The sequence below is a fragment of the Martelella alba genome (genome assembly GCF_005217455.1).
In the GTDB taxonomy this organism is placed as follows: domain Bacteria; phylum Pseudomonadota; class Gammaproteobacteria; order Enterobacterales; family Enterobacteriaceae; genus Acerihabitans.
In genome coordinates this window covers 1-57,671 of sequence record NZ_SZPQ01000017.1, presented here as the reverse complement: position 1 = coordinate 57,671, position 57,671 = coordinate 1, and the positions used below count along the sequence as shown (strand labels likewise).

Here is a 57,671-nt window from a genome sequence, read left to right as displayed (position 1 = left end):
GAAAGCCAGTTCGCGCAACGACTTCTGGACGGTATTGGCGTTCAGCGTCAGAACGGCAGCATGAAACGCCGTGGACATGCAGTACTGGCCGACAAAGCGTACTCCGGGCACGCATTACGCAATGAGCTGAAAAATAACGGCATAAAGGCAGTAATCCCCCGAAAATCAAATGAGAAAATGGCATCGGATGGACGTGCGAAGCTTGATCGTGATGCGTACTGAAATCGTAACGTCGTTGAACGGTGCTTTGGTCGCCTGAAAGAATATTGTCGCATCGCTACTCGTTACGACAAAACGGCGAGAAATTATCTGGCGATGGTGAAACTGGGCTGCATCCGACTCTTTTATCAACGGTTACGTAATTAAGGGACACAGCCTAGTTCTCGACCAGCAATACAGCGTTGTTGAAACGGCAAAGGCGATGAACGTGGGAAAATCCACTATGGGTACCGACTCAGGCAGAATTTATCCGATGTATCCAGAAAGACGAAGATCTCTGATTTAGCACTGCACTGATTTTGGTCCTGGGTCAGCTGATAGCGCGGATACATTAATAATGTGGCGTTATTCAGGGGTTACGTTGGTTCTAAAGATAGATATTCTTAACGTAGCGTAGCTTTAACATGCTATATTTGTGACGAGTGTACAGACTCTTGCTTTGCCGATTTTGTGGTGACATCAAAACACTCTGGTCTGGATAGTGAGCGTGTGTAGTAATCGCTAGGAAAAGATGCGGCGTAAAACTCCACAAAGAAGAATAAGCTTGACAATGACAAGTGGAGCATTAAAGATAAGCAATAATTGCAACCAATATTCTAATCAGCGTTATTGTCAATGGTATTAGATTGCAAGGAAAAGATTCAAGAAGTAGATTTATGAATGATCTAAGTATTGATATGGAATATAGATATTAAGTTGTGCGTGGTATGTAGTATCTTGGAACCTACTTTAATGTAACATAAACTAAAGTATTTTTTTGTTTAGTTGAAAAATCAACATAATTCTGACAAAGATCGATTCGTGCTTATTAACAATAACCTTTTATATAATTAAACAGACCTTATGGGAAACCATAGATAGGATAATAATTTTAACGTTCACAGTGTTTACACACATAATATCCATGGCATTTGCTCAAAAATATAAAATAAAAATTTTATTTTATTTTTTCATTTGAAATTTATTTTTCACATATTGAGAATGGATAAGAACATAAGCTTTTTGAATCGAGAAAGCCATATAGGTTTCTGTGAGTAACTAAGGGGATGGACCCTTAGGGATAATTGACGTTATCGTTTAATACTAGCTTTTTATAATGGAAATGTATTATGAGAATGATAAAAAATAAGTTTTTTAAAAAAAAAGATTCATATGATGGGTCCAAACGTTTTTTTTTAAAAAAACTATCCTTTATTTTGCCATTATCTAGTCTATTCCCCATCAAGTTCGGTTTTGCCGAGAGTTCTATACCTATAAGTAAAAAACAAGAAAAGGCGGACGTCACCAAGAAAGTAATCAATGAACAAAATTGCTTTAAAGCTATTATTGGGCTACTTCAAAATAACGACGGGTTAAAATATATAGGCCGGTGCTCTGATATTTCAGAACTACGCAAAACAGAACCAAATATAATAGGACAAAGAATAGATGTTGTTAGCTATTATGCAGGATGGTCATCAAATATAAATGGTATTTTTGGTGGCGGAGAATTTTGGTATGATGCGGCAGATAAAGTATCACAGGACGATGGAGGAAGTGTAATTGTAACACATGCAGGAAAACGTTGGAAAAGAATTACGGATCAATTATTACCAATACATTATGGATGTGTTCCGGGCGGTAAAAATGATGTTTCTCATCAAATGTTAAATTATATTAATTCTTCTCATAAGAAAGTAATTAATTTATCAGATGGACCATGGCTAATATCTGTCACTATAAATTTAACAAAAGTTTCTAAAATAATATGTGATAAGACAACATTATTTATTGTAGACTCAAATAATTTCGTTGGAAAATGGGCTATCGAAATTGGTACTCCAGGAAAATGGGATAAAAATCGTGCTGATGGTTTATGTTTAGAAGGTACGTTGATGGTGCAATCTCTAAATAGAGATAATCTTCTGAATGGAATATATATTAAGGGGAGTTGGCTAAATATTGAACATATGCGAGCCGTTAATTTTAATGGAATTGGCATATATCAGGATTCAGTATGGGATTCAACTATCCAGAGAATTTCTGCAGAATTATGTGGCAATAAAAATTCGCCTCAAATTAAGTTAGGAAGTGAAGGGGATACTCATAACACTACTCATATTATGAGCATACAGAGTGAGCAGGCTTATCATTATTCTCTTTATATAAATGTTGTTAGAGATGTTATCGATAATATACACGCTGAAAGAACGTACGTTTTATTAGGTGATGATCAGAATCCTAATGATAGAATGAAACATAGGAATGTATATATTCTACTTGGCAATTCGATAATTAATAATGCAATATTTGATGCTTCTCCTCTTAAGCAGGCTCCAGATGGAGAATTTTTATCCAGTGATAAACTTTCGATAATTTTTAATGCTGATTATAGTAATATAAATACAATAAACGCATCTAAGTCCTTAATTTTCACAAATTATGGCTCATATTCTAAATTTGATGTTATATCGTGTGATACATGGTTTTTTCATTACCCCTCTTCAAAAAATACAGTAAGTAATTTTAAAGTAAATAAACTTGTTGCTTCATCTAATTATTATTTTTCTAATGGGGAAATAAATAATGTTTTAGATATTCAAAATTATACTGAAAATGTTTTGTTAAACTTTATTGATATTTCCAAAGTCCATTTTTCTAAAGAATATCATGGAGATATTAATTTTAGAGAATGCTCTATAAAAGAAATTAATCAAATTTTAAAGCCAACGGAAGGTTATTCTGAAATAGTATTTAATAATTGTCGTATAGATTTTTTCAGAGGAGGTTCATTTTCTCGTGCTAAAGTTGATGGCGGAATAATCAAAAACATTGATCTTGATGATAGTGCCGCTATTGAATTTAATAATCATTTTTGTGAAAACTTTACTTTTTCGGGTATAAGTGAATTTACCACTACTAATGTGGTTGCAGAACATGTCTTAAAATGGGATGTGCCGCATAAATATAATTATCCTCTTGGTAAAATGACAACTAGAATTGGGGATATCCAGCAGGATCAAACTCTTATTTATATAAAACAACACACTAAAAATCAAAACAAAATCAATGTCTGGTTCCCATTTTATAAAGAAGGGGGCTAAAAATAATTTTCTCTTAATAATTTCTTCTTAAGAAGGGTAAAGTAAAAATCTTTTATATTACTTTTTTATAGATATCTAATAAAATATTGATTTTATATAGTAATATATTGTTATAGCAATGTTATCTTTATCTTAATTAAGATAAATACTTATATAATTCGTGTATTTTTTTTGAAGGAGATGGCGTTTATGATGCTTAAGTCCGAGGAAAACAATTGAATACACTAAAAGAAACATTTAATGCAATAAGGCTTGAATCTAAAAAAAATGATTCTTTGAGGCTTATCATCTTATTAATTTTCTTCCGTTTAACATATTATGTGCGATACAAAAGAAAAAATAATAAACTTTTGTTTATTGCTTTTTTTCCATTTTACCTGTTATTATTTATAATATTTAGGCTTTATTCGACCTGCATATGCGCATGTGATTTATATCCAGGAACGCAAATAGGTATTGGCTTGGTAATGTATCATGGATTTGCTGTTGTTATTCATCCAGAAGTGAAAATAGGGGAAAATTGCATAATCAGACAAGGTGTGACAATAGGGAATAAGGTTAAAAAGGATGGTTCGATATCACGATGCCCAAACATTGGCAATAATGTTGAATTTGGAGCAAATTCTATTGTGATCGGAGAAGTTAAAATTGGTGATAATTGTAAAATTGGCGCAGGTGTTGTCGTTACAAGAAATATACAAACCGGATCAATAGTGATCCCTGCTAAAATGATAAATATTAATGGGGATGATATAAACTAAATATATCTAACAGTTTAACATGGTTTACGAAGATCTTTTTATTAATTTTATTTGGCCGATAAAAATGCATAGGAAGTTATGATGATTTTACCTGTCATTATGGCCGGAGGTACCGGCAGTCGTTTATGGCCGATGTCCCGTGAACTCTACCCCAAACAATTTCTCCGTCTGCATGGCGAATTATCCATGCTCCAGGAAACCGTCACTCGCTTGAACGGGATTAATGCCAGAGAGCCACTGGTGATTTGTAATGAACAACACCGGTTTTTAGTGGCGGAGCAATTACGTCAAATCAAACAGCTTTCGCACAATATCATTCTGGAGCCGGTTGGGCGCAACACCGCGCCGGCCATCGCTTTAGCCGCCTTAAGTGCAGTGGCCAATGGTGACGACCCATTGTTATTGGTGCTTGCGGCCGATCATGTCATTGAAGACACCCAGGCTTTTCAGGCTGCGGTTATGCAAGCGACTGACTACGCGTTCAATAATAAACTGGTTACCTTCGGTATCGTACCGACAGGGCCAGAGACAGGGTACGGCTACATCCAACGCGGTGAGTCCCTTAGCCTTGATGGGCAAGGTAGCTATAAGGTGCAACGTTTTGTGGAAAAGCCTGATTCCGATACCGCCTTAAAATATATCACCAGCGGTGAATATTACTGGAACAGCGGGATGTTTATGTTTCGCGCCAGTGAATATCTCAACGAATTACGCAAATTTCGACCTGATATTCTTTCTGCGTGCGAAACTGCCATTGAAAAACCAGAAGCAGACGTCGAGCAAGATTTCATTCGTGTCAAAAAAGAGGCGTTTCTTGCCTGTCCGGATGAGTCGGTTGATTATGCGGTGATGGAAAAAACCACTGAGGCAGTCGTGGTTCCTTTGGATGCCGGCTGGAATGATGTTGGTTCGTGGTCGGCCCTTTGGGAGGTAAACGCAAAGGATGAGAACGAAAACGCCCTTACAGGGGATATTTTCCTGCACAAAACCACCAATTGCTATATTAACACGGATGAAAAACTGATAGCGGCTGTTGGCGTCGATAATCTCGTTATCATCAACACCAAGGATGCCGTACTGGTGATTGATAAATCAAAAGTGCAGGATGTTAAAAAGGTCGTTGAATATCTCAAACAAAATTCACGAACAGAATATCGCCGCCATCGCGAATCCTATCGTCCATGGGGCCGCTGCGACAGCATAGTCAGTGAGGCCCGTTACAACATCAATCGCATCACGGTGAAACCCGGCGGTATGTTCTCTCTGCAAATGCATCATCATCGCGCGGAGCACTGGGTTGTACTGACCGGGACGGCCAGAGTCACTCTGGAAGACAAATCCTACCTGCTCACGGAAAACCAATCTACTTTTATCCCTATCGGTTCTGTCCATATGTTGGAAAATCCAGGCAAGATTCCGCTGGAACTCCTGGAAATCCAGTCGGGATCCTATCTTGGCGATGACGATATCGTGCGTCTCAAAGATCATTACGGGTTATTTTAATTGACAGGGAAATTGACTATGACTCAGTTGACGTGTTTCAAAGCCTATGACATTCGCGGTAAATTGGGCGACGAGCTTAATGAGGATATCGCTTACCGGATTGGCCGCGCCTATGGCGAGTTTCTCAAACCCAAGACAATGGTGTTGGGGGGCGATGTCCGCTTGACCAGCGAATCGTTGAAACTGGCATTGGCTGAAGGTTTGCGTGATGCCGGCACGGATGTACTGGATATTGGGATGTGTGGTACGGAGGAAATCTATTTCGCGACATCGCATCTGGGCGTTGACGGAGGCGTTGAAGTGACCGCCAGCCATAACCCAATGGACTATAACGGCATGAAATTGGTCAAGGAAGGTTCGCGGCCTATCAGCGGCGATACCGGATTACGGGATATACAACGTCTGGCGCAAGAGAATGCATTTGCCAAACCGGAGGCGGCGCACAAAGGCCGCTACCAAAAAATTTCCGTTCTGGATACCTATGTTGATCATCTGCTCGGCTATATCACGATGGCGAATTTCACCAGACCGCTGAAACTGGTGATAAATTCAGGCAATGGCGCGGCCGGGCATGTAGTGGATGCCATCGAGCAACGCTTTAAACAGTCCGCCGTGCCCGTTGAGTTCATCAAGGTGCATCACCAACCGGACGGTAATTTTCCAAACGGTATTCCCAACCCGCTATTGCCTGAATGTCGACAGGATACCGCTAATGCCGTCAAAGAATGCCAAGCTGATATGGGTATTGCGTTTGATGGCGATTTCGACCGGTGCTTTTTGTTTGACGAGAAAGGGAATTTTATTGAAGGCTACTATATCGTCGGCTTGCTGGCCGAAGCCTTTCTGGAGAAAAATCCCGGCGCGAAAATCATCCATGATCCCCGGTTGAGCTGGAATACCGTGGATATTGTGACCAAAGCCGGCGGCACCCCGGTTATGTCCAAAACCGGCCATGCCTTTATCAAAGAGCGTATGCGCAAAGAGGACGCCATCTATGGCGGTGAAATGAGCGCGCACCATTACTTCCGTGATTTCGCCTATTGCGACAGTGGGATGATCCCCTGGCTACTGGTGGCCGAGCTTTTGTCTACCAAAAACAAAACGCTCGGTGAGATGGTCAGTAATCGAATGTCCGCTTATCCTGCCTCCGGGGAAATCAATAGCTCGCTGGCCGACCCGAAAGCGGCTATCGACCGGGTATTGAAAGCGTATGAAAGCGCAGCGCTGGCTATCGATTATACCGATGGTATCAGTCTCGAGTTTGAAAACTGGCGTTTTAATCTTCGCAGCTCAAACACCGAGCCGGTTGTGCGGCTGAATGTGGAAAGTAAAGCTGATACCGGCCTGATGCAGGAAAAAACAACGGCTATTTTGTCGTTATTACGAAAATGAGAACGGAATTGACTCTAAATACTTCGAGGTGCATCGTGGCCAACAATAAGGCAACGTGAAGTATCACGAGATAGGGATTTTCCGTATAAGTACTTATAGTGATATATTATCATAGGGTTGTGATTTGTATTTTCGGATAATCCTTAATGTTTTATCCTCAGTTTGAAATACTATAATCAGTATTATCTTAATTGATTTTATCTGCCCTAAAACTATGTGATTTTAAGTAGGAATGGATGTCAACCTTTGTTACCCTATGTTTGCATTATAAAATTGATGAAATTGATTGAGATGCCACCGTCATAATGAATTTCAATGTGTGCAACTTTTGGATATATGGTGAGGCGCTATTATGACATCCATGCTTAAATCAAGCTACGATAAAGAGCATCGTATGACTAATAAAAATATTTCTCTCCAGGCCTATGTTGCCAAAATAACATTGGCTATTTCTGATTTGTTCTGCTTGAGTATATCACTGATACTCGCGTTATCTATTATCGATTTAGTTTCTAATGATCTCTATGCGTTTGTCCCAAGGGACGAAATACAGGCCCGCTATGCCTCACATATCATTCTTTCCGTGGTGTGCGTTTCCTGGTTTTGGATGCGTTTGCGGCATTATACTTACCGCAAGCCATTCTGGTTTGAACTGAAAGAGATTTTGCGTACCATCCTTATATTTTCGGTGATCGATCTGGCCATTGTCGCTTTCTCAAAATGGGAGTTATCCCGTTATGTGTGGTTTTTGACCTGGGTATTGGCGGCAATCACCGTACCGCTGGGCCGCGTTATCGTTAAACGTACTCTGAATATGGCCGGTATTTGGAAAAAACAGACGATTATCATCGGTTCTGGCAAAAATGCCCATGACGCTTATGCGGCGTTGCAAAGTGAAGAGATACTGGGATTTGATGTTGAGGCTTTCTACGCTGTCGACGACAGCGCGGTGACGACATCTTTCAGTAAACCTGTTCTGCAGGATGAATCGGAATTATGGCCGTTGGTGGATACCGATAATACCCAGTTCATTGTGGCTGTGGAGTTTGAGCAACATGCCTATCGGGATTATTGGCTAAAACAGTTGGCGAAGCATAATTGCCGCTCGGTTTCAGTGATCCCGACATTGCGTGGGGTCCCGTTGTACGGCACCGATATGTCTTTTATTTTTAGCCACGAAGTCATGATCCTGCGCGTCAGCAACAACTTGGCAAAACGGTCTTCGCGCTTTTTAAAACGGGTATTCGATATATTCGGTTCGGCATTGATATTGCTTTTTTTATCGCCCATTTTCCTCTTCTTGCTTTACCAGGTCTCGCGCGACGGCGGAAGCCCCATTTACGGTCATGAGCGGGTGGGGCTGAACGGCAGGAAGTTCCATTGCCTGAAATTCCGCTCTATGGTGTTGAACTCCCAGGAAGTATTGGCCGAATTGCTGGCCAACGACCCTGTTGCGCGGGCTGAATGGGATAAAGATTTTAAGTTAAAAAATGACCCGCGTATCACTAAGGTGGGGCAATTCATTCGCAAGACCAGTCTGGATGAGTTGCCGCAACTTTGGAATGTCCTGCGTGGCGATATGAGTCTGGTGGGGCCACGGCCGATCATTGAAAAGGAACTTGAACGCTATGCGGGCGATGTCGATTATTATCTCATGGCCAAACCGGGGATGACCGGCTTATGGCAAGTCAGCGGCCGTAACGATGTCGATTATGACGTGCGGGTGTATTTTGATTCCTGGTATGTCAAAAACTGGTCACTATGGAATGATATCGCTATTTTATTTAAAACCGTCAACGTGGTCTTAAGAAGAGACGGCGCGTACTAGCCTTATGTCGCGGCCTCATCCGGTCGTGCTTGAACTCAATGTGTCAGGTTAAAAATATGCTTTAAAAATAATGTGTTTTCCGATTAGCGTACAAAAATGCATCATAACCGCTCCGTTAATTGAGAAGAACGATTTCAACGGGTTGGCCTGGTGCTATCATTATTACTATCTTTCTTAGGCTGTGTCCTAATTTTAATCAAAATGGTGCCATGAGATGAAAATACTTAAAGCCGTAATCCCCGTCGCCGGCCTGGGCATGCATTTGCTGCCCGCCACCAAGGCCATTCCCAAAGAGATGCTACCCATCGTCGACAAGCCCATGATTCAATACCTGGTGGAAGAATGCGCGGCCGCCGGTATCAAGGAAATCGTGCTGGTGACCCACGCGTCAAAAAACGCCATCGAAAACCATTTTGATACCTCGTTTGAGCTGGAGGCGCTGTTGGAGGCCAGGGTAAAGAACACCCTGCTCAAGGAAGTGCAATCCATCTGTCCCAAGGGCCTGACCATTATGAATGTCCGCCAGGGGGAAGCGTTGGGGCTGGGGCATGCGATTTTGTCGGCCAAACCGATGCTGGGGGATGCGCCTTTTGCCGTGGTGTTGCCGGACGTGCTGCTGGACGATTCCACCTATGATACGCGCACGCAAAACCTGGCGGACATGATTAAAAACTACTATGAAACCGGCCACAGCCAGGTACTGGTTCAATCCATGCCGCGCGACACCTTACCGGAATACTCGGTGGTCAGTTGCGATAAACCGGTCAAGCAGCCCGGTCAGCGCGCGCACATTGAGTCCTTTATCGAAAAACCCCAGGATCTCAGCCGGATTGATTCGGATCTGGCGGCGGTGGGGCGCTATGTGCTGTCGGCGGATATCTGGCCGCTTTTGGAAGAAACCAAGCCCGGCGCCTGGGGCCGTATCCAGTTGACCGACGCCATTGCCTCGCTGGTTGACAAGCAGCCGGTGGATGCCCTGTACCTGGCCGGCAAAAGTTTTAACTGCGGCCGGAAGCTTGGCTATATGCAGGCCTTTGTTTCCTACGGCTTGCGCAACAAAAAACTCGGCGATGATTTCCGTGAGAAGATTAAAAGCCTGCTGTAACATGGACAGTCTGATACGCTAAAAAAAACAGGAGCTTTTATGGCTATTCTTGTTACAGGCGGCGCCGGCTACATTGGTTCGCATACGGTACTGGCATTGCTTGAGCGCGGCGATGATGTCGTCGTGCTGGATAACTTGTGCAATGCCTCCGATATTTCGCTGGATCGGGTGTCGGAAATAACCGATAAGGATATCGTCTTTTATCAGGGCGATGTACGGGATGCGGAATGCTTGCAGCGCATTTTCGACGACCACGATATTTCGGCGGTCATCCATTTCGCCGGGCTCAAGGCGGTGGGGGAGTCCTCCCACAAACCGCTGGAATACTACCAGAACAACGTTGCCGGCACGCTGGTCCTGCTGGAGGAAATGCGCCGGGCGGGAGTTCATCATTTTATCTTCAGTTCGTCGGCCACGGTGTACGGCGTCAACGCGCCGGTGCCTTATGTCGAAACCTCGCCCATCGGCGGCACCAGCAGTCCTTATGGTACCTCAAAGGTGATGGTGGAGCAGGTCATGGCGGATTTCGCCAAAGCCGAGCCGCAATTCGCCATGATAGCCCTGAGGTATTTCAATCCGGTGGGCGCCCATGAATCCGGCCGTATCGGCGAGGATCCCAATGGCATTCCCAATAACCTGTTGCCGTTTATCGCCCAGGTGGCGGTAGGGCGCCGCGACAAGCTGCAAATTTTCGGTGACGACTATCCCACCGAGGACGGCACCTGTAAGCGCGATTATATCCATGTCATGGATTTGGCCGAGGGGCATCTGAAGGCCATGGATCATCTGGCCGATATCAAAGGCTACAAAGCCTATAATCTGGGCGGCGGCGTCGGCACATCGGTGTTGCAGATGGTGAAGGCCTTTGAGAAAGCCTCGGGTAAACACATTCCGTATGCCATCGCGCCAAGGCGCGACGGCGATCTGCCGGCCTTCTGGGCGGATCCGGCGTTGGCGAAACGGGAGTTGGGCTGGTCGGTGACGCGCGATCTGGATTGCATGATGCGTGATACCTGGAATTGGCAGAAGAACAATCCCAACGGGTATAAAGGCTGAGTTGCGGGCGCGCCTGCCCGCCCTTTAAGAGACCGGGAACGCGCCTGGTCTTTTTTTTGTCCGGGGTAATATGTCTTTTTTCAGGCGATTTCTATAAAGGGATGGCTTGCAAATTGGGGCGGACCTTGACTTTGTTTAAAAGTCAATCTAATCTGTACGTAAATATGTACATTTGCTATCTGTAGGAGGTCTCTTATGGCACATGTTCGTTTAACTGAATTCCGCCAGAACATCGCGGCACATTTTGACCAGGTTATCACCTCAAGGGCCCCGCTGCTGGTCACCCGGCAAGGCTCGGAGGCAATGGTTATGCTGGCGGAGGGTGAATACGAATCCATCCTGGAAACCCTGCACTTACTCTCAACGCCAGCAAATGCCGATCGTCTGAGGGATAGCATCAAGCAGCTTGGAGAAGGGAAAGTGGTAGAACAGGACCCGACTATCTGACATGAGGCTTCTATGGACGGAGAATGCTTGGCAGGAATACCGGTTTTGGCAGGAAACAGACCCAAGCATGACTTTGAAAATAAACGAACTGATCAAAGACGCCAAGAGGTCTCCTTTTAAGGGATTGGGTAAGCCGGAACCCCTTAAAGGAGACCTTTCTGGTTTTGGGTCTCGACGGATATCTGGTGAACATCGGTTTGTCTACCGGGTGGCAGGAAAAGGGGAATTTCAACAACTGGTAGTTGTTCAATGCAGATTCCACTATAAATAGCGGGATTTTTTAGTTGTGGTTGTTCTCGGTCGTTATGGGATGAACGCATCCCACCCTCCTCAGACGAGGAGACATCACTGGAATAATCGTTACCGTTTTTCCATCGGGGTGGAGGCGGGGTGGGACAACGTGGGGGCCGCCATGTTTATCCCAGCGCAGGACCTTCGTGCGTGAATGGGTTTTATTGCAAAATGCTGTTGCCGTTCGATAATGGAATAGCGTTTTGCCATGGTTCATCTCACACCGGTTGTATCAGGTGAGGTCAGGATGCCGGGGCGAGATTTGTTAACCAGGCGAGATGCCAGCTCGCTTACAGTATCATTCCAGAAACGTACTATCCAACTGCGCCATAAGCGCTTCCAGGCGGGCGACGCTGGCGGCCGTTTGTTGATTGATCATGGCGATAAATATGCTGTAACCGGCTTTGGCATCGGTGACGTGCACGATGTAATGACGCTCATGATCAGTCGGGCTGGTGGCGATGCCGGTCCACTCCGCCAGGGTTTTATTGTTGTGGTAATTTCCCGCATTGATAAAACGCAGCGTGGGTTCATGCGCCTTGAGATAGGCCACGACCTGGTTAAGGCTTGGGCCGTTATCCCTGACGACGCTGAAATTAACGTGGGTATCGCTGCTGATAAACGAACTGGTCAGCATGCCCGGCCCGGCTTCAAGCTGTTTGACGCTCCAGGTATCATCAATTATCGCGCGTTTATGGGTAATGGGGTTTCGCCATTGGTGTGCCGAAATGGCGGGCGGCGACAATGTCGTCTGCCGGACGGATGGGGTGGCGGCGCGCCACATCGCGCTACCCTTGATATCATCAAGCAACTGGCGGAAATCGCCTTGTTGCGTGAAGTAGACCGTCGAACTGACCGCGATAAGCAAGCCGATGAGCAAACCGCTATAGATCCATCGGCGCGAGGCGTTAAGCGTGAAAGAGGGCAATACCGCCTGGTGGGGGGAGGGCGCCAACAAGGGGGGCGGCGAGTCAAGCAGCGGCTTCAGTTCATGTATTGCGGACACGGGCATCCATTGTGCAAAACCTTCACGCCAGATGAGGCTTTGCGCGTTCAATACCCGATGATGCAGTAATTTTTCCAGCGTTGGCAAGGTCACCGGCCCCTGCCGTTGATTATCCGCAATATACCACCAGCCGGCCATAAACAATGTAGCCCGATTCCAAAACCTCGTTAAGATATCGCCCATGCGAACAGCAAGAACGCTGTGCGTCCCGGTAGTGATGGATACCGGCAATTTTTGTTAACGCCAGTCTATCGACTGGACGGATTTTAACATCGTTGCGGGCTAATCGTCAGCCTATCACTGTATTAGCCAATCATTAATAATTAAATAATTGCAAAAAGAGGCCGCCTGCCTGTCATTCATCCCCATGTTGTGTAAGCCGTTTCTCGGGTAAGCCAACCCGACGGGGCATTTAAGCAGCCTTTTCTTTCACTATTTGGCAGAAAATGCTAGCATACGTCGCCACGTAAGACAGCTGTACATAACAAGTTAACCGCGAGCCCGGAACATTCAATGCATTACGATCTGTTAAGTATCCCAGTGTGTTTTTCGCCCGGTTCGCTGCGTCATGGCAAATGGCACTCTGTGGTTATGTCTGGTGGCCGGTTTTGGTCATGGGACAAACTATCGCTGACGCTGACTCGCACACGCCCATGGCGGCTTTATCTTTATGATTTTTCCTAGTGACGCGCGCGGTTCGTGCGCGTAATGTTACGAGCGTTTTGCTTATGATCCCGACTGATGTTCGCTGATCCGGGAGAGTAATGCTTTTTGTGCCGCCGGAAAACGCTGTGATGTTAATCAAATGTACACAGGTGAACAAGCGGGATAGCCTGGATGCGAAAGAAACTTGATTCGGTTGCTGAACTGGCTGTGATAACGCCAGGGGCGGTAGCGTGGGCCAGCATTTTCTAGCCAAGAGCGGATTTTGTACAAAAAAGAGTTCTATCTATGAAGTATAATTTTGGTTATCTTATTGATCTTGCGATAGTTATTACTGAGAAGGAATTAAAGGTCCGCTACAAAAGCAGTTTTCTAGGGTATTTGTGGTCGATTGCTAACCCGCTGTTGTTTGCTATGATCTATTATTTCATTTTTAAGCTTGTTATGCGGGTTCAGATTCCCAATTATACCGTGTTTCTGATTACCGGATTATTCCCCTGGCAGTGGTTCGCCAGTGCGACGACCAATTCGCTCTTTGCTTTTATCGCGAACGCCCAGATTATCAAAAAAACCGTTTTCCCACGTTCGGTGATACCGCTAAGTAATGTTTTGATGGAGTGTATGCATTTTCTCTGCACGATTCCGGTTATCATCGTTTTTCTGTATATCTATCATATGCGGCCCTCCATTGACTGGTTGTGGGGCATACCTATTATCGGTTTGGGGCAAATGATTTTGACGTTTGGCGTCGCGTTGATCTTGTCGACGTTGAACCTCTTTTTTCGCGATCTTGAACGATTTGTGACCCTGGGGATCATGCTGATGTTTTATTGCACCCCTATATTATATTCCGGTGAGATGATTCCGGAAAAATACCAATGGTTGGTGATGTTTAACCCCATGGCAAATATGGTCCTGAGTTGGCGGGATTTGTTCATGCACGGTATTGTTAATTATACCGAAATTGCTTGCCTGTATGGCTATGGTATCGTTTTCCTAATTATGGGTTCCTGGGTTTTCAACAGATTAAAATACAGATTCGCTGAGATTTTATAATGCAACCGGCAATTGAATTTCATCACGTCACTAAACGCTATCCGCTTTACCACCATATTGGTTCGGGGATCAAAGAGCTGATCTTCAATCCTCGCCGCGCCATCAGCCTGCTGTCGGGAAGGAGCTATCTTGCCATAGAGGATATCTCCTTCAGCGTGGGAAAGGGCGAGTCCGTGGCGCTTATCGGCCGTAATGGCGCCGGTAAGAGTACCTCGCTTGGTCTGGTTGCCGGCGTCATAAAACCCACCGCCGGCGCCGTCAGCGTCAATGGCCGTGTCGCGTCCATGCTTGAGTTGGGCGGGGGATTTCATCCGGAGCTGACCGGTCGGGAGAATATCCGGCTGAATGCCACGCTTTTGGGTTTGCGTCGTAAGCAGTTGAATGACCGTTTGGACAAGATTATTGAATTCTCGGAGCTGGGCGAATTCATCAACGAACCTATCCGGGTCTATTCAAGCGGTATGTTGGCCAAACTCGGTTTTTCCGTGATAACACAAGTTGATCCGGATATCCTTATCATCGATGAAGTCCTGGCGGTGGGTGATATTGCATTTCAGCGGAAATGCATTAATACCATTAATGAATTTAAGAAGAAAGGCGTAACAATCCTCTTTGTCAGTCATAATCTTAATGATATAAAACAGATTTGCGACAAGGTGATTTGGATTGAAGATCATCGATTGAAAGAGATGGGTAGCGCCGAGACTGTTATTTCGCAGTATAAGGCCGCAATGGCTTGATAAACCTTTAACGCTTCAGCATCGATCATGACTGTTAAAAATAGCTAGCTTGAAGTTTGACGGGTGAAGATGCTACTTATTACATCAGGATGGGTTATTTCGAGTTTTTAAATGATCAATGTTAAAATATACACCAGTCATCATAAGCCTAGCGCTTTTCTCGATGCATCCGCTATCGTCCCTTTACATGTTGGGAAGGCGTTGAGTTATAATGATATTGGCTGTGATGGCGATGATACCGGAGAAAATATCTCCTACAAAAATCCTTACTATTGTGAATTGACCGCGCAATATTGGGTCTGGAAAAATGCGCCGGCCAGTGATTTCGTCGGTTTTATGCATTATCGGCGCCATCTCAATTTTTCCGAAAAGCAGGATTACCAGGAAGATATCTGGGGGGTGGTGAACGATGACGTCATTTCATCGCAGTACCAGGATAAATTTGCCATTACTGACGACGGTATCAGTCGCTGCTTACAGGATACTGATATTCTACTTCCGAAGAAATGGGATGTCCGCGCTGCCGGAAGCAAAAATAATCTTCATCATTATGAAACGTCCGCTCACTTGCATGGCAAAGATTATCAGGCCGCATTGAATTGTCTGACGACGCTTTATCCCGAGTATGAGGCGGCGGCCAAGGCATTCAATGACGCGACGGATGGCTACTACACCAATATTTTCGTTATGCGCTGGGATATCTTTCAGACTTACTGCGCTTGGCTGTTCTCGATATTGAATGCATTGGAAAATCAGATCGCGTTTGATAACTATAACAAACAAGAGCAACGCGTTATCGGGCATATTGCCGAACGGTTGTTTAACATCTTTATTATCCATCAGCGGGAAAAAAACAATCTTAACATCCGCGAGTTGCAGCGCACTTTTGTGCGTCATGAAAGTTTTAATGGCCACCTTCAGCCGGCATTCGCTGAACATAATGTGCCTATTGTAATTTGTTTCGATGACAACTATGCCCTAAGTGGGGGGGCGTTGGTTAATTCGATAGTCAAGAACGCGCATTTAGAAAATCATTATGATCTAACTATACTGGAAAACGGTATATCCCCTAAAAATAAAAATCGTTTATTGTCGCTGGTGGCGAAGTCCGATAATTTCAAGCTGCGCTTTTTTGATGTTAACGCCTTTGCGGAATTGAAAACCGTACATCTTCGCGGGCATTTTAGCGCGGCAACATACGCCAGGTTATATATACCTAAACTTTTTCAGGGATTCGAAAAAGTTATCTTTATCGACGCGGATACCATCGTTGAAACCGATCTGGCTCAATTACTGGATGCGCCGCTGGGGGATAATCTGGTGGCGGCCGTGCGGGATGTTGTTATGGAAGGGTTTTGTAAATTCGGCACCCTTGCGCAGGCCGACGATTACATCCACCCGGCGAATGATTATCTGACTGATTATTTGGAAATGAAGGAACCAGGTCATTATTTCCAGGCCGGTTTGCTGGTATTCAATATAACGCGAATGATCCAAGAGAATACCTTCGCGAGGCTGATGGCCGCCATGAAGGAAAAAAATTATTGGTTTTTGGATCAGGATATTATGAATAGGGTGTTTTACGATCGGGTTCATTATCTTCCCATGACATGGAACGTTTATCATGGCAATGGTAATACTGATGAATTTTTCCCCAATTTGAAATTTGCCACCTACATGCGTTTCCTCCAGGCCAGGATGGCGCCGAATATGATTCATTATGCGGGGGAGCAAAAACCCTGGAATAATCCCAATGTGGATTTCTTTGACAATTTTGCCAAATACATTATGGGTACGCCCTGGCAGCAAGAGTTCTTGACGCGTTTGATAGCCAGCACCATTGCCACGTTCGGTAGTTCTACCCAGCCGATATTATTCCAAACAAAGTTAAAACAAAAACTCATGCCCATAGTCAATCTGCTTGCGCCGAGAGGTTCCGTTCGCCGGCAAAAATTAAGCCGGGTTTATTATAAATTCCGTCGGGTTATCCTGGGCTGAGGGAAGAGATAGGGGACCAACCATGTGTTCTGGCAAAATATTGATCGTCGGCGCTGGATTATCCGGACTGGTTATTGGCCGGATACTTGCTGAACAAGGTCATCGAATAAAAATTATCGATATCCGCGATCACATCGCGGGGAATTGTTACAGCGAAAGGGACAGCGCCAGCGGCGTGATGGTGCATACCTATGGACCGCATATTTTTCACACCGATAATGAGGCCGTTTGGCAATTTATTAATCGCTTCACGGTTATGATGCCGTATATCAACCGTGTCAAGGCCACTGTCGACGGTCAGGTGTTTTCACTGCCGATCAATTTGCACACCATTAATCAGTTTTTCCGGCGTACCTGCTCCCCCGATGAGGCCAGGGCGCTTATCGCCGCAAAGGGCGACAGTACCCTTCTTGAGCCGCAAACTTTTGAACAGCAGGCGCTGCGCTTTGTCGGACGCGAATTGTATGAGGCCTTTTTTAAAGGCTACACCCTTAAGCAGTGGGGAATGGCGCCGAGCCAGCTACCCGCCTCAATTTTAAAGCGTCTGCCGATTCGCTTTAATTATGATGACAACTACTTCAATCATCGCTATCAGGGTATGCCGCGCGATGGCTACGCCACACTTGCTGAGGGCATTGCCAGTCATCCGGGAATTGAGGTTGCGCTAAACACTGGCTACGATCCGCGGGAACGGTCGCTTTATGATCATGTGTTTTACAGCGGTTCGCTGGACGGATTTTACCAGCATCGCTTCGGGCGCCTTGGCTACCGGACACTGGATTTCGAGCGGTTCAGTTATCAGGGGGATTTCCAGGGCTGCGCGGTGATGAATTACTGTGATCAGGCCATACCCTATACCCGGATCACCGAGCATAAATATTTTTCGCCCTGGGAGCAGCATGATTCTTCCATCTGCTACCGCGAATTCAGTCGGGCCTGTGAAGCCGGCGACATTCCCTATTACCCCATTCGCCAGATTGGCGAGATGGCCCTGCTCAAGCAATATGTCTCATTGGCCGAGCGTGAGCAAGGCATTACTTTTGTGGGCCGTCTTGGCACCTATCGTTATCTGGATATGGATGTGACCATCGCCGAGGCCATGCAAACCGCCGAGCGATATTTAACCAGTTTGCGGGATGCCCAATCGCCCATGCCGGTGTTTACGGTCGGTGTCAGATGAATACCACGGCGTTAATCGTTACGTTCAATCGATTGACCAAATTAAAAGAATGCTGGGCACGGACACGGGAAGTGGCTTTCACGCATATCGTCATTGTCGATAATGCGTCCAGCGACGGTACTCGGGCGTGGTTATCAACGCTGGACGAGCCGCGCTTGACGCTGCTCAGGTCCGAGCGGAATCTGGGTGGCGCCGGCGGGTTCAGATACGGCGCCGATTATATCGTCTCGCGGCTGGATACCCATTGGGTGGTCTTCTATGATGATGATTCCTGGCCATGCGCCGATTTCATCGCGCGCTTTTCCGAAGTACGCGACGCGCGTTGGGGGGGATATTGCGGCAAGGTCGTCAACACCCGTCATCATCTCTGCAAGATGAACCTGCCCTATATCGCCCTGCCCAGGACATTTTTCGGCGATATTCGCGCTATGCTGGGTGGCGGGCCGGTGGCGCCCGATGGGCAGAGGGCCGTTGATGTTGATACGTTTTCCTTTGTGGGCGCCATTCTGGATAAAAGGATCCTTGAACAATCCCTCGGATACATTTTCGCCGATCTGTTCATCTATTATGATGATCTTTATTTTTCCTATCATTTGCGATTGCAAGGATGCCGTATACGCTATTCGCCGGAACTGATGTTTATTCACGATATTCCGTCCGAAACCAGCGGGATCGCGCCTAAATGGAAAGTGTATTATTTAGTCAGAAATCTGCTCCTGTCACGTCGTCTTTTCCAAGCGCACAGGCCTTACAGCTGGGGCGCCATAGGATTAAGGATATGTAAATATCTCGGCCTCGGTCTCTACCAAAGTGGAAAAATAGAATATACTAAATACGTCCTCAGTGGGATATGGGACGGACTCTCAGGAAAAACGGGGAAGAAGTTCTAGTCGGTAGGAATAGGATGAAAAAGATTTGTTACTTCATAAACTCAGATTGGTATTTTGAGTTGCATTGGGTCGAGCGAGCAATGGCGGCCATGTCCGCCGGGTACGAGATTCATGTCATCAGCCATTTTTCTGATAAAAGTATCAAAGACCGGCTGACCACCCTGGGCATGATATGCCACAATTCCAATGTTGCCGAACAGTCGATAAATCCGGTCAAGTTTTTGCTATCATCTTTCACTGTTTGGCGTTTACTGGATTGTATCAAGCCGGATGCATTGCACTGCATCACCATTAAGCCTTGCCTGATGGGGGGCTTTTACGCCCATCGCCATCATAAGCCCATCATTTTGAGCTTCGTCGGTTTGGGCAGAGTGTTTATGGTGTCTAATTTGCTGATGGGGATTATTCGTTGGCTGACATTGCACTCCTATAAATATATTTTCAGTAATAAAAAATGCTTATTGGCGTTCGAGCATGAGCATGACCGGGATATGTTAATCGATCTCACCCACGTCGATCCCGGACAGACCGTAGTGATTGACGGTGCCGGTATCAATCCCGATATCTACCGCTATTCCATGGAAACCCTATGGGAAAAGCCGGTCGTGTTGTTCGCCAGCCGATTGTTGTGGAGCAAGGGACTTGGCGATCTGGTGGAGGTCAAACGCCGTTTGGCGCGTAAAGGCATCGAGTTTCAATTGAATGTCGCCGGTATCACGGTGGCGGATGATGCCGATGCCATTCCCATGGAACAGATAGAGTTGTGGCGTCGCCAAGGGCTGATTAACTGGCTGGGCAAATGTGCCGATGTGTATAGCCTCATTCAGGCGGCCAACGTGGTGGCCCTGCCGTCCGTGTATTCCGAAGGGATTCCGCGTATCCTGCTGGAGGCCGCTTCGGTGGGCAGGGCATGTATCGCTTATGACGTCGGCGGTTGTCAAAGCCTGATTATCGACGATTACAGCGGCAGCCTGGTTGAAAAGCGGAACATCGGATTGTTGGCCGATAAGCTTGAATTCCTGCTGACCAGTCCTAACAAACGCGCCGAGATGGGTATTCACGGCCGGGAAAGGGTGGAAAACAAATTTGCTTCATCGCTGATTATCGAGAACACCTTGCAACTTTATCAGCGGGCGATTGCGGCAGAGGGGTTTCAATAGCCGTTATCTTATCCTATTTTATACTCCATGTACTTCGAGTTGCATCGCGGCGGTCAGCGAGCGCGGCCAACAAAGCGGCAACTTGAAGTATGACGAGTGTATACATCGGGAATGTTTATTCGTGACGCTGACAGAATTATATCGAAGCCAGTTGGTAAAGTATTGCCTGGTGGGTGCTGTTAATACTCTGGTTTGTGCTCTGGTCATTTTTTTATTGATGTATTTAGGCTGTTCGATATACATTTCTAATGTTTTCGGGTATATTGCTGGTGTTGTTTTTAGTTATCTATTAAACAGCATATTTACGTTCTCCAATAAGATATCATTACAAAGTTCGTTCCGGTTTTTGATTAGTGTGTTGCTATCCTATTTCGTTAACCTCATCGTTATCACCGTCGCTTTGTATTACTTTCCGGAGAATCATTATACCGTCCAACTCTTTGGGATGATAGCCTACACCCTCGTGGGGTTCGTCATAAATAAAAAATGGGCCATGAAATAGATGATCGAGTATCAACAAGAAGTGCCGCTATTGGCCATCATAGTCCCTTGTTATAATGAGCGAGACATGTTTCCTGTTTGCCTGACTCAGTTACGTGCCGTTTTGGCAGGGTTAAGGGAGACAAATAAGATTGCTGATAAAAGCTATCTCTTGTTTGTGGACGATGGCAGTCGGGACGAAACCTGGGCAATGATTGCCCAGGCGTATAAAGATTATCCTGATGTGCGCGGGTTGAAGCTGGCGAGCAACCGGGGGCACCAACGTGCGCTTTGGGCGGGTCTCGATAATGTCGAATGCGATATTTGTGTGAGTATCGATGCTGATTTACAGGATGACGTGCATGTTATCGGCCAGATGGTGGATGCGTACTTGGCGGGTAACGATATCGTTTACGGTGTGCGGGATAACTGGACATCGGACACGTTGTTCAAGCGCAAGACGGCGCAGTATTTCTACAAGTTGATGACCCGACTTGGCGTCAAGCAAATTGAAAATCATGCCGATTTTCGGTTGCTCAGCGCCAGGGCGGTGAAAGCCCTTATGTCTTACGACGAGGAGAATATTTATTTGCGCGGCCTGGTTCCGCTGATAGGCTATTGTTCGACCAATATTTACTATACGCGTAAGTGCCGCAGCGCCGGTGAATCGAAATATCCATTGAAAAAAATGTTGGCGCTGGCTTTGGAGGGGCTCACTTCTTTATCGATAATGCCGTTGCGGGTTATTGCGCTTACGGGGTTCACCATTTCGTTGTTTTCCTGCCTGGCGGCGGTATATGCCGTGATTGAAAAATTGATCGGCAATACAGTTGAGGGTTGGTCATCCATGATGATTGCCATTTTTTTCCTCGGTGGCATACAAATGCTTTCCATTGGGGTGATAGGTGAGTATATCGGGAAAATTTATATGGAAGTCAAGCATAGACCGAAATACATCATCGAAAAATATTTGCAATAGGCGGAAAAATGGAAAAAAACCTATCAAGAGCCGAAATACTCTTTTTTTTGCTTTTGTTGATTTTTATTGGCGTTAATACGTGGTTTTATATCTCAGGAGAAGATTTAGTCTATATTTGGGACTATAAAGGTTATTGGCTTGCCTGGCAAGATTACGGCGATTTGTTAACCAAACACATTTTCACCTGGCTTGAACAGAACGAGCATGAGATTCGTGGTAGTGACTATAATCCGTTGCCCGTTTCGCTGTTGTTTCCTTTTTATCTGTTATTGGGTGCCGGACGATTGAGTTACATCCTCGGTCTAACGCTGGTTTACTTGAGCCTGGTGTGTCTTCTTTTGTCCGGCCTGATGAAACGGGTATACGATAATAACCGTTTTATCGCTTGTTTTTGCATGATGGCGGCGGCTTTGTATGTGCCTTTTTGGCGCCCGTCCTTACGTGGCTATCCGGATATAATCGGTTTGCTGCCTGTGCTCGCGGCCGTTTTGCTGGTTTTCAATGCATCGCTTTCCCATCGCTTTTGCGCCAAAAAAGCGATATGGCTTGGCATATTACTTTGGGCGCCTTTTTTATTCAGACGCTGGTATGCGTATACTGTCGTGACACTGTATATCACCTTACCGATATTGGCATTTTTATATGATGTACAGAAAACCCGTTTCACGACACGGCCTGCCCTATCGGTAAGATGCCGTAACATCCTCCTTACTTTCGGGTGTTCCGCTGTCACAACCGCCGCCTTCGCTTTTGGTTTCCAATCCAACCTGATTCGGCGCATTCTGCATACCGACTACAGCCATATCTATTCGGCCTACCAGGCTTCATTTTCCTACTCCCTGTGGAATACATTGCACGGTATCGGCTTGTATGTGCTTGCGCTGGCGCTGTTGGGTTGCCTGACATCGCTGCTGTCGCCTTATCGGAAAAAAAGCTTGCTGTGCGGCTTTGCGGCCGTAAATCTGCTTATTACTTTTGTGATGTTCACCCGTACCCAGTCGCCGGGCATGCAGCATCAACTGCCATTCGCGCTGTGGATGCTGGTGATGGCCCTTATCGGTGTGATTGATACCGCGCTGCTTTTAAAGAGAATGGGGGGGATGCTGGCGTCGGCGCTGATTTTGGCGAGCGTCGGCGTGCTGATCAATAATCTTTATCGGGACGGCCTGGCCTTGCCAAAGGCATGGGCAGCGGCGCTCCCTGAAAAAAATTACAGCCTGCGCCTGGCCCACTTGGATCACTATCGGGAACTGGTTGGAACGATATCTTCATTGACCCGCTTCGGGGCAAAATTCGCGGTATTCAGTTCAGACGATGTCCTGTGCGACGATCTGATTGATACCTTGTCCGCGGGTAAACTACGGGGCAACCTTATCCGTGTGTCGCAGGTCGACTTGCGCGATAAGTTGCGGTTGCAACCTTTTATGGCGGATTACCTGGTGGTGGCCGACCCGGTGCAACTGCATCTTGGCGGTTTGGGACAGGATGTTATCAAATTTCCGGCACAAGCCTTGCTGGAGAGACAAAATATCGGGAACGCCTATACAAAGCTGCCCTATGATTTTGTCTTGGCCAACGGTGTGCACGCCTATATCTACAAGAAAGCCCGAACATTTACCGGGCAAGAGGTACGGGAACTTCTTGACAAATTCATCCAGGTTTATCCAGAGTGGCGCGACGAGCTACAACACGGATTAGCATTTACTTTTCTTTCCGCAAATGTAAGCCTGGGCGATAAGTGGGGCGAGTTTGATTTTATCAACCCCTCGACATTGCTGGCGCATCCTGGAGAAACCCGGCCCACGCAAGTGGATTTCAAGTGGCCGGCAGACCGGTTGGTGGTCCATTCCATTAACAATGCCTGTCCGGATGCCGATGGCGTGGTCGTTTCACTTATCGGCCCCGGGGGCTTGACACGTTCGGCCCATATCCCCGTTCTTGGCAGCCATTCATTTGATATGCGCGACTTTGGGCAGCATGAAGTTCGCATGATAGTGGATAAAGGCCATAATAGTCATTGTGATCAGGTGACTATTGGCTTGGAGTAATGTTTGATGGCTAATGCTATCTGTTGAATCGATTACTATCCACATTGCCTATCCTGAGTTAACATATTCGCCACATTGCAGCCCGTGCCTGATGACCAGACAGGCAGGGGGTAATCTCTACCATACAGGAGTTGCTTAATGTCCACACAACAGATCGGCGTAGTCGGAATGGCGGTTATGGGGCGCAATCTGGCGCTGAACATTGAAAGCCGTGGCTATAGCGTGTCGATTTTCAACCGTTCCCGTGAGAAAACGGAAGAGGTCATCGCGGAAAATCCGGGCAGGAATCTGGTGCCTTATTACACGTTGGAAACGTTCGTCAACTCCCTGGAAAAGCCCCGTCGTATCCTGTTAATGGTTAAAGCCGGCGAAGGCACCGATAAAACCATCGAATCCTTGAAGCCATACCTGGACAAGGGCGATATCCTCATTGACGGCGGCAACACGTTTTATCGTGATACCATCCGCCGTAATCGCGAGCTTTCCGAACAAGGCTTTAACTTTATCGGCACTGGCGTGTCCGGCGGCGAGGAAGGCGCGCTTAAAGGCCCATCCATTATGCCGGGCGGGCAAAAAGCGGCTTACGATCTGGTGGCGCCGATCCTGGAGAAAATCGCCGCCCGTGCCGAAGGCGAGGCCTGTGTGACCTATATTGGCCCCGATGGCGCCGGTCATTATGTGAAGATGGTGCATAACGGGATTGAGTACGGGGATATGCAACTGATCTCCGAAGCCTATTCGCTGTTGAGAAATGCGCTGAAGCTGAGTAACGAACAACTGGCGGCGACCTTTAGCGAATGGAACAAAGGAGAGCTTAGTAGCTATCTTATCGATATCACCAAAGATATTTTCACTAAAAAGGATGAGCAGGGCAACTATCTGGTGGATGTGATCCTGGACGAGGCGGCCAATAAGGGCACCGGCAAATGGACCAGCCAGAGCGCGTTGGATCTCGGCGAACCGCTGAGTTTGATTACTGAATCCGTTTTCGCCCGTTATTTGTCCTCCCTGAAATCCCAGCGCGTGGCGGCGTCTAAAATTCTGACCGGTCCCAAGGCGGCGCCCTTCACCGGCGATAAGGCCGAGTTTGCCGAGAAAGTGCGCCGGGCGCTGTACTTGGGCAAAATCGTGTCCTATGCCCAGGGCTTCTCCCAATTGCGGGCGGCTTCCATCGAAAATAATTGGAATCTCAATTACGGTGAAATCGCCAAGATTTTCCGTGCCGGCTGTATAATCCGCGCGCAATTTCTGCAGAAGATCACCGACGCCTATGCCGAGAACGCCGATATCGCCAACCTGCTGCTGGCGCCGTACTTTAAGCGTATCGCCGATGACTACCAGCAGGCGCTGCGGGATGTGGTGGCCTACGCCGTGCAACAGGGTATTCCGACACCGACATTGTCGGCGGCCATTGCCTACTATGATAGTTATCGATCCGAGGTTTTACCCGCCAACTTGATCCAGGCTCAGCGGGATTATTTCGGTGCGCATACTTACAAACGTATTGATAAAGAAGGCGTATTTCATACCGAATGGCTGGAGTGATTGACTGCTTTAGTCGTTGCTGCGAGTCATGTCATAGCGGCACCGTTTGCGAACCGGCCTGAGTGCCGGTTTTTTTGGTTGTATTCTCTGCTTAAGGGTTCCAGCCTAGTTTGTTGGTCGTGCTGTAAGTCTCCCCGCTCATGTAACCACCATGCTACCACTGCTTATCCAGTGAGGCTTTTTATGAGAAATTTTGCTATTTTAGGATTTTTGATTTTCATTGTTAATAAGAGAACCCACTTCCTTTGTAGATAATATAACGTCACTGACATGATAACGGCAATCAGCCATTTTGTAAGGAAAAACATATTGTGAGATGCGTGTTTCATATATTCTACGATAGGTATATGCAGTAAATATATCCACACCGTATTCGAGGAAACAAATGTCACTAGCATTGTAACCTTTTTATTATTCAGGGGCATAAGCTTTGCAAGACCTTCATTCATTATTATTATAATAAATATAGAATAGAAGATATAAACGGAATGGGGCGGATATTTGGTGCTCTGAGGCGTAATGATGGTTTTTTCAAAATGATAAGATACGGATTCAATAAAAAATATCAGCAGTAAGGAGGTTGCGAGAATAAAGAATTTTTCTCTTTTCACTAAAGATGAATATTGATATCCAAATATGAACATTATTCCATAGGAAAGTATTGAAATGGATAAATTATAAACCAGTGTGATCCAATATCCAAAACTATAGCTTTGCAGAGGGTCAATTATCAAGGAAATGATTACAATGCAGCTCAACGCACTAAGACCTAGCATGTTATTTGATGATCGCTCGGCCAATGATTTGTATAATGGGGAGAAAATAGCAATAAGCAAAAAAATACCCATGATCCAAACATAGCCGATTCCGTTGTAAAGGAAATAAGACTCAATAATTTTTTGTTTGTCTATAGGAAATTCAAAAATTGTAATATTGAATAATTTTATTGAATAGAGGAAAATAGTCAAAAATATCCAAACGGGTATTACCAGTCTCTGGAAACGACTCCATAAATACTGTCCATAACTCACCGTGCTTTTTTTAGCAATAGCGTATGACATTCCTGACAAAAAAATCATCATTGGCACATCAAATGTCCTGAGCTGGAATAATGTCGCAGGGGGAGAAACGTGTGCTAGCATGATCGAAAGCAACCCCAGTGTTCTGAGACAATCCACTTTTAGGTCGCGTCGCGTAGGGTCCATGATTAGTTTATCACAATAAAATTTACATATTTATATCACACTTATCAAGTATTGTCATGAAACTCTTGAATTGCACTTTGCAAGTTTGTTTTAGGGTATCGATTGCAAAATTATCTGCTAAAGAATGGTCATTTTACTGCTAAAAAATATGACTTATCAAAAATTTTAAATCCCGTTAATGTTAATGATGTCTAAAGCGGGGGCGTAAGTCGCCTTCGTCACGTTTAGCGCCGACAATAAACTGTCAGTTGTTGTGAGCCGCGCACCAGCCATACCAGTGATAAGATTTATGAACCATTACGTATTAAATCATCAAAAAGAGTAATGATTATGTAAAATAAATCCTATGTGTTGGTAAATGAATGTGGTCACCCTCTCTCTCGTTAAACGATTTTTTCTATGCCGTCCATGGAGAGTTGCTAAACGGAAATCTGAAGAATGTGAATGAAATCTAAGGGTAATGTATTGCAATCATAATGACATCTATGTAGTATGCTATCTAATATTTCATAATAAGCATTATTGATGATTAAAATGAATAAACATAACATCAACCCCTGCATTTCGATCATTATGCCGGTTTACAACGCTGAGGCATATCTTGATGATGTCATAAAAAAGATATTGATGCAGTCTATTGAAAACTTCGAATTGATTATTGTTGATGATTGCTCCTCGGATGGCACCAAGGAATTAATCACACGGATTGCCCAAGAAGATAAGCGCATTCGTATTATTTCTAATGAAAAAAATGAAAATGCGGGTGCGGCACGAAATAAAGGACTGCTTTTGGCCAGGGGGGAGTATGTGATTTTCCTGGATGATGATGATTATGTCGAGAGCGATATGCTCGCCAAAGCCTATGGTAGGGCGAAAGAATATGATGCCGATGTTGTCGTTTTCCGGTCTCGATCATATAACAATATAACACAAGAATATACGGCCATGTCGTGGACTATTCGCAATGAATTGCTGCCGGCTGTAGATGTCTTTTCTTCTAATGATATCAAGCAAAATTTTTTCAATGCCTTTATCTGGTGGCCGTGGGATAAGCTACTGAAAAAAGATAAAATTTTTGGAGAAAACCTCAAGTTTCAGTCTATAAGAACAACGAATGACCTTTACTTTATCTGTGCATTTATGATGCTCGCAAAGCGCATCTGTATTGTGGATGACATTCTGATTAGTCATACTATTCAGAGAAAATTCTCTTTATCGAATACGCGAGAGTTGTCATATCATTGCGCTATTGATGCGCTTGAGGCATTACGTCTTTTTATGTTAGAAAAAGACCTTTTCCAGCAAAGACGTATTGACTTTATATCCTATGCCAACTCTTTTCTTGAATGGCATCTAAATACTATTTCCCGAGAGCCTTTCTTTAAATTATATCCGGATGTATTAAAATATCTGCAAATGCTTCATCAACTTCATGTCGAGCAGGATGAAAAAATTGATGAGCCGTTAATCGAGCGGATTTCTCACTTATCCCCGACAGATTTTCTTTTTGATTTGAAGGAAAATCTGATGCGCACATCCGATGCGCAAATGGCCAACAATGAGCGACTTGAGAAAAAAGTCCGTGATCTCAGTGAAATAATAGCGGCCAAAGACGAAGTCATCAGCAAATCACGGTCTGAGCTGATTTCACTGCAACAGGCGTTACAGAAGATAACATCCTTAAATGATGAGCTTCAGAAATCACTAGCGTGGCGGTGTATATTGAAATTACACAAACTAATAAGTGTATTGAGGCGTTAATTAGGCAGAAAGTAATTTTAACCTGATTAACAATGGGCTTGAATTATTTTCTCGCATTTGGCTTAGCCCAGGCCCAAGCCATAACAAGGGCATTGCTATCATGGGGCCATATTGATTTTCAAGCACGCGTTTGGCCATTTGTCATCCCCGTTCTCACTTTACGATTATCCCAGCCTGATTTATCAGGATTACGCCTTAATTTGTCAAAGACTTATTATTTGTGATCTATGTCATAAATCAATAAACTGAGCGCATTTTCTGGTTGTATAAAAAGGATCTGTTATGGATAGCATTTCGCCAAATTTGCTTTGGCAGAATAGGGAAACCGGAGAGTATGAACGTTTCATTACGGCCGACACCTCGCTCCTCCAACCCAGTTGGAAGGAGCGCCTGGTAGGTGTCAATATGCGCTATTGCCATCCTTTAAGACCATGCCTAACCGTCCAACCAGGCTCATCGGTTTTGCATGAGCCACTTTGGCGACACTTTGCAGCGCGTGTTTTGCATCGAGCCGGCAGAGTTCGGGTTAATCCCAATCAAAGCCTCATATCTTGTGTCCGACTTTTGAGTGAGTTGCGTTTTTTATCGCCATTATGCAGACAAATCATTTGTGATACGGTCCTTCATACTGTTCGACGTCTATCACCCGAGGAAAAGTATTGCCTGACTAATTTAATTTGTTTATGGTTGGATAAGGGTTGCCATCACTGCTATACCTGCTGTCATTTGACTAACATTTTGCAACATATGCGCTAATGCAGGCATCGATCTCATCGGTTTAAGTGTGGGCATCATTTTATCTTCTTATCTTCATACAAACTTATGTCTTTCCTTTAAAACTATCAGAATTTCTCTTTTAGGCGCTCGTTTCTGCTGCCGGTTGTCTTGCCGGCTAGCGACAATGGACATAATGAATCTGTTTCGCCACGATCCGGCCGTGGGCCGGGTTGCCGCTTCACTCGCATTATCATCCTAAACGGAATTGCCTATGCTCCGATTCATTTGCTGTCACGCCGTGTCCCCCGGCATGGAGAATGTTACCTCGCACATCCGGGACATCGATCACCTAAAAAGCTCACGGGAAAATCTTGTCGTGCCGCGCCCGCTGTGTTCCCTTGCCAGCCCCCGCGTCGTCCGCCGGATCGGCGCCGAGTCATCGTCCCGGGTCGGCCAACGGCTGTCGGAACCCCAGCCCGCCGGAAAACCCCGCCTCTCGACGGATTCCCCGACCGGAGAAGTCCTGTCCGTCCGAGTCCAGTCTTCTTGCGATAAGACACACAGGGAAACGGGGCATCCCTTGACATCCCTGGGCCGGACTTCCAGCTTCCGAACGCCGCCCTCGCCAAAAAATACCGCCGCCGATACCCTACCGCGGGTCCATTCCCTGATAAGGAAACAACCGAGTTGGGAGAATTCACACAAACACGTCAAACGTTCCGTTAGTTTCAACCTGCCGGGCGAAAATAAGCCGGTTGGCGGCAGGGATGCGATGCCGGCCGGTAGGCCGGTGCCGCGTTTACCGGTCTTTGAGCAGATTTTGGAGCGGTGTCTGGAGCGGGATTGTAGTATGCCGGTTATCCGCCGTTTACTTGGCGACCGGACCGAAACGGGGAAACTGGCCGGTTATCAGCCGATCGTTCAGTTGAGAATGTTGAAGATTATTTTTAAAAATACGCTGGTGCTCGGCATTCGGGATTTCGAGACGATTTTTCAGGGAAGCCGGGAAATTATCGATGCCTGGCCTCGGCAAGATTACCCCTTGAATGCCGCTGGCGATTCAGCATTGGCCGACGTTAACATGGATGTCAAGTTGGAGATACCCGACATGTTCAGCTCCCGCGCGGCCATTCAATTGCAAGGCGAGGCTTGGACCAGTTTTAGCAAGGAAATGCTGAAAAAAATACCGCTTAAGTCCTATAACGCGGCATACAGCCAGTTGACGGCGGCCATGGGGACGCTATGGCCCGAATACCGACGGGTCATCCTCATTCAGATGTTGCTGTACTTTACCCTTATCCCCAAAAACGATGACGTGCAGATATTCGATCTGATCCTGGATTGTTGCCGGCGGGAACAACAACCGCCCACCTATTCATTGGCCAAATTACTGGCGACCAATGTGCCGGTGAGCGAGGGGGGCATCTTGTATAAACACCGGGTTGCGGTGCTAGGCCTGTGCCGGTCCCTGCCGACGGAAGAACGGGACGCCATCGAGACGGTACTGCGCTTGTTCCCCGAGCGGGGCTCGGTCGTTTGAACCGCCCCGCCCGGGCGCCCGCAAGCGGGACGTTGCGGCCGGTTAGCGATGCCGCTGGCGCAGACAATCAATGACCCGACTCAAATCCAGGTCCTGATCTTGCAGCAACACCAGAAGGTGATAGACCAGATCCGCCGCTTCATTGGTCAGTTCCTCCCGGTCATGCACGGTGGCGGCCAGAGCGGTCTCCACGCCTTCCTCGCCGACTTTTTGCGCGATGCGTTTGGTGCCGCTGGCGTACAGCCGGGCGGTATAGGAGCTTTGCGGGTCGGCGGTTTTACGTTGGCCGAGCAGGGTTTCCAGCTCGAAAAGAAATCCCCAGTCGGTGGCGGCGGGCGAAAAGCAGCTGTTGCTGCCGGTGTGGCAGGTGGGGCCGTCGGGACGGGCCAGGATCAAAAGCGTATCGCGGTCGCAATCGCTATGGATGTCGACCACATGAAGAAAATTACCGGACGTCTCGCCTTTGGTCCACAGCCGTTGCTTGCTGCGGGAGAAAAAAGTCACCTTGCCGGTTTCCGCCGTGGCCTGCAATGCCTGCGGGTTCATATAGCCGAGCATCAAGACTTCGCCGGAGACCGCGTGTTGGATCACGGCCGGCAGCAATCCGCCGGTTTTGTCCCAATCCAGTTGCGCGCGCTGTTGTTCGGTCAGCATGTTCTTATTTCCACTCCCTGTTGCGCGAGAAACGTTTTCAACTCGCCGATATTGATTATCTGTTTATGAAATACCGAGGCCGCCAAGGCCCCATCCACACCGGCGTCGCGGAAGGCGTCGAGAAAGTGCTCGCGTGTGCCGGCGCCGCCGGAAGCGATCAGCGGCACGTGGCACAGTTCGCGGATAAGCGTAAGCTGTGTCAAATCATAGCCGTTGCGCACGCCGTCCTGGTTCATCATATTCAGCACGATTTCGCCCGCGCCGCGATGTTGCGCCTCCACCACCCAATCGGGCGTCTGCCAGCGTGTAACCCGGGTGCGGGCGACATCGCCGGTGTATTGATTAACCAGATAGCGGCCGGTCTCGGCGTCGTGCCAGGTATCTACGCCCACCACGATGCATTGTACGCCGAAACGATCGGCCAGGCGGGAAATCAGGCTCGGATCGGCCAGTGCCGGCGAGTTGATGGAGATTTTATCCGCGCCGAAAGACAGGATCCGGCCGGCCTGTTCCAGGGTTTTTATCCCCCCGGCCACGCAAAACGGAATGTCGATAACCTCGGCCACCCGTTCCACCCAGCTTTGATCCACCACCCTGTCATCCGATGAGGCGGTAATATCGTAAAAGACCAGTTCATCGGCGCCTTCCTCGGCATAGCGCCGGGCCAGCGGCACGATGTCGCCGATGATTTCGTGATGACGAAACTGTACGCCTTTGACCACCTGGCCGTCCCGAACGTCCAGGCAGGGGATTATCCGTTTTGCCAACATGCGATGGCCTCCTCAAGGGTGAATTTGCCTTCCAGCAGGGCGCGGCCCACGATGACGCCCCGCACGCCGCTGCCGCGCAACCGCCGGATATCGTCCAGACTGCCGATACCGCCGGAAGCCTGGAAAGCGACGGACGGGTAGGCGCGGCACACCTCGCGGTATAATTCCACATTGGCGCCTTGTAACGTGCCGTCGCGGGAGATATCCGTGCAAAGCACATGCTTCAGTCCATAGGCCTGATACTGACCGATCACCTCCTCCAGGGTGGCGCCGGAATCCTGTTGCCAGCCGCTGACCGCCACCCGGCGCAGGCCCCGGGCGTCAATGCGCACATCCAGCGCCAATACCAGCGCCTCGGCCCCGATGCGCTCAAACCAGCCTTGCACGTCGCGCGGCTGTTTGACCGCCGTGGAGCCGACCACCACACGGGTGGCGCCGGCGGCCAGCAGCGCTTCCACATCGTCCAGGGTTCGAACCCCTCCGCCGACTTGCACGGGCGCCGGGGCCACGCCGCCAAGCAAATCGCGTAACAGCGGGATTTGGCGCGCTAGCGGGTCCCGTGCGCCATCCAGATCCACCAGGTGCAGCAGTTGCGCGCCCTGGGCCAGGTAGTCTTGCAGACGGGGCAGCGGGTCGGCGCCATATTGCCGGCTTTGGCCGTAGTCGCCCTGATGCAGTCTGACCACCGCGCCGCCGATCAAATCCAAAGCGGGTATAATCACCGGTCACATCTCCAGAAAATTTTTCAACAGTTGGGCGCCGGCCGCGCCGGAACGCTCGGGATGAAATTGCACGCCGAAGAAATTGTCCTGCTCCACCGCCGCGCTGAACGGGTCGCCATAGTGGCATTGAGCGATAGTGGCGTCGCAAACCGGCATGGCGTAGCCGTGCACGAAATAAAAATAGCTGCCGTCATCGATGCCGCGGAACAGGCGGTTACCGCCGCTCGACTGAATCTGGTTCCAGCCCATGTGCGGCAAGGGCAGGCCGCGATCGGCCATGCGGACCACCGGCTGGGGGATAATGCCGAGCGTGTCGATGCCGCCGTTTTCCTCGCTGGCGGCGCCGAGCAATTGCATGCCCAGACAAATCCCCAGCACGGGCTGGGTACAGGACTTCACCAGTTCAATCAGGCCGCGCTCGCGCAACTGATCCATTGCCGCGCGGGCGGTGCCGACCCCGGGCAGGAACACTTTATCGGCCTTGAGGACGGTGGCGGTATCGCGGCTGACCACCGGCGGGTAGCCAAGGCGCCGGACCGCGGCGGTAACCGAAAATAAATTGGCGCAGCCGGTATCGATAATGACGACATTCATCACAGCACTCCTTTAGAGCTGGGCAGGCTGTCGCCCTCCACCCGGATAGCCTGGCGCAGCGCGCGGCCGAAGACCTTGAACAGGCTTTCCACCCGATGATGATCATTACGGCCCCGGGTTTTGAGGTGCAGGGTGCAGGCCATGGCATAAGACAGGGAACGGAAGAAATGTTCCACCATTTCAGTACTCAGATCGCCGACCCGTTGATAACTGTAGCTTGCTTTGTATTCCAGGTGCGGCCGGCCGGAAATATCCAGCGCGCAGCGCGCCAGGCATTCGTCCATCGGCAGCACGAAACCGAAACGGCCGATGCCGCGTTTGTCGCCCAGCGCCCGGTTGAGGGCTTCGCCCAAGGCCAGCGCGGTGTCCTCGACGGTATGGTGATCGTCGATATACAGATCGCCTTTGACCTCGATTTCCATCCGCAAGCCACCGTGAGTAGCGATCTGGTCGAGCATATGATCGAAGAAGCCGACGCCGGTGTTGATCTTGCTGCCGCCCTCACGATCCAGCCAGACTTGTACGTCGATGGCGGTTTCACGGGTCACCCGGTTGACGCGGGCGTAGCGGTCGCGCCGGGTGAGGCGTTCGGCGATGGCCGGCCAATCCAGCTCGCCGGGCTGATAGCGCAAACCGTTGATGCCCATGTTGACCGCCAGTTGCATATCGGTTTCCCGGTCGCCAATCACATAGCTGTTGGCCGGGTCCATCCGGCCCTCGTCCAGATAGGCCTGCACCATGCCGGTTTGAGGCTTGCGGCATGCGCAGTTTTCGGACGGGCGGTGGGGACAAATCAGCACCCGCTCGAAAGCGACGCCCTGCGAGGTGAAGATCTGCATCATCAATTGGTGCGGGCCGTCGAAATCCGCCTGCGGGAAGCTGGCGGTGCCCAGGCCGTCCTGATTGGTGACCATGACCAGATGGAAGCCGGCTTTTTGCAGTGTCAGCAGCGCGGGGATCACCCCCGGCTCCAGGGCCAGTTTGTCCAGCCTGTCCACCTGAAAATCCTCCGGCGGCTCCTTGATAAGCGTGCCGTCGCGATCGATAAACAACAGTTTCTGGTTCACACGGCCTCCTGGCGGGCAATGTCGGCGTTCTCGGCGGCGCACAGCGCGGCAACCACCCGCCGGCACTCCTCGCGGGTACCGATGGTGACCCGCACGCAATCGGCCAATCCCGGCTGTGCGCTTTGATTACGCAAAATGATGCCCTGATCCCACAGGCCCTTGAAGGCTGTGCTGCCGGGCGTCAGGCGGAAAAGCAAGTAATTGCTTTCGCTGGCATAGACTTCCCGCACCGATGGGCACTTGCCGAGCGCATCGGCCATCCAGCGCCGGGTGTCGACGATGTCCGCCACGCGGGCGCGCATTAGCGCCAGTCCTTCCCGGCCAAGGGTCTGTTCGGCGATATCCGCCACCGGCAGGGAGAGGGGATAGGGCGCTATCACTTTTAACAGCAGTTGAATGATCTCGGCGCCGGCCAAGACGAAACCGCAGCGCAGCCCCGCCAGGGCGAAGGCTTTCGACAGGGTGCGCAGGATAACCAGATGCGGATAGCTGGCGAGCCAGCCGGCCAGTGTCGCCTGCGGACAGAATTCGATATAGGCCTCGTCGGCCACCACCAACGCCCGACCGCGGGTAAGCTCCAGCAACTGCCGGATGGACTCGGGGCGCGTGAGGTTGCCGGTGGGGTTGTTGGGACTGCACAGATAGAGTAATTTGACGCCGTCCAACTGGTGGGCGATGGCCGCCACATCCGGCTGCCAGTCGGCGTCCAGCGGCACGGTGCGGCGTTCGACGCCGAAAGTTTTGGCGCTAACGTCATACATGCCGTACGTCGGCGGACAGTAGAGGATGGCGTCGCGGCCGGGTTCGCAAAAAGCCCGGATGAGGAGTTCGATGCCCTCGTCGGCGCCCCGGCAAACCAGTACCTGTTTTGCATCGACCCCGGCATAGCCGGCATAAGCGTTAATGACCGCGTCGGGCTGGCAGGCGGGATATCGGTTGAGGTCGCCGTCGCGCAACTGAAAGGACGGCGGCAGCGGATATTCATTGGCGTTCAGCCAGACATCCCCCTTGCCGCCGAGGCGGCGCGCCGATTGGTAAGGCTCCAGCGCCAGGACGTTGGCGCGCGCCAGTTGGCTGATGGTCATGATGGCTCCTGTGATGCGTTGAGGGCGGCGACCCGCAGGGCGACGGCGTTTTTATGGGCGGTAAGCTGTTCCGCCGCGGCCAGGGTTTCAATGGTGCCGGCCAGCCCCGCCAGGCCTTGGGGCGTCAGTTGCTGGACGGTCATCCGTTTTTGGAAATCAGCCAGGCCAAGGCTTGAGTAAGTGGCGGTGTAGCCGTAGGTGGGCAGTACATGGTTGGTGCCGGAGGCATAGTCCCCGGCGGATTCCGGCGACCAGTCGCCGAGGAAAATCGAGCCGGCGTTGCTGATGGCGTCCACCCACTGTTCGGCGTCGCGGGTCTGGATAATAAGATGCTCCGGGCCGTAGCGGTTGCTGATATCGATGCATTGCCGCAGATCGCGCGCCAGGATAAGCCGGCTGCCGGCCAGGGCCTGGCGCGCGATGTCGGCCCGGGACAGTTGGGCGAGCTGCGTGTCGATTTCGCGGATGACCGCCTCGGCCATGGCGGCGTCCGGCGTCAGCAAAATCACCTGGGAATCCGGGCCGTGTTCCGCCTGCGACAGCAAGTCGGCGGCGACAAAGGCCGGATTGGCCTGACTGTCGGCGATGACCAGCACTTCGGACGGCCCGGCCGGCATGTCGATGGCCGCGCCGCCGGGCAATTGGCTGACCTGGCGTTTCGCTTCGGTGACCCAGGCGTTGCCGGGACCGAAAATTTTGTCCACCTTGGGAAGGGATTCACTGCCGAATGCCATGGCGGCGATGGCCTGCGCGCCACCCACTTGATACACCTCCTTTACGCCGCACAATTGCGCGGCGTAAAGGATTTCATCGGCCACCGGCGGCGGCGAGCATAATATCACCCGCCGGCAACCGGCGATGCGCGCCGGGGTGGCCAGCATCAGCACGGTGGAGGGCAGGGGGGCCGAACCGCCGGGAATATACAGGCCCACCGACGCCACTGGGCGGGTGAGCTGGCGGCAACGCACGCCGGGCTGGGTTTCCACGTCCACCGGCGCCGGTTGCTGGGCGCGATGAAAGGTGTCGATGTTTTTTACCGCCAGCGCCATGGCTTGCTTGACTTCCGGCCTCAGGCGATCGGCCGCCCGGCGCAGGTCCTCGTCGTTAATGCGCAACGTCTGGGTGACGGTGCGGTCGAACCGCTGGTTGAAAGCCTTGATGGCCTCATCGCCGCCCCGGCGTACCTCGGCGATGATGTCGCGCACCGCGTCGCTTATCCGGCCCGAGGCCGCCACCGCGGGACGGGCCAGCAACTCCGCCTGCTGTTCGGCCGGGCAATCGTCCCAGCGCACCGGCGTGGAAAACGCAAAGGAAGTCATCGCCGTTACTCCATCATCTTTTCAATGGGCAGCACCAAAATCGAGCTGGCGCCGAGGGATTTCAGATTCTCCATGGTCTCCCAGAACAGGGTTTCACTGCTGACCATGTGCATGGCCACCCGCTGTACATCGCCGGCCAGCGGCAAGATAGTGGGGCGTTCGGCGCCGGGCAGCAGGGCGACGATATCGTCCAGGCGTTCGGTGGGCGCGTGCAGCATGATGTATTTGGATTCACGGGCCTGGATGACGCCCTGGATACGAATCATCAGCTTATCCACCAGGGCCTGCTTCGCCGGCGGCATTTCCGTATCGCTTTGGATAAGGCACGCCTTGGAGCGATAAATCACTTCCACTTCGCGCAACCCGTTGGCTTCAAGGGTGGCGCCGGTGGATACCAGATCGCAGATGGCGTCGGCCAGGCCGGCGCGGGGCGCGACCTCCACCGATCCGTTGAGCAGGCAGGGCTTGAAAGTGATATTCAGCCTATCGAGATATTGCTTAAGGAGGTGAGGATAGGAAGTGGCGATACGTTTGCCTTGCAGGCATTGCGGACCCGAGAAGGGTTCGTCGAGCGGCAGCGCCAGCGAGAGCCGGCAGGCGCCGAAATCCAGTCTGCGCAACACGCAGTAACGGGGATCTTCCCCTTCGGCCCGCCGGTCGAGCAGGGCCTCTTCCAGAACGTTTTCGCCGACGATGCCCAGATCCACCACGCCGTCCATGACCAGACCGGGAATATCGTCGTCACGGACCCGCAGAATGTCGATGGGCATGTTTTCCGCGAAAGCCAGCAGGCGCTGTTGCTGCAAATTGATTTTGATGCCGCATTGTTCCAGCAGTTTTTGCGAGTCGGTACTCAATCTGCCTGATTTCTGCATGGCTATCCGTAAACGTGTGTTATCCAACATGATGTCCTCTAACCTAAAAAATAACGTTGTTGAATCAAAGTTGTAGAGCCAAAAAAAAACCCTCGGAAGAAATCTTCCGAGGGCTCTCTTGGGTTCCGCGCCGCTGGAAGATTTTTGTCTTCCAGCACCAACCACCTGAAAGACTAGTCAGGATGATGGTGATGATGGTGGCTGAACAGAACGCGGTACATAAAATTCTCTCAATCTGTAGATGATGAATCGATGCGATACCTTTATAGTTAACCTAACGATATTTGCCGCAGAGTGCAACTTATTTTTCTTAATAGGCGCAATGCCGCGCGCCGGCGTCGCCCGGCGTCCAGGGAGCTCAACCTTCGAGCAGGGGTCATGATGAAAAAGATTGCGATTGTCGGTTTGGGGTGGTTGGGAATGCCTTTGGCCCTGTCGTTGCTGGCTCGGGGATACAGCGTGACCGGCAGCAAGACCGCCCTTGATGGCGTGGAAGCGGCGCGCATGTGCGGTGTGGAATGTTATCCGTTGCTGTTGACGCCCGAGTTGCAGGCGGAACCCGATGATCTTGCGGCGCTGTTCCAGGTGGACGCCGTGGTGATCGCGCTGCCGGCCGGCCGGACGGTGGCACGGGACGAGGATTATTTTCTGGCGGTGCAACAGGTGGTGGACAGCGCCCTGGCGTTTGCGGTGCCGCGCATTATTTTCACCGGTTCCACCTCGGTTTACGGCAATGTCGCCGGTGTACTGAATGAAAACAGCCCCCTTGCGCCGGCCACCGCGTCGGCCGTTTGCCTGATGGAACTGGAGCAGTGGCTGCACCGGTTGCCCAATACGTCCGTGGATATCCTGCGCCTGGCGGGGCTGGTGGGACCGGGGCGCCATCCGGGCCGGTTCCTGGCCGACAAGCGGCAATTGCCGGGCGGCGCCCATGGGGTCAATCTGGTGCATCTGGCCGATGTCATCAGCGCCATTGAGCTATTATTGAAACTGCCCAAGGGCGGTCATCTGTATAATTTGTGCGCGCCAGGCCACCCGGCCAAGCGCGATTTTTATCCGGCGCGGGCCCGCGAGATTGGCCGAACGCCACCGGAGTTCCTGCCCGGCGGCGATGGCAACGGCGGAAAAATCATCGATGGCAACCGTATCTGTCGGGAACTGGGGTTTGATTACCAGTATCCTGATCCGGCGCTGATGCCGATGGATATGGCCTGAACCCCCATCCCCGCCGGGTCGATAAGGCCCGTTTTCGCCGTCCGGTTCGCGGCCGGCGGTGATTTGCCAATACGGCTGAATGCCGCTATGTTTTTTCTAGCGGCGAATTCTGCGCGCGCCGGTCCGTTGTACGCCCGTTGCGGCGGCGGCCTATCATTGCGGGTGGCTTATGCACAATCTCAAGGAAGTTGATCGCCTGGCGGCGCGGCGCCGCGAGGAAAACCGAACCAGCGCGTTCCAGCGGGAAATTTACGCTTATCTGGAACGCTATCCTCAAACCCGTCATGTCGATATTCTTCTCACCGACCTCAACGGTTGTTCCCGCGGTAAGCGTATTCCGCTGGCCAGCCTGTCCAAAATCGAAAACGGCTGTTATTTCCCTTCTTCGCTTTTCGCCATCAATCTTTATGGCCAGACTGTGGCGGAGGCGGGACTCGGCCAGGAGAAGGGCGAACCCGATCATGTGTGTATGCCGGTGGCCGGCACCCTGATCCCCTCGGCCGCCGACGAACGGCACTGCGGCCAGTTGTTGCTGACCATGCTGGATGAAGACGGCGCGCCTTTCGATGTGGAGCCGCGCAACGCACTCCACCGGGTGTGGCGGGATCTGCGCGAGCGCGGCATCGTGCCGGTGGTGGCGATGGAAATGGAATTTTATCTGGTGGACAAGGACCGGGATCCCGCGGGGATGCTCCAGCCGCCGTGCGCGCCGGGGGGACAGGACCGCCATACCCAATGCCGGGTCTATTCGCTGGAGAATCTGGATAACTTCGCCGCCGTGCTTAATGACATCGACCGGTTGGCCGAGCGGCAACGTATTCCCACCAATGGCGCGGTGGCCGAGTCGTCGCCAGGCCAGTTTGAGATCAATTTGCGCCATGGCGGCGATGTGCTCGCCGCGTGCGATCACGCCCTGCAACTCAAGCGGCTGGTGCGCCTGTCGGCGGAAAACCACGGCATGAACGCCACCTTTATGGCCAAACCCTACGAGGATTACGCCGGCAGCGGCATGCATATTCATTTGAGTTTGTGCGACACGCAGGGCCGTAATCTGCTGTCCGACGGCAGCGGCCGACATTCGCCGCTGATGCGCCGCGCCCTGGCCGGCATTCTGGATCTGCTGCCGGCGTCCATGGCGCTGCTGGCCCCCAATGTCAATGCCTTCCGGCGCTTTCAGCCGAATATGTATGTACCGACCCATGCGACCTGGGGATATAACAACCGGACGGTGGCTTTGCGCATCCCTTGCAGCGATAGCGCCAATCACCGCATGGAATACCGGGTGCCGGGCGCCGACGCCAATCCCTACCTGGCGCTGGCCGCGCTGCTGGCCGGCGTGCTGCACGGTCTTGATCACGCCTTGCCATTGCCGCCGGAAACCGCCGGCAATGGCGGCCGCCAGCACGGTGTGGCGCTGCCCGCGCGCCAATGCGAGGCGCTGCGGGCGTTCCGGGACAATGCCCGGCTGTCCGAACGGCTGGGCCGGCGGTTTTGCCGGGTCTATCATGCCTGTAAGCACGCCGAGCTGCGGCACTTCGAGCAGATTGTGACGCAAACCGAGATCGGCTGGATGCTGAAAAACGCCTGATCGGGACGGCGGCCGATTGCGCCGTCCCTCATCAGGGGCGGCGCGGTTTGCGCTTATAATTGTTGCAGATACTCCCACAGCGCTTTGAGCAGGCGGCTATCCCGTTCGCTTTCCTGACGTTCGGTAAACAGCTGGCTTAGCCTATCGGCATAGCCTTGCAATCGCTCCGGGGTAAACAGGCTTTTACGGTGCGCCAGCCAGCGCTGTTGCTCGCTGTCATCCAGGGTTTGCGGAAAATTGCGCGCCCGGTAACGAAACAGCAACTCCGCAAGCCGCCCATCGGCAAAGCCAATGTCCAGCGCCGGCAAATTAACCGGATCGGTGGTAAGGATGATGCCCATGGCCGTCCGGTCGGCGTCGCTGAAAAAACCATTGTACAACTGGGCGTCCACGTCGTTTGATGAAACGAAAGGCTCCGCTTCGGCAAACACCGCCGTCAGTTTTTCCCGAACGTCCGGGTAGGCGCGCAAGATCCGCAGGTTTGCCAGGCATCGCTCGCGATCGATACCGAGGCGCTCGGCGTCGTTCGGCCGCAGGGTGTTGGCGGGCGCCAGTACCGGACACTTGTTGATATGCACCAGCTTGACCGGCACCGGCGCCTGTTCGCCCAACTGATCGCGTCGGGTATACAGCGCCGCCCGCAACTGATCTGCGTTCAGGTCCTGCAATACCGACATATCCCCGGCCAGATCGCAAACGATAAGCGCGTTCTGGTTGACCGGGTGCCAGGCCAGCGGCGCTATCCAGGCGGTATTGCCGCGCCAGGCGCCAAACATGCCGGAGATATGCACCAACGGTTTCATGGCCGGGATGTCTATCAGGGTTTTCACTTGTTGCTTGAGGCGGTGCCGGTAAAGGTAATCGAACAATTTCGGCTGCGCCTGGCGCGCCAGTTTGGCCATGGCAAGGGTCGCGTAAACATCCGCCATGGCGTCATGGGCATGACTGTGCTCAATGCCGTTGGCCCGGGTCAGGTGTTCCAGACGAAAGCTGGGCAGGCCCTCGTCATTTTGCGGCCAGTGGATGCCCTCGGGCCGTAAAGCGTAGCAGGCGCGCAGGACATCCAGCAGATCCCAGCGGGAATTGCCCTGCTGCCAACTGTAGGCATAGGGATCGTAGAAATTGCGGTAGAAAACGTGCCGTGTGACCTCGTCGTCGAAGCGGATATTGTTGTAGCCGAGGATGCAGGTCTCGGGTTCGCTAAACAGGGCGTGAATGCGTCGGGCGAATTCGGCCTCGTTAACCCCGTCCCGCAGGGCGTGCTGCGGTGTGATACCGGTTATCAGCACCGCCTCGGGATCGGGCAGGTAGTCGTCCGCCGGCTGGCAGTAGAATACCTGCGGCTCGCCGATCGGCATGAATTCCGCATCGGCCCGGATGCCGGCGAACTGGGCCGGCCGGTCCAGCGCCGGGTGTTTACCGAAGGTTTCGTAATCATGCACCAGAAAGGTGGGTTGTCGTATTGTGTTTGCCATGGTGTGCAAATGCTCTTAAGTCTTTGCCCTGAAAAATTGCCGTTGCGCCGCCGACAAAGAAGCCACTTGGCGTCCGACCAGTATAAAGCATGTCGCCGCCCTAAGTCAGGGCGGGCTAGACGGCGGGGGCGGCCCCATGACGGGGAAGGGTTTTATCAGGCGCGCCGTCAAACCCCGTCCTTCAAGACTGGGAGGATATCGGGCGCATCGTAACATTCCGTCCTTCCGCGCGGGGAATATGTTAAGAATTTTCATGAAAGAGCAGTTGCATCAAATCTTGATTGTTCATGGTTTCGCCGCTTAACCTGCACAACAGCATCTCACTGGCCAGGGTTTGCAGGGAAAAAACGATGTCGGGCTGAACTCGTTTGATTTTATTCAGATTTTTATCCGAGTTGACCAACGCGATGATGTTGGTTTCCGGGCCAATCACTTCTTTCGCCGCCAGGACGATAAACGCGTTGTCGGCATCGTCATCGCGCAGCACCAGGATATGGCGGGCTTTATCCGCTCCCGCATCCAGTAATGTCTGGTTGGCGGAGGGATCATTGATTATCAAATCCGCATCGGCGGGGTAGTCGTGGGGGATATCGGGCGGGACTATCACCGTGACGGTTTCATTGCGCAGTTTCAAGCCGGCATACACACTCATGGCCAGCGGGCTGGCGCCGACGATAATGATATGATTTTTACGCATAGCGTGTGAAATTCTTCCTTTTATCATGCGATTAAGGTTACCGCCGATGATCGGGCCGATAATGGCGCTAATGGAGGTGGCGAACACGGTAATGCCCATAATAATGATCGACAGGGTAAAGAAACGGGCGGTATCGGTTACCGGGACGATATCGCCATAACCCACGGTGGACATGCTCACGGTGGAAAAATACAGCGCCTGGGCGAATTCGGTAATGGCCGGGTGGAACTGCGCCCCGAGAAACAACGACCCGCACAGGGCGTAAGTCAATAGCGATGTAAAACTGATTAGCGCGAATAAAGTACCGGCGGCGAGGCTGGAATGGTTAAAATCGCGCCAGAAGTAAAGCAGGCAGACCGTGTCCAGCAACGCCAGGTAGCCAATGTGCGGGCTGCCCGCCGGCACCAGAAAGTTGAACAGGACCACGGCGATAAGCAACAGTAACGCGAAGATCCACGCCACCCTGGCGCGCAAAAACAGACCGATGCTCATCAGCACGATGGCGCCGCCCACTACCGCCTGGGGCAGTTGCAACAAGCCAAACGCGGCGATCGTGTCTTTCCAGTCGGTGAAATTGTGAAGGGTGGAGGGAAGAATGCGCCAGATCTGCATCAGCGCCGGCTTGAGAAAGCCGCCTCCGATAAACAGCGTCAGTAGGCCAAGCCAGTGGTAGGGTTGGAACCACCGTCGTAATGCTCTGATTGTTACAGATAAAAATCTCATCTTGTGACTTTTCGCCGGAAACCTGTTTCCCCATCTTAGCGGGAATTCCCCCAATGTACATTTTGCGGCGACAATTAAGTGCCGCGTTATCTTTTAATGGGTGCCGCGAAAGCGTCAGCCATGGGTTACCGCGACGCAACGGGAATGGGCAATGGAAATTATGTCTTAATATATTAACTAATGATTTTTTGAAACAATATTTCCAGCGGCATAGATAACGCCGGGATGGGGAAAAACGACGCCAATAAAGCGTCAACGTGGCGTTTGACAACCCTGAACGCTATTTTGCAAATAATAGGTTGATTTATCATGGCAGATAGGCAGAATAGCCCGGCATATACGCCACGTTGCCCCTCTAGCGTTATCCAGGCCGCCGCGGTGTCTCAATGAACAAAGTCGCGTATAATTTGCCCATTTCGGGGGTGTTTGATTTGATAGGACCGACATGCACACATTAGTCATGATATCCAGTGGATTACTGTTGTTCGGTGTGTTTCTGCTGGCAGTGCATTTTGTCGGCGTTATCTCGCTGGCGTTCGCGGTCAAGGCGTTCCTGATGGTCTGGCTGGTGGTGTCGCTGCTTAATTTGTGGGGCGGCGTCGCCTTGAGCGGCCATTCCCTCATCGAACAATTGCCGTTTTTGCTACTGGTGTTTGGCGTTCCCTCGGTTTTCGCGCTTATCCTGCTAAGATGGGTGACCCTGCGCTGAATCATCGCCCGGCGCATCCTTCCGGTAGCGGCGATTTCTTGCCGGGTCGTGTTGCCTTCGGGGCGGTATCGCTCATGGCCGTGGGCGTCGTTTTGTTTAACGGTTTCTTTCCGTCGTCCGCCGGGTCGTCTTTTTATCCTCTTTAACGTTAACTTCGCGTTGTCCGCTAGCCGCCCTATTGCGACTTGACTTATTTAATGTAGCTACCCGTCATACTTAACGCCAACCGCGATGCCACTCGACCTATTTAGCGTATAAATGCCTCATTATCGTTATCCGCTTTTGCGCCGCAGCTTTGTTGGCAGATCACAATTACGAATTAAGCAACTGTCAAAGTTGTTTAAGCAATGTTATGAGATTCTGGAATACAAATGAAGGGACCTCACCATAGGTCGTCGTGATATCACAAATTTAATCATTGACAATGCGTCGCGGCGGCAAACGTAGGACAAATTCGTCGGGCACGAATTTGAACCGTCCGCGGCGGGCCTCCGGTGAGAGACAGGCTGTCTCTCATAATCTCCAGCCACAAAGCCGTCAATGTGGTCGGGTGATCTCGCGCGGCCAAAAATAATTGGATAATCAATATAAACTATTACGGAGGAATCTATGCGAAAGCTCGCTTCCCATATCGTCTGGGCGTTGGTGGCGGTGGCTGGCGCCAGCGGATTGGGTATTATCGCGCTGCATAATGGCGAAAAGATAAATGCCTTATGGATGCTGGTGGCGGCGGTATCGGTATATTTGATTGCCTACCGCTATTACAGCCGTTTTATCGCCCGCCGGGTATTGCAACTTGATCCCACGCGCATGACGCCGGCCTACCGGCACAATGATGGACTGGATTATGTCCCCACCAACAAATATGTGTTGTTCGGCCACCATTTTGCCGCCATCGCCGGGGCGGGACCGCTGGTGGGACCGGTGCTGGCCGCGCAGATGGGCTACCTGCCCGGCATGATTTGGATTCTGGCCGGCGTGGTGCTGGCCGGCGCGGTACAGGATTTCATGGTGCTGTTCGTGTCCATGCGCCGGGATGGCCGCTCCCTTGGCGATCTCATCAAACAAGAACTCGGTCCGGTGCCGGGGGTGATTGCGCTGTTCGGCACATTTATGATCATGATCATCATCCTGGCCGTGCTGGCGCTGATCGTGGTCAAGGCGCTGACCAACAGCCCCTGGGGGGCGTTTACCGTCGCCTGTACCGTGCCGCTGGCGATTTTCATGGGAATTTATCTGCGCTTTATTCGTCCCGGCCGGATTGGCGAGGTGTCGGTTATCGGCTTTGTCCTGCTGATGGCATCCATTTACTACGGCGGCGATATCGCGCACAACCCCGCCTTGGCGCCGCTGTTTACGCTGGATGGCAAGCAGTTGACCTGGACGCTGGTTATCTATGGCGGCGTGGCGTCCATCCTGCCGGTCTGGCTGCTGTTGGCGCCGCGCGATTATTTATCCACTTTTCTTAAAGTCGGCACCATCATCGCGCTGGCGGTGGGTATTGTGTTTATCGCGCCTTCGCTGGAAATGCCCGCCATGACCCGCTTTGTGGATGGGACGGGGCCGGTCTGGTCCGGCTCGCTGTTTCCCTTTCTGTTCATTACCATCGCCTGTGGCGCGGTATCGGGTTTCCACGCGCTGATTTCCTCGGGCACCACGCCCAAGATGCTGGAAAACGAAACCCAGGCGGCGTTTATCGGTTACGGCGGCATGCTGATGGAATCCTTCGTGGCCATCATGGCCCTGATTGCCGCGTCGGTTATCGATCCGGGCGTTTATTTCGCCATGAACAGCCCGGCGGCGGCGCTGGGCGGCTCCACGGTGGAAGCGGCGGCGGCGACGGTCAGCGGCTGGGGATTTGAAATCACGCCCGACATGCTAAGCGATTATGCCCGGTCGGTGGGGGAAACGACGATTGTCTCGCGGGCCGGCGGCGCTCCGACGCTGGCGGTGGGGATGGCGCATATTCTGAGCCGCGCGGTAAGCTTTATCGACATGGCGTTCTGGTATCATTTCGCTATTTTGTTCGAGGCGCTGTTTATTCTGACGGCGGTGGACGCGGGCACCCGGGCGGGCCGGTTTATGTTGCAGGATTTGCTAGGCGTGGCGATGCTGTCGTTGCGGCGCACTGAATCCCTGCCGGCCAATATCATCGCCACGGCGCTTTGCGTTGCGGCCTGGGGATACTTTCTCTATCAGGGCGTGGTGGATCCGCTCGGCGGCATCAATACCCTATGGCCGTTGTTCGGCATCGCCAATCAAATGCTGGCGGCCATGGCGTTGACGCTGTGTTTCGTGGTGTTGTTCAAGATGAAACGGCAAATGTATGCCTGGGTGGCGGGCGTGCCGATGGTGTTTTTGCTGATATGTACCACCACGGCGGGGCTTATCAAGATTTTCTCCGCCGATCCCCGGGTCGGGTTCCTGGCGCTGGCCAACAAATATCAAGCCGGTATCGATCAGAGCCAGATCATTGGTCCGGCCAAAACGTTGGAGGAAATGCAGCGGCTGGTGTTCAACAACCAATTGAATGCCGGCCTGACCGCGCTGTTTATTTTCGTTATGCTGTCGATTTTGGTTTTCGGCGTCCGGCAGGCTTATCTGGCTTATCGCCTGGATAAACGCAGCGATAGCGAAATCCCCTACCAGACATTGCCCTCTTTTAAATAGGGGCCAAGGCGCCCGCGCATATGCGTGGGCGCACTCGTCATAATTCACGTTGTCTCTTTGTTGGCTGCGCTCACTCACCCCAGTCACATAGTGATCTATGCTCCTGGGGCGCGCAAGCGCAGCCAACAAAGTGAACCGCCCCGGGAATCCTGGAGACTAAACTCCCTGAGAGAGAGGTAACAGGATGACAAAAAACCATCAATTTTCCCCCGAGGTACGTCAGCGTGCCACCCGCCTGGTTTTTGAAAGCCAGCATGAATACCCCTCGCAGTGGGCAGCGATCTGTTCCATTGCCCAAAAGATTGGTTGTTCCTCCGAGACGCTCAGAGCCTGGATACGCAGGCAGGAGCGCGATGCCGGTGGCGGTGATGGTGGACTGACCACCACCGAACGCCAGCGGCTGAAAGAGCTGGAGCGCGAGAACCGTGAGCTGCGGCGCAGCAACGCTATTCTGCGGCAGGCCTCTGCTTATTTTGCGAAGGCGGAGTTTGACCGCCTCTGGAAAAAATAATGCCGCTGCTGGACACCCTGCGCGATGAATACGGGGTCGGACCGGTATGCCATGAGCTGAATATCGCCCCGTCGACATACTACCGGCACCAGGACCACCATCAGCATCCGGACAAACGCAGTCAGCGTGACTGACGTGATCGGCTTAAGCAGGAGAGACAACGCGTATACGACGAAAACTACAGCGTCCATGGCGTTCGCAAGGTCTGGCGCCAGTTGCAGCGGGAAGGCTTCATCGTGGCCAGATGCACGATCGCGCGGCTGATGAAGACGATGGGGCTCGCTGGTGTTCTCCGGGGTAAAAAAGTGCGCACTTCGGTCAGCCGTAAGGCCGGAGCCGCCCATGACCGGATCAACCGCCAGTTCGTGGCAGAGCGTCCCAATCAGCTTTGGGTGGCTGATTTTACCTACGCGAGCACCGGGCAGGGCTTCGCGTCTGTGGCGTTCATCATCGATGTGTTCGCCGGTATGATCGTTGGCTGGCGGATATCCGCGTCGATGGAGACGACGTTCGTACTGGATGCGCTGGAGCAGGCACTGTGGTCCCGCCGCCCGTCCGCTACCCTTCATCATTCGGATAAAGGCTCGCAGTACGTCTCACTGGCTTACACGCAACGGCTGCAGGAAGCAGAATTACTGGCCTCCACGGGCAGCACGGGCGACTCCTACGACAATGCGATGGCAGAAAGCATCAATGGTCTGTACAAGGCGGAGGTGATAAACAGAAAACGCTGGAAAACCCGGCAGGAAGTGGAGCTGGCTACGCTGGCATGGGTGGACTGGTACAACAATCGCAGGCTTCTGGAACGTCTCGGGCATATCCCCCCGGAAGAAGCTGAAAAAGCGTAGTATGCTTCCATCCGGAACCCGGTTTTGGCAGCCTGAGTTCACAGACAAAACACTCTCCCGGAAACCCGGGGCGGTTCAATGATCTAAGGAGTCATATGTCACACAGGAAAACGCTGTTACTGACTGGTGCGAGTCGGGGTATCGGACATGCCACAGTTAAGTATTTCCATGCCGCCGGCTGGCGGATTTTCACCGTTTCGCGCCAGAGCTGGAGGGAGGAATGTCCGTGGGCCGAAGGCATAGTCAACCATATTCATATCGATCTGGAAGATATTGGCCAACTGGAAAATATCCTGCCGTCCATCAGACAGCGACTGGATGGACGGCTGGACGCGCTGGTGAACAACGCCGGCATTTCACCTAAAAACGCACATGGTGACCGAATCGGTATCCTGTTTACCGATTACGCCACCTGGATAAACGTATTTAATGTGAATCTTTTTTCCACTGCCATAATGGTCAGAGGTCTGTTTGAAGAGCTGAAAGCCGTGCAGGGCAGTATCATCAACGTTACATCCATCGCTGGCAGCAAGGTTCATCCTTTCGCTGGGGCTGCTTATGCCACTTCAAAAGCCGCATTGTCGGCCTTAACTCGCGAAATGGCCCATGAATTCGGCAAGTACGGTATTCGCGTTAACGCCGTTGCGCCCGGAGAAATTGACACCGCCATCCTCTCACCTGGCACGACGAAAATCGTCGAACAGGCCATTCCCTTGTGCCGTCTGGGCAAACCCGAAGAAGTCGCTGCACTTATCCATTTTCTCTGCACTTCAGAGGCATCTTACATAAACGGCGCGGAGATCCCTGTCAACGGGGGCCAACATGTCTGAAGCAACACTGTCAGGCGTTCAGGATGTCGATTTATCACCGATGTGAAAACACAAGATATCAAAATCGACTACTTGGAGTCATCACTCTCTGTTGATTGTATTTTGTCCACATCCGTAAATTTTTATATTTTTTTTATACCCATCTGATGATCTTTTTACAAAATTTTTGCACCAAAAAATTTACACTCCTCATCAGTTCAATAGTCTGACTGGAGGTGGAATGTGAGTATAGGCGTCATAACCGGTATCGTGCTGGTTTTCCTGCTACTGGGCTATCTGGTGTATGCCCTGATTAACGCGGAGGCTTTCTGATGGCTACTTCAGGTTTTTTACTGTTAGCCAGTTTTTTGGTTATTTTAATGATGCTGGCGAAACCCGTGGGAGCACTGTTTGCCCGGTTGATTGAAGGTGAAACCTTTCCCGGAGTCGTTTCCCTCGAAAAAGGATTCTGGCGTCTGGCCGGTATTAATAATCACGAAGAAATGGACTGGAAAAGCTATCTGACGGCAATTCTGCTCTTTAACGTGCTGGGTATTGTGGTGTTGTTTTTTATCCTGCTGGGCCAGGCCGTGTTGCCGTTTAATCCGCAGCAGTTGCCAGGGTTGTCATGGGATCTCGCGATGAACACGGCAGTCAGTTTCGTGACCAACACAAACTGGCAGGCCTATTCAGGGGAAACCACCATGAGCTATTTCAGCCAGATGGCCGGACTTGCCGTGCAGAACTTCCTTTCTGCTGCGACGAGTATTGCCGTGGTGTTTGCCCTGACGCGAGCGTTTGCCCGTCGATCTGTGAGCACCCTCGGCAATGCCTGGCATGATCTGACGCGTATCACACTTTACGTCCTGGTGCCCATCTCTCTGGTTTATGCCCTGTTTCTGATTCAGCAAGGAACAATTCAGAACTTTTTTCAGTATCAGGCTTACACCAGTCTTGAAGGCGTTAAGCATATCATCCCAATGGGGCCGGTAGCATCACAGGAAGCCATCAAAATGCTGGGAACGAATGGTGGCGGATTTTTTAATGCCAATTCATCACATCCTTTTGAGAACCCGACGGCGCTGAGTAACTTTGTGCAGATGCTGTCAATTTTTCTGATCCCGGCCGGTCTGTGTTTTGCCTTTGGTAAGGTGGTGGGCGATGTCCGTCAGGGACATGCCATTTTGTGGACGATGACCATCATCTTCGTGATTTGCGTCGTTGTGGTGATGTGGGCCGAAACAACAGGTAATGCACATCTGATGGAGCTGGGGGCTTCCGGCAATATCAATATGGAAGGAAAAGAGAGCCGCTTTGGCATTCTGGCCAGCAGTCTGTTCGCCGTTGTGACGACTGCCGCATCCTGCGGTGCAGTGAATGCGATGCATGACTCTTTCACTGCACTTGGTGGCATGGTGCCGATGTGGCTGATGCAAATTGGCGAAGTGGTATTTGGCGGCGTTGGTTCGGGTCTGTACGGCATGCTGATGTATGTCCTGCTGGCCGTATTTATCGCCGGACTGATGATTGGTCGTACGCCGGAATATCTCGGCAAGAAAATTGATGTGCGCGAAATGAAAATGACGGCTGTCGCCATTCTGGTGACGCCGGCACTGGTTTTGCTGGGTACTGCACTGGCATTGATGACTGAAGCAGGGCGTGCAGGGATTTATAATCCGGGCATCCACGGTTTCAGTGAAGTGTTGTACGGTGTCTCTTCCGCGGCAAATAACAACGGTAGTGCCTTCGCCGGACTTGGCGCGAATACCCCGTTCTGGAACAGCCTTCAGACCTTTTGCATGTTTTTTGGCCGCTTTGGGGTCATTATTCCGGTGATGGCTATCGCAGGGTCTCTGGTCACCAAGAAAATTCAGCCTGTCAGTACCGGTACGTTACCGACAACGGGTGCACTATTTATTGGTCTGTTGATTGGCACTGTCGTGCTGGTCGGTGCCCTGACCTTTATTCCCGCTCTGGCCCTGGGACCGGTGGCGGAACACCTGTCATTACTCTGAGCTCTGTGGAGATGTCTTTTATGAGCGATAATAAAGAGGTCCTGTTTGAACCAAAATTGGTCCATCAGGCGCTGAAAGATTCCATTACCAAACTAAGTCCGCATATCCAGTGGCGGAACCCGGTGATGTTTATTGTCTGGGTTGGCAGTATTCTGACCACCCTGCTCGCCATGGCGATGGCGACAGGACATATTGAAGGCAGCGCAGGGTTTACCGGCGCGATCAGTCTGTGGTTGTGGGTGACGGTACTGTTCGCCAACTTTGCCGAAGCTCTGGCGGAAGGGCGCAGCAAAGCGCAGGCGAACAGTCTGCGCGGCGTGAAAAAGACTGTGTTCGCCCGCAAGCTACGTGCTCCTAAGCATGATGCTCAGGTGGATCATATACCGACATCCGACCTGCGTAAAGGCGATGTGGTCCTGGTGGAAGCCGGTGACATCATTCCCTGTGATGGTGAAGTCCTTGAGGGTGGCGCATCTGTCGACGAGAGTGCCATTACCGGTGAGTCCGCGCCGGTTATCCGTGAATCCGGCGGTGACTTCGCCTCCGTAACGGGAGGAACACGTATCTTGTCCGACTGGCTGGTGATCCAGTGCAGTGTAAACCCGGGTGAAACCTTTCTTGACCGGATGATCGCCATGGTGGAAGGGGCACAGCGTCGCAAGACACCGAATGAGATTGCCCTGACTATTCTGCTGGTGGCACTGACGTTAATTTTTCTGCTGGCCACCGTAACCATCTGGCCATTCTCCAACTACGGTGGTGTCGCTGTCAGCGTAACAGTACTCGTTGCACTTCTGGTCTGTTTAATCCCCACCACTATTGGTGGTCTGTTGTCCGCTATTGGTATCGCCGGGATGAGCCGTATGCTCGGCGCTAACGTTATCGCCACAAGCGGTCGTGCAGTTGAAGCGGCCGGCGACATTGATGTGTTGTTACTGGATAAAACGGGGACCATCACTCTGGGTAACCGTCAGGCATCGATATTTCTGCCGGTATCAGGGGTTGATGAGAAGACCCTGGCCGATGCCGCACAGCTCTCGTCCCTCGCAGATGAAACGCCGGAAGGACGCAGCATTGTCGTTCTTGCTAAGCAGAAATATAACTTACGTGAACGCAATGTGCAGGATACCACCTTTGTTCCGTTCACCGCACAAACCCGCATGAGTGGCATTAATATTGGTCAACGCATGATCCGCAAAGGTTCGGTCGATGCGATCCGCCGCCATGTGGAGGCCAATGGTGGTCATTTCCCCGTGGATGTGGATGCTCTGGTGGAGAAAGTCGCCCGGCAGGGGGCCACACCTCTGGTGGTGGTGGAAGGGATAAAAGTGTTAGGGGTGATTGCGCTGAAAGATATCGTGAAAGGCGGTATCAAAGGACGTTTCGCACAATTGCGCAAAATGGGCATCAAAACGGTGATGATCACCGGTGACAATCCCTTAACCGCGGCAGCTATTGCCGCTGAGGCGGGTGTTGATGATTTCCTCGCCGAAGCCACACCGGAAGCCAAACTGGCTCTGATCCGCCAGTATCAGACTGAAGGTCGTCTCGTGGCGATGACCGGTGACGGCACCAACGACGCCCCGGCGCTGGCGCAGGCTGATGTGGCGGTCGCCATGAACTCCGGCACTCAGGCGGCGAAAGAAGCCGGTAATATGGTGGACTTGGATTCCAACCCGACCAAGCTGATTGAGGTGGTGCATATTGGTAAACAGATGCTGATGACCCGAGGTTCGTTAACGACCTTCAGTATTGCCAATGATGTGGCGAAGTATTTCGCCATTATCCCGGCTGCATTTGTCGCGACCTATCCTCAGTTGAATGCGCTCAACGTGATGCACCTGCACTCTCCGGGGTCAGCAATTCTGAGCGCGGTCATTTTTAATGCCCTGATCATCGTGTTTCTGATCCCGCTGGCGCTGAGAGGGGTGAGTTATAAACCCCTGACGGCCTCTGCCATGTTGCGCCGTAACCTGTGGATCTATGGTCTCGGCGGCCTGGTGGTGCCGTTTATTGGTATCAAAGTGATAGACCTGCTGTTAACCCTGTTTGGCCTGGTTTGAGGAAATTGTTATGACACAGTTACGTCCAGCAATCGTGATGCTGATTATCCTGATGCTTATCACCGGAGGCCTTTATCCCGTCGTTACCACACTGCTTGGTCAGTGGTGGTTCCCCTATCAGGCGAGGGGTTCCCTGATTGAAGTCAACGGTCAGGTGCGAGGCTCTGAGTTGTTGGGTCAGGACTTTACCCGCCCACAGTATTTTCAGGGTCGTCCTTCCGCCACCGGCGAGGCTCCTTATAACCCGATGGCGAGCAGCGGTAGCAATCTGGCAGGCAGCAACCCTGAACTGGATAAAGCGATTAAAGAGCGGGTTGACGCACTGCGTGCGGCGAATCCTCAGGCCAGAGGTGCCGTTCCTGTCGACCTGGTCACGGCTTCATCCAGTGGGCTGGATAACGGCATCTCTGTGGAAGCCGCACAATGGCAACTGCCACGCGTGGCGCAGGCCCGCGGTATGTCTGTGGCGGAAGTACAGCGTGTGGTGAACGAAAATACGGTGACGCCGCTGGTGAACTTCATGGGACAACCTTACGTAAATGTCGTCCGGTTGAACCTGGCCCTGGACGCGTTGCAGAACAAATAAGGTTAATGTTGCAGAACAAATAAGGTTAATAAGGATGACAGAAGAACCCGGCCGTCCCAATCCTGACCGTCTGTTAGAACAGACCGGTGGTCTGCACCGCGGGAAACTGAAAATTTTTTTCGGTGCCAGTGCTGGGGTCGGGAAAACATATGCCATGCTGCAGGAAGCTCAGCGATTGCGTGCTCAGGGACTTGATGTCCTGACGGGTGTTGTTGAAACCCATGGCCGTCAGGAAACGTCCGCTTTACTGCATGGACTGGCGATACTCCCGCCCAGACGGATGGCTTACCGGGGACGTTTCGTTCAGGAGTTTGATCTGGAAGCGGCGATTGCCCGGCGTCCTGCGCTTATTCTGATGGATGAACTCGCACACAGCAACGTGCCGGGTTCACGTCATCCCAGACGCTGGCAGGATGTGGAAGAACTCCTTGAGGCCGGTATTGATGTCTTCACTACGGTCAATGTACAGCATCTGGAAAGCCTTAATGATGTTGTGAGCGGGGTTACCGGTATCCGGGTGCGGGAAACGGTTCCGGATCCTTTCTTTGATGCGGCCGATGAAGTGGTCCTTGTTGATCTGCCCGCTGATGATCTGCGCAGGCGCCTGCATGAGGGGAAGGTCTACATCGGTGGTCAGGCGGAGCGGGCGATTGAACACTTTTTCCGTAAAGGCAATCTGATTGCGTTACGCGAGCTGGCACTGCGTCGCACGGCAGATCGTGTGGACGATCAGATGCGTGCCTGGCGGGATCACCAGGGGGAAGAAAAAGTCTGGCACACCCGCGATGCGATTCTGGTGTGTGTCGGGCATGTTAACGGGAATGAAAAACTGGTGCGTGGTGCCGCCCGTCTGGCCGCAAAACTGGGGAGCGTCTGGCATGCGGTGTATGTGGAAACGCCTGCCTTACATAAATTGCCGGAACAGCAACGACGAGCCATCCTGAGCGCACTGCAGCTTGCTCAGGAACTGGGCGCTGAGACTGCGACACTGTCAGACCCTGCGCCGGAAAAAGCAATACTGCGATACGCCCGGGGGCATAATCTTGGTAAAATTATTATTGGCCGTCATAGCCGGCGGCGCTGGTTTCACCGTCCGGGTTTTGCCGAAACCCTGGCGGCACGTGCGCCTGATATTGATGTGGTGATGATTGCACTTGATGACAACCCCATCATTTTGCCGGCCAGCACGACGGATAACCGCGCTTTCAGTGATAAATGGCGCGTACAGATTCAGGGCTGTGCCCTGGCTCTCGCCCTGTGCACACTGATTACGCTTTTCGCCAGTCAGTGGCTACCGGCATTTGATAAGGCCAATCTGGTGATGCTCTACTTACTTGGCGTGGTGGTGGTGGCATTATTTTATGGCCGCTGGCCGTCAGTGCTGGCGTCATTTATTAATGTCATCAGTTTTGACCTTTTCTTCATTTCCCCCCGCGGTACCCTTGCTGTTTCTGATGCTCAGTATTTACTGACGTTTGCAGTGATGCTGACGGTGGGGCTTGTCATAGGTAATCTGACGTCAGGCGTGCGCTACCAGGCGCGTATTGCCCGTTACCGGGAGCAACGCACACGTCAGCTCTACGAGATGTCCAAAGCCCTGTCAGCCGGACACAGTCATGCTGATGTTGCACAAACCAGCGAAAAATTCATTGAGTCGACGTTTAATGCGCGGAGTCAGGTCTTATTGCCAGACCAGAACGGTAAACTTGCGGTCTTCACGCCGTGTCAGAGTATGACCCCCTGGGATGATGCGATTGCACGCTGGAGCTTTGATAAGGGGTTGCCTGCCGGGGCGGGCACCGATACGCTGCCAGGCGTTCCCTATCTTATTCTGCCACTGAAAAGCACAAAAAAAACACACGGACTGGTGATTGTGGAACCGTTCAATCCGCGTCAGTTGATGATCCCCGAGCAGCGGCGGCTGCTTGAAACCTTCGTTATGCTGATCACCAGCACGCTGGAGCGGCAGTCATTGATTGCAGGTGAACAACAGGCCCGGCTTGACAGCGAGCGTGAACAGTTACGAAATACCCTGCTGGCGGCCCTGTCTCATGATTTGCGTACCCCGCTGACAGTACTTTTTGGTCTGGCGGAGATCCTGACACTGGATCTGGCCAGCGAAGGTTCAGAACATGCTATGCAGGCCAGTGAAATCCGTCAGCATGTTTTAAATATGACGCGACTGGTCAATAACCTGCTGGATATGGCCCGTATCCAGTCCGGTGGATTTAATCTTAAGAGAGAGTGGATCACCCTTGAAGAAGTGGTGGGCAGCGTCCTTCGGACTCTGGAAATGTCCCTGAACGGACGGAAGATTGAACTTGATATGCCCGAACCGTTAACCCTTGTGTATGTTGACGGCGCGTTGTTCGAACGCGTTCTGATTAACCTCCTTGAAAACGCGGTGAAGTATGCGGGGCACGACGGGACCATAGGTCTGCACGCACAGGTTTGTAACGGTCAGCTTGAAATCGAAGTCCGGGATAATGGTAAAGGAATACCTGACGGGCAGGAGCAGGCCATCTTCGATAAATTTTCCCGGGGAACGAAAAAAGAATCTGCCATTCCGGGCGTGGGTCTGGGTCTGGCGATTTGCCAGGCCATTGTCGAAGTCCATGGCGGTGTCATTTTCGCCGGGAATCGTGATGATGGTGGGGCCAGTTTTATCGTCCGTCTGCCCCAGGATCCCCCGCCACAGGTTGATGATTCAGAGTGAGGTCATGTGGTAACGGTACTGATTATCGAAGATGAAAAAGAAATCCGTCGTTTTGTACGCCTGGCGCTGGAAGCGGAATCAATCCGTGTGTATGAGGCTGAAACGTTGCAGCGGGGACTGATTGAAGCAGCAACGCGTAAACCTGACCTGGTGGTGCTGGATTTAGGTTTACCCGATGGCGATGGTGTCGACTTTATCCGGGATTTCAGGCAATGGAGCAAAACACCTGTCATGGTCCTGTCAGCCCGCAGCAGCGAGGATGATAAAATAGACGCGCTCGATAACGGTGCTGATGATTATTTATGCAAGCCTTTTGGTATCGGCGAGTTTCAGGCGCGAATGCGCGTATTACTCAGGCGCCACAGTGCAATGACGCCGGTTGAAACTGTCTGGCAGTTTTCTGATGTGAAAGTGGATATGACTGCCCATCGTATTTTTCGTGGTGATAATGAGATCCACCTTACGCCTATTGAATTTCGTCTGTTGACAGTATTACTGAACAACAACAGTAAGGTTCTGACCCGGCAACAGCTGTTAAGTGAGGTATGGGGACCGAATGCGCTTGAAAACAGCCACTACCTGCGGATTTATATGGGTCACCTGAGACAGAAGCTGGAAGTTGATCCGGCAAGACCTTGTCATCTGTTGACCGAAAATGGCATTGGTTACCGTTTTGTTCTCTAGAAACCTTTTACGATAGAAATATGCGAGATTAATCACATAATTTCTCTGTATTAAGGTAAGCGTCATCTCAGTGCCGTCTGTTGCAATCCCCGGTGATTGACGATGATAGAGTCCTCTTATAAATGTTAATGGACTCTATCAATGTCAAATTCTCTTCGTCCCAGCAGGGTTCGTGCGTCTTACTCCATGGACTTTGAACTGGAGCGTAAGGTTCCGGGGAACTCATCTTCACAGGAATTTTCAGGCAGTTAGCATTACCGGCATTCGTACAACTCCCATGGAGACTGAACTATGCCAAAAATTCGATGGACTCTTAACCAGAAAAAACACCACGTCGCCGCTTGGCGTACCAGTGGCCTGACCCGTGAACAATACTGCGACCTTTACGATATCCCTTTGTCGAATGCGTCAGGAATTCGCCAGACGGTATCAGACGGCTTGCAACTACCCACAATTATATTAAGGTAATCATTAAGATAGTTGGGATGAATTACTTTCAGGGATGGTTGAATGGTTAATCAGGAACAGACTTCTCTTTCATGGCTCGATGAACCGCCCCGGGAATCCTGGAGACTAAACTCTTTGAGAGAGAGGTAACAGGATGACTAAAAATACTCGCTTTT

General features: G+C 51.1%; 45 protein-coding genes, 2 pseudogenes and 2 other annotated features (1 of these 49 running past the window's edge). Of the genes and pseudogenes, 34 read left to right on the top strand and 13 right to left on the bottom strand.

Annotation, left to right across the window (positions count from 1 at the left end):
* The 10 genes and pseudogenes from FCN80_RS12575 to FCN80_RS12530 all read left to right on the top strand — a co-directional run.
* Positions 1-366 (top strand): annotated as a pseudogene (locus tag FCN80_RS12575) (IS5 family transposase) (it extends 479 nt beyond the left edge of the window).
* A gap of 962 nt (positions 367-1,328) precedes the next feature.
* Positions 1,329-3,302: a hypothetical protein gene (locus tag FCN80_RS12570; RefSeq protein WP_136990508.1), complete on the top strand. Its 1,974-nt coding sequence runs from the start codon at positions 1,329-1,331 to the stop codon at positions 3,300-3,302.
* A 215-nt stretch (positions 3,303-3,517) separates the two neighbouring features.
* Entirely contained in the window at positions 3,518-4,063 is a 546-nt protein-coding gene (locus FCN80_RS12565) for a serine acetyltransferase (protein ID WP_136990507.1), read from the top strand.
* Between the two features lie 78 nt (positions 4,064-4,141).
* Positions 4,142-5,566, top strand: a complete 1,425-nt coding sequence (locus FCN80_RS12560; RefSeq protein WP_170975386.1) for a mannose-1-phosphate guanylyltransferase/mannose-6-phosphate isomerase — start codon at positions 4,142-4,144, stop codon at positions 5,564-5,566.
* Between the two features lie 18 nt (positions 5,567-5,584).
* On the top strand, positions 5,585-6,958 hold the full coding sequence (gene cpsG, locus FCN80_RS12555) for a phosphomannomutase CpsG (RefSeq protein ID WP_136990505.1): 1,374 nt from the start codon (positions 5,585-5,587) through the stop codon (positions 6,956-6,958).
* Between the two features lie 394 nt (positions 6,959-7,352).
* A complete protein-coding gene (gene wbaP, locus FCN80_RS12550) occupies positions 7,353-8,786 on the top strand; it encodes an undecaprenyl-phosphate galactose phosphotransferase WbaP (protein ID WP_136990504.1) in 1,434 nt (477 codons plus the stop codon).
* Positions 8,787-9,000: 214 nt separating this feature from the next.
* Positions 9,001-9,891: a sugar phosphate nucleotidyltransferase gene (locus FCN80_RS12545; RefSeq protein ID WP_136990503.1), complete on the top strand. Its 891-nt coding sequence runs from the start codon at positions 9,001-9,003 to the stop codon at positions 9,889-9,891.
* 39 nt (positions 9,892-9,930) lie between these two features.
* Entirely contained in the window at positions 9,931-10,947 is a 1,017-nt protein-coding gene (gene galE, locus FCN80_RS12540; RefSeq protein WP_136990502.1) for a UDP-glucose 4-epimerase GalE, read from the top strand.
* A gap of 195 nt (positions 10,948-11,142) precedes the next feature.
* Entirely contained in the window at positions 11,143-11,394 is a 252-nt protein-coding gene (locus FCN80_RS12535) for a type II toxin-antitoxin system Phd/YefM family antitoxin (protein WP_136990501.1), read from the top strand.
* A 1-nt stretch (position 11,395) separates the two neighbouring features.
* Positions 11,396-11,665, top strand: coding sequence for a Txe/YoeB family addiction module toxin (locus FCN80_RS12530; protein ID WP_136990500.1), 270 nt, complete (start codon positions 11,396-11,398; stop codon positions 11,663-11,665).
* Positions 11,666-11,983: 318 nt separating this feature from the next.
* Here the strand turns inward: FCN80_RS12530 and FCN80_RS12525 are convergent, their stop codons facing one another.
* Entirely contained in the window at positions 11,984-12,829 is an 846-nt protein-coding gene (locus FCN80_RS12525) for a DUF4339 domain-containing protein (protein WP_170975385.1), read from the bottom strand.
* 813 nt (positions 12,830-13,642) lie between these two features.
* Here FCN80_RS12525 and FCN80_RS12520 point away from each other — a divergent pair.
* The 10 genes from FCN80_RS12520 (at position 13,643) to gndA (ending at position 25,430) form a co-directional block, all read left to right on the top strand.
* A complete protein-coding gene (locus FCN80_RS12520) occupies positions 13,643-14,410 on the top strand; it encodes an ABC transporter permease (RefSeq protein ID WP_136990498.1) in 768 nt (255 codons plus the stop codon).
* The gene (locus FCN80_RS12515; protein WP_136990497.1) at positions 14,410-15,150 is read left to right on the top strand and encodes an ABC transporter ATP-binding protein; all 741 of its coding nucleotides are present in this window, start codon (positions 14,410-14,412) and stop codon (positions 15,148-15,150) included. Before FCN80_RS12520 ends, FCN80_RS12515 begins: the two co-directional genes overlap by 1 nt.
* Before the next feature lie 111 nt (positions 15,151-15,261).
* A complete protein-coding gene (locus FCN80_RS12510; protein WP_136990496.1) occupies positions 15,262-17,148 on the top strand; it encodes a DUF4422 domain-containing protein in 1,887 nt (628 codons plus the stop codon).
* 22 nt (positions 17,149-17,170) lie between these two features.
* Positions 17,171-18,328 carry a UDP-galactopyranose mutase gene (gene glf / locus FCN80_RS12505; protein ID WP_136990495.1) on the top strand — a complete coding sequence of 386 codons (1,158 nt, stop codon included), beginning with the start codon at positions 17,171-17,173 and terminating at the stop codon, positions 18,326-18,328.
* Complete coding sequence (locus FCN80_RS12500; RefSeq protein ID WP_136990494.1) at positions 18,325-19,218, top strand: glycosyltransferase; 894 nt, start codon at positions 18,325-18,327, stop codon at positions 19,216-19,218. Before glf ends, FCN80_RS12500 begins: the two co-directional genes overlap by 4 nt.
* The gene (locus FCN80_RS12495; RefSeq protein WP_306767878.1) at positions 19,179-20,378 is read left to right on the top strand and encodes a glycosyltransferase family 4 protein; all 1,200 of its coding nucleotides are present in this window, start codon (positions 19,179-19,181) and stop codon (positions 20,376-20,378) included. The genes FCN80_RS12500 and FCN80_RS12495 overlap by 40 nt, the downstream gene beginning before the upstream one ends.
* A 121-nt stretch (positions 20,379-20,499) precedes the next feature.
* A complete protein-coding gene (locus FCN80_RS27425; protein WP_373880332.1) occupies positions 20,500-20,880 on the top strand; it encodes a GtrA family protein in 381 nt (126 codons plus the stop codon).
* Positions 20,881-21,837 (top strand): glycosyltransferase family 2 protein, encoded by a 957-nt coding sequence (locus FCN80_RS12485; protein WP_196239158.1) that lies wholly within the window; start codon positions 20,881-20,883, stop codon positions 21,835-21,837.
* Between the two features lie 161 nt (positions 21,838-21,998).
* Positions 21,999-23,885, top strand: coding sequence for a hypothetical protein (locus tag FCN80_RS12480; protein ID WP_136990492.1), 1,887 nt, complete (start codon positions 21,999-22,001; stop codon positions 23,883-23,885).
* A 138-nt stretch (positions 23,886-24,023) separates the two neighbouring features.
* Complete coding sequence (gene gndA, locus FCN80_RS12475) at positions 24,024-25,430, top strand: NADP-dependent phosphogluconate dehydrogenase (protein WP_136990491.1); 1,407 nt, start codon at positions 24,024-24,026, stop codon at positions 25,428-25,430.
* Between the two features lie 164 nt (positions 25,431-25,594).
* Here the strand turns inward: gndA and FCN80_RS12470 are convergent, their stop codons facing one another.
* Positions 25,595-26,635, bottom strand: coding sequence for an acyltransferase family protein (locus FCN80_RS12470; protein ID WP_136990490.1), 1,041 nt, complete (start codon positions 26,633-26,635; stop codon positions 25,595-25,597).
* A gap of 534 nt (positions 26,636-27,169) precedes the next feature.
* On the opposite strand from FCN80_RS12470, the gene FCN80_RS12465 reads away from it, so the two are divergent.
* On the top strand, positions 27,170-28,396 hold the full coding sequence (locus tag FCN80_RS12465) for a glycosyltransferase (protein ID WP_170975383.1): 1,227 nt from the start codon (positions 27,170-27,172) through the stop codon (positions 28,394-28,396).
* A 988-nt stretch (positions 28,397-29,384) separates the two neighbouring features.
* On the top strand, positions 29,385-30,653 hold the full coding sequence (locus tag FCN80_RS12460) for a hypothetical protein (protein ID WP_136990488.1): 1,269 nt from the start codon (positions 29,385-29,387) through the stop codon (positions 30,651-30,653).
* Positions 30,654-30,695: 42 nt separating this feature from the next.
* Here the strand turns inward: FCN80_RS12460 and hisIE are convergent, their stop codons facing one another.
* The 9 genes from hisIE to hisL form a co-directional block, all read right to left on the bottom strand.
* Positions 30,696-31,307, bottom strand: a complete 612-nt coding sequence (gene hisIE, locus FCN80_RS12455; protein WP_136990487.1) for a bifunctional phosphoribosyl-AMP cyclohydrolase/phosphoribosyl-ATP diphosphatase HisIE — start codon at positions 31,305-31,307, stop codon at positions 30,696-30,698.
* The gene (gene hisF / locus FCN80_RS12450; protein WP_136990486.1) at positions 31,301-32,077 is read right to left on the bottom strand and encodes an imidazole glycerol phosphate synthase subunit HisF; all 777 of its coding nucleotides are present in this window, start codon (positions 32,075-32,077) and stop codon (positions 31,301-31,303) included. Before hisF ends, hisIE begins: the two co-directional genes overlap by 7 nt.
* Entirely contained in the window at positions 32,059-32,799 is a 741-nt protein-coding gene (gene hisA, locus FCN80_RS12445) for a 1-(5-phosphoribosyl)-5-[(5-phosphoribosylamino)methylideneamino]imidazole-4-carboxamide isomerase (protein WP_136990485.1), read from the bottom strand. The genes hisF and hisA overlap by 19 nt, the downstream gene beginning before the upstream one ends.
* A 3-nt stretch (positions 32,800-32,802) precedes the next feature.
* Complete coding sequence (hisH, locus tag FCN80_RS12440; RefSeq protein ID WP_136990484.1) at positions 32,803-33,393, bottom strand: imidazole glycerol phosphate synthase subunit HisH; 591 nt, start codon at positions 33,391-33,393, stop codon at positions 32,803-32,805.
* Positions 33,393-34,460, bottom strand: a complete 1,068-nt coding sequence (hisB, locus tag FCN80_RS12435) for a bifunctional histidinol-phosphatase/imidazoleglycerol-phosphate dehydratase HisB (protein ID WP_136990483.1) — start codon at positions 34,458-34,460, stop codon at positions 33,393-33,395. The genes hisH and hisB overlap by 1 nt, the downstream gene beginning before the upstream one ends.
* Complete coding sequence (hisC, locus tag FCN80_RS12430) at positions 34,457-35,545, bottom strand: histidinol-phosphate transaminase (protein ID WP_136990482.1); 1,089 nt, start codon at positions 35,543-35,545, stop codon at positions 34,457-34,459. The genes hisB and hisC overlap by 4 nt, the downstream gene beginning before the upstream one ends.
* Positions 35,542-36,864, bottom strand: coding sequence for a histidinol dehydrogenase (hisD, locus tag FCN80_RS12425; RefSeq protein WP_136990481.1), 1,323 nt, complete (start codon positions 36,862-36,864; stop codon positions 35,542-35,544). The genes hisC and hisD overlap by 4 nt, the downstream gene beginning before the upstream one ends.
* A 5-nt stretch (positions 36,865-36,869) precedes the next feature.
* Positions 36,870-37,769, bottom strand: a complete 900-nt coding sequence (hisG, locus tag FCN80_RS12420) for an ATP phosphoribosyltransferase (protein WP_136990480.1) — start codon at positions 37,767-37,769, stop codon at positions 36,870-36,872.
* Between the two features lie 50 nt (positions 37,770-37,819).
* Positions 37,820-37,937: a sequence feature (His leader region), on the bottom strand.
* Complete coding sequence (hisL, locus tag FCN80_RS12415; RefSeq protein ID WP_136990580.1) at positions 37,913-37,960, bottom strand: his operon leader peptide; 48 nt, start codon at positions 37,958-37,960, stop codon at positions 37,913-37,915. Its footprint overlaps the feature before it by 25 nt.
* A gap of 157 nt (positions 37,961-38,117) precedes the next feature.
* Between hisL and FCN80_RS12410 the strand changes: the two genes are divergently transcribed.
* Together FCN80_RS12410 and FCN80_RS12405 are read left to right on the top strand one after the other, a co-directional pair.
* A complete protein-coding gene (locus FCN80_RS12410) occupies positions 38,118-38,954 on the top strand; it encodes an SDR family oxidoreductase (RefSeq protein ID WP_230492642.1) in 837 nt (278 codons plus the stop codon).
* Between the two features lie 169 nt (positions 38,955-39,123).
* Positions 39,124-40,542 carry a glutamine synthetase family protein gene (locus FCN80_RS12405; RefSeq protein WP_136990478.1) on the top strand — a complete coding sequence of 473 codons (1,419 nt, stop codon included), beginning with the start codon at positions 39,124-39,126 and terminating at the stop codon, positions 40,540-40,542.
* A gap of 53 nt (positions 40,543-40,595) precedes the next feature.
* Here the strand turns inward: FCN80_RS12405 and sbcB are convergent, their stop codons facing one another.
* Both sbcB and kch read right to left on the bottom strand, forming a co-directional pair.
* Positions 40,596-42,017 carry an exodeoxyribonuclease I gene (gene sbcB / locus FCN80_RS12400; RefSeq protein WP_136990477.1) on the bottom strand — a complete coding sequence of 474 codons (1,422 nt, stop codon included), beginning with the start codon at positions 42,015-42,017 and terminating at the stop codon, positions 40,596-40,598.
* Positions 42,018-42,258: 241 nt separating this feature from the next.
* Positions 42,259-43,437 (bottom strand): voltage-gated potassium channel protein, encoded by a 1,179-nt coding sequence (gene kch, locus FCN80_RS12395; RefSeq protein WP_136990476.1) that lies wholly within the window; start codon positions 43,435-43,437, stop codon positions 42,259-42,261.
* 445 nt (positions 43,438-43,882) lie between these two features.
* Between kch and FCN80_RS12390 the strand changes: the two genes are divergently transcribed.
* From FCN80_RS12390 to kdpE, 10 genes and pseudogenes are all read left to right on the top strand, one after another.
* The gene (locus FCN80_RS12390) at positions 43,883-44,146 is read left to right on the top strand and encodes a hypothetical protein (RefSeq protein ID WP_136990475.1); all 264 of its coding nucleotides are present in this window, start codon (positions 43,883-43,885) and stop codon (positions 44,144-44,146) included.
* Between the two features lie 609 nt (positions 44,147-44,755).
* On the top strand, positions 44,756-46,816 hold the full coding sequence (locus FCN80_RS12385) for a carbon starvation CstA family protein (RefSeq protein ID WP_136990474.1): 2,061 nt from the start codon (positions 44,756-44,758) through the stop codon (positions 46,814-46,816).
* Positions 46,817-47,000: 184 nt separating this feature from the next.
* A pseudogene (locus tag FCN80_RS12380) lies at positions 47,001-48,175 on the top strand (IS3 family transposase).
* Positions 47,282-47,398: a sequence feature (AL1L pseudoknot), on the top strand. It overlaps the preceding pseudogene by 117 nt.
* Before the next feature lie 95 nt (positions 48,176-48,270).
* A complete protein-coding gene (locus FCN80_RS12375) occupies positions 48,271-49,005 on the top strand; it encodes an SDR family NAD(P)-dependent oxidoreductase (protein ID WP_136990473.1) in 735 nt (244 codons plus the stop codon).
* 222 nt (positions 49,006-49,227) lie between these two features.
* Positions 49,228-49,317 (top strand): K(+)-transporting ATPase subunit F, encoded by a 90-nt coding sequence (gene kdpF / locus FCN80_RS12370; RefSeq protein WP_136990472.1) that lies wholly within the window; start codon positions 49,228-49,230, stop codon positions 49,315-49,317.
* On the top strand, positions 49,317-50,999 hold the full coding sequence (gene kdpA / locus FCN80_RS12365; RefSeq protein ID WP_136990471.1) for a potassium-transporting ATPase subunit KdpA: 1,683 nt from the start codon (positions 49,317-49,319) through the stop codon (positions 50,997-50,999). Before kdpF ends, kdpA begins: the two co-directional genes overlap by 1 nt.
* Positions 51,000-51,019: 20 nt before the next feature.
* Positions 51,020-53,062 carry a potassium-transporting ATPase subunit KdpB gene (gene kdpB, locus FCN80_RS12360; RefSeq protein ID WP_136990470.1) on the top strand — a complete coding sequence of 681 codons (2,043 nt, stop codon included), beginning with the start codon at positions 51,020-51,022 and terminating at the stop codon, positions 53,060-53,062.
* A gap of 10 nt (positions 53,063-53,072) precedes the next feature.
* Positions 53,073-53,648, top strand: coding sequence for a potassium-transporting ATPase subunit KdpC (gene kdpC / locus FCN80_RS12355; RefSeq protein ID WP_136990469.1), 576 nt, complete (start codon positions 53,073-53,075; stop codon positions 53,646-53,648).
* A gap of 34 nt (positions 53,649-53,682) precedes the next feature.
* Positions 53,683-56,364, top strand: a complete 2,682-nt coding sequence (gene kdpD / locus FCN80_RS12350; RefSeq protein ID WP_136990468.1) for a two-component system sensor histidine kinase KdpD — start codon at positions 53,683-53,685, stop codon at positions 56,362-56,364.
* 6 nt (positions 56,365-56,370) lie between these two features.
* Positions 56,371-57,048 carry a two-component system response regulator KdpE gene (kdpE, locus tag FCN80_RS12345; RefSeq protein ID WP_136990467.1) on the top strand — a complete coding sequence of 226 codons (678 nt, stop codon included), beginning with the start codon at positions 56,371-56,373 and terminating at the stop codon, positions 57,046-57,048.
* Positions 57,049-57,671: the final 623 nt, after the last annotated feature.

Excerpts from the sequence above, each read along its gene's own strand:
- FCN80_RS12485 (WP_196239158.1), top strand. The coding sequence starts at position 20,881 with ATGATCGAGTATCAACAAGAAGTGCCGCTATTGGCCATCATAGTCCCT.
- kdpD (WP_136990468.1), top strand. The coding sequence starts at position 53,683 with ATGACAGAAGAACCCGGCCGTCCCAATCCTGACCGTCTGTTAGAACAG.
- FCN80_RS12410 (WP_230492642.1), top strand. The coding sequence starts at position 38,118 with ATGATGAAAAAGATTGCGATTGTCGGTTTGGGGTGGTTGGGAATGCCT.
- FCN80_RS12535 (WP_136990501.1), top strand. The coding sequence starts at position 11,143 with ATGGCACATGTTCGTTTAACTGAATTCCGCCAGAACATCGCGGCACAT.
- hisC (WP_136990482.1), bottom strand. The coding sequence starts at position 35,545 with ATGACCATCAGCCAACTGGCGCGCGCCAACGTCCTGGCGCTGGAGCCT.
- hisD (WP_136990481.1), bottom strand. The coding sequence starts at position 36,864 with ATGACTTCCTTTGCGTTTTCCACGCCGGTGCGCTGGGACGATTGCCCG.
- FCN80_RS12530 (WP_136990500.1), top strand. The coding sequence starts at position 11,396 with ATGAGGCTTCTATGGACGGAGAATGCTTGGCAGGAATACCGGTTTTGG.
- FCN80_RS12375 (WP_136990473.1), top strand. The coding sequence starts at position 48,271 with ATGTCACACAGGAAAACGCTGTTACTGACTGGTGCGAGTCGGGGTATC.
- kdpA (WP_136990471.1), top strand. The coding sequence starts at position 49,317 with ATGGCTACTTCAGGTTTTTTACTGTTAGCCAGTTTTTTGGTTATTTTA.
- gndA (WP_136990491.1), top strand. The coding sequence starts at position 24,024 with ATGTCCACACAACAGATCGGCGTAGTCGGAATGGCGGTTATGGGGCGC.
- glf (WP_136990495.1), top strand. The coding sequence starts at position 17,171 with ATGTGTTCTGGCAAAATATTGATCGTCGGCGCTGGATTATCCGGACTG.
- kch (WP_136990476.1), bottom strand. The coding sequence starts at position 43,437 with ATGAGATTTTTATCTGTAACAATCAGAGCATTACGACGGTGGTTCCAA.
- kdpB (WP_136990470.1), top strand. The coding sequence starts at position 51,020 with ATGAGCGATAATAAAGAGGTCCTGTTTGAACCAAAATTGGTCCATCAG.
- hisF (WP_136990486.1), bottom strand. The coding sequence starts at position 32,077 with ATGTTGGCAAAACGGATAATCCCCTGCCTGGACGTTCGGGACGGCCAG.
- FCN80_RS12405 (WP_136990478.1), top strand. The coding sequence starts at position 39,124 with ATGCACAATCTCAAGGAAGTTGATCGCCTGGCGGCGCGGCGCCGCGAG.
- kdpC (WP_136990469.1), top strand. The coding sequence starts at position 53,073 with ATGACACAGTTACGTCCAGCAATCGTGATGCTGATTATCCTGATGCTT.
- wbaP (WP_136990504.1), top strand. The coding sequence starts at position 7,353 with ATGACTAATAAAAATATTTCTCTCCAGGCCTATGTTGCCAAAATAACA.
- hisG (WP_136990480.1), bottom strand. The coding sequence starts at position 37,769 with ATGTTGGATAACACACGTTTACGGATAGCCATGCAGAAATCAGGCAGA.
- FCN80_RS12500 (WP_136990494.1), top strand. The coding sequence starts at position 18,325 with ATGAATACCACGGCGTTAATCGTTACGTTCAATCGATTGACCAAATTA.
- FCN80_RS12560 (WP_170975386.1), top strand. The coding sequence starts at position 4,142 with ATGATGATTTTACCTGTCATTATGGCCGGAGGTACCGGCAGTCGTTTA.
- hisH (WP_136990484.1), bottom strand. The coding sequence starts at position 33,393 with ATGAATGTCGTCATTATCGATACCGGCTGCGCCAATTTATTTTCGGTT.
- galE (WP_136990502.1), top strand. The coding sequence starts at position 9,931 with ATGGCTATTCTTGTTACAGGCGGCGCCGGCTACATTGGTTCGCATACG.
- FCN80_RS12515 (WP_136990497.1), top strand. The coding sequence starts at position 14,410 with ATGCAACCGGCAATTGAATTTCATCACGTCACTAAACGCTATCCGCTT.
- FCN80_RS12545 (WP_136990503.1), top strand. The coding sequence starts at position 9,001 with ATGAAAATACTTAAAGCCGTAATCCCCGTCGCCGGCCTGGGCATGCAT.
- FCN80_RS12570 (WP_136990508.1), top strand. The coding sequence starts at position 1,329 with ATGAGAATGATAAAAAATAAGTTTTTTAAAAAAAAAGATTCATATGAT.
- hisIE (WP_136990487.1), bottom strand. The coding sequence starts at position 31,307 with ATGCTGACCGAACAACAGCGCGCGCAACTGGATTGGGACAAAACCGGC.
- FCN80_RS12510 (WP_136990496.1), top strand. The coding sequence starts at position 15,262 with ATGATCAATGTTAAAATATACACCAGTCATCATAAGCCTAGCGCTTTT.
- sbcB (WP_136990477.1), bottom strand. The coding sequence starts at position 42,017 with ATGGCAAACACAATACGACAACCCACCTTTCTGGTGCATGATTACGAA.
- FCN80_RS12495 (WP_306767878.1), top strand. The coding sequence starts at position 19,179 with ATGGGACGGACTCTCAGGAAAAACGGGGAAGAAGTTCTAGTCGGTAGG.
- FCN80_RS12525 (WP_170975385.1), bottom strand. The coding sequence starts at position 12,829 with ATGGCCGGCTGGTGGTATATTGCGGATAATCAACGGCAGGGGCCGGTG.
- FCN80_RS12470 (WP_136990490.1), bottom strand. The coding sequence starts at position 26,635 with ATGGACCCTACGCGACGCGACCTAAAAGTGGATTGTCTCAGAACACTG.
- FCN80_RS12520 (WP_136990498.1), top strand. The coding sequence starts at position 13,643 with ATGAAGTATAATTTTGGTTATCTTATTGATCTTGCGATAGTTATTACT.
- cpsG (WP_136990505.1), top strand. The coding sequence starts at position 5,585 with ATGACTCAGTTGACGTGTTTCAAAGCCTATGACATTCGCGGTAAATTG.
- FCN80_RS12390 (WP_136990475.1), top strand. The coding sequence starts at position 43,883 with ATGCACACATTAGTCATGATATCCAGTGGATTACTGTTGTTCGGTGTG.
- FCN80_RS12460 (WP_136990488.1), top strand. The coding sequence starts at position 29,385 with ATGCTCCGATTCATTTGCTGTCACGCCGTGTCCCCCGGCATGGAGAAT.
- FCN80_RS12465 (WP_170975383.1), top strand. The coding sequence starts at position 27,170 with ATGAATAAACATAACATCAACCCCTGCATTTCGATCATTATGCCGGTT.
- FCN80_RS12385 (WP_136990474.1), top strand. The coding sequence starts at position 44,756 with ATGCGAAAGCTCGCTTCCCATATCGTCTGGGCGTTGGTGGCGGTGGCT.